Annotated in this window: 50 protein-coding genes (2 of these 50 running past the window's edge); 18 read left to right on the plus strand and 32 right to left on the minus strand. The window is 66.7% G+C overall.

From position 1 onward, the window contains the following. From tolB to ABNK63_RS13425, 14 genes are all read right to left on the minus strand, one after another. Positions 1-1010 carry the 5' portion of a Tol-Pal system beta propeller repeat protein TolB gene (gene tolB / locus ABNK63_RS13360; RefSeq protein WP_007808415.1) on the minus strand. 310 nt of this gene lie to the left of the window's left edge, so the window shows 1010 of its 1320 coding nt (coding positions 1-1010); the start codon lies at positions 1008-1010; the stop codon falls past the left edge of the window. An 8-nt stretch (positions 1011-1018) separates the two neighbouring features. Continuing rightward, entirely contained in the window at positions 1019-1963 is a 945-nt protein-coding gene (gene tolA / locus ABNK63_RS13365; RefSeq protein WP_350015902.1) for a cell envelope integrity protein TolA, read from the minus strand. Further along, positions 1950-2402 carry a protein TolR gene (gene tolR, locus ABNK63_RS13370; RefSeq protein WP_007808412.1) on the minus strand — a complete coding sequence of 151 codons (453 nt, stop codon included), beginning with the start codon at positions 2400-2402 and terminating at the stop codon, positions 1950-1952. The genes tolA and tolR overlap by 14 nt, the downstream gene beginning before the upstream one ends. A 13-nt stretch (positions 2403-2415) precedes the next feature. Then, positions 2416-3102, minus strand: a complete 687-nt coding sequence (gene tolQ, locus ABNK63_RS13375; RefSeq protein WP_007808409.1) for a protein TolQ — start codon at positions 3100-3102, stop codon at positions 2416-2418. Between the two features lie 31 nt (positions 3103-3133). Continuing rightward, entirely contained in the window at positions 3134-3547 is a 414-nt protein-coding gene (ybgC, locus tag ABNK63_RS13380) for a tol-pal system-associated acyl-CoA thioesterase (protein WP_007808407.1), read from the minus strand. Beyond that, positions 3540-4589, minus strand: coding sequence for a Holliday junction branch migration DNA helicase RuvB (gene ruvB, locus ABNK63_RS13385; RefSeq protein WP_350015903.1), 1050 nt, complete (start codon positions 4587-4589; stop codon positions 3540-3542). The genes ybgC and ruvB overlap by 8 nt, the downstream gene beginning before the upstream one ends. A 203-nt stretch (positions 4590-4792) precedes the next feature. Continuing rightward, on the minus strand, positions 4793-6724 hold the full coding sequence (locus tag ABNK63_RS13390) for a potassium transporter Kup (RefSeq protein WP_007808404.1): 1932 nt from the start codon (positions 6722-6724) through the stop codon (positions 4793-4795). A 15-nt stretch (positions 6725-6739) separates the two neighbouring features. Beyond that, positions 6740-7336 (minus strand): Holliday junction branch migration protein RuvA, encoded by a 597-nt coding sequence (gene ruvA, locus ABNK63_RS13395; RefSeq protein WP_007808402.1) that lies wholly within the window; start codon positions 7334-7336, stop codon positions 6740-6742. 37 nt (positions 7337-7373) lie between these two features. Next, a complete protein-coding gene (gene ruvC, locus ABNK63_RS13400; RefSeq protein ID WP_007808400.1) occupies positions 7374-7892 on the minus strand; it encodes a crossover junction endodeoxyribonuclease RuvC in 519 nt (172 codons plus the stop codon). Between the two features lie 151 nt (positions 7893-8043). Further along, the gene (locus ABNK63_RS13405; protein ID WP_007808398.1) at positions 8044-8766 is read right to left on the minus strand and encodes a YebC/PmpR family DNA-binding transcriptional regulator; all 723 of its coding nucleotides are present in this window, start codon (positions 8764-8766) and stop codon (positions 8044-8046) included. Positions 8767-8850: 84 nt separating this feature from the next. Further along, positions 8851-9498, minus strand: coding sequence for an alpha/beta hydrolase (locus tag ABNK63_RS13410; protein ID WP_040673331.1), 648 nt, complete (start codon positions 9496-9498; stop codon positions 8851-8853). An 89-nt stretch (positions 9499-9587) separates the two neighbouring features. Continuing rightward, positions 9588-11342, minus strand: a complete 1755-nt coding sequence (gene aspS / locus ABNK63_RS13415; protein WP_007808396.1) for an aspartate--tRNA ligase — start codon at positions 11340-11342, stop codon at positions 9588-9590. A gap of 120 nt (positions 11343-11462) precedes the next feature. Beyond that, entirely contained in the window at positions 11463-12026 is a 564-nt protein-coding gene (locus ABNK63_RS13420; RefSeq protein WP_007808395.1) for a DUF3011 domain-containing protein, read from the minus strand. A gap of 105 nt (positions 12027-12131) precedes the next feature. Further along, positions 12132-12458 carry a zinc ribbon domain-containing protein gene (locus ABNK63_RS13425; RefSeq protein ID WP_350015904.1) on the minus strand — a complete coding sequence of 109 codons (327 nt, stop codon included), beginning with the start codon at positions 12456-12458 and terminating at the stop codon, positions 12132-12134. A gap of 277 nt (positions 12459-12735) precedes the next feature. On the opposite strand from ABNK63_RS13425, the gene ABNK63_RS13430 reads away from it, so the two are divergent. Together ABNK63_RS13430 and ABNK63_RS13435 are read left to right on the plus strand one after the other, a co-directional pair. Further along, positions 12736-15219, plus strand: coding sequence for a TonB-dependent receptor (locus ABNK63_RS13430; RefSeq protein ID WP_350015905.1), 2484 nt, complete (start codon positions 12736-12738; stop codon positions 15217-15219). A gap of 489 nt (positions 15220-15708) precedes the next feature. Then, positions 15709-16440 carry a CsgG/HfaB family protein gene (locus ABNK63_RS13435; protein ID WP_007808388.1) on the plus strand — a complete coding sequence of 244 codons (732 nt, stop codon included), beginning with the start codon at positions 15709-15711 and terminating at the stop codon, positions 16438-16440. Positions 16441-16549: 109 nt separating this feature from the next. On the opposite strand, the gene clpB is transcribed toward ABNK63_RS13435, so the two are convergent. Continuing rightward, positions 16550-19141 (minus strand): ATP-dependent chaperone ClpB, encoded by a 2592-nt coding sequence (gene clpB / locus ABNK63_RS13440; RefSeq protein ID WP_350015906.1) that lies wholly within the window; start codon positions 19139-19141, stop codon positions 16550-16552. Between the two features lie 148 nt (positions 19142-19289). On the opposite strand from clpB, the gene otsB reads away from it, so the two are divergent. The 3 genes from otsB to otsA are packed head-to-tail and all read left to right on the plus strand — an operon-like array spanning position 19290 to position 23276. After that, positions 19290-20129, plus strand: a complete 840-nt coding sequence (gene otsB / locus ABNK63_RS13445; protein WP_350015907.1) for a trehalose-phosphatase — start codon at positions 19290-19292, stop codon at positions 20127-20129. Next, positions 20089-21894, plus strand: coding sequence for a glycoside hydrolase family 15 protein (locus ABNK63_RS13450; protein ID WP_350015908.1), 1806 nt, complete (start codon positions 20089-20091; stop codon positions 21892-21894). Before otsB ends, ABNK63_RS13450 begins: the two co-directional genes overlap by 41 nt. After that, on the plus strand, positions 21894-23276 hold the full coding sequence (otsA, locus tag ABNK63_RS13455; protein ID WP_350015909.1) for an alpha,alpha-trehalose-phosphate synthase (UDP-forming): 1383 nt from the start codon (positions 21894-21896) through the stop codon (positions 23274-23276). Before ABNK63_RS13450 ends, otsA begins: the two co-directional genes overlap by 1 nt. 3 nt (positions 23277-23279) lie before the next feature. On the opposite strand, the gene pgeF is transcribed toward otsA, so the two are convergent. After that, complete coding sequence (pgeF, locus tag ABNK63_RS13460; RefSeq protein WP_350015910.1) at positions 23280-24029, minus strand: peptidoglycan editing factor PgeF; 750 nt, start codon at positions 24027-24029, stop codon at positions 23280-23282. A 70-nt stretch (positions 24030-24099) separates the two neighbouring features. Then, positions 24100-25074, minus strand: a complete 975-nt coding sequence (gene rluD / locus ABNK63_RS13465; protein ID WP_007808378.1) for a 23S rRNA pseudouridine(1911/1915/1917) synthase RluD — start codon at positions 25072-25074, stop codon at positions 24100-24102. Between the two features lie 104 nt (positions 25075-25178). Here rluD and ABNK63_RS13470 point away from each other — a divergent pair, with 104 nt between their 5' ends. After that, a complete protein-coding gene (locus tag ABNK63_RS13470) occupies positions 25179-26009 on the plus strand; it encodes an outer membrane protein assembly factor BamD (RefSeq protein WP_157582180.1) in 831 nt (276 codons plus the stop codon). A gap of 57 nt (positions 26010-26066) precedes the next feature. Here the strand turns inward: ABNK63_RS13470 and ABNK63_RS13475 are convergent, their stop codons facing one another. The 3 genes from ABNK63_RS13475 to sucC form a co-directional block, all read right to left on the minus strand. Next, positions 26067-27818 carry an NAD+ synthase gene (locus tag ABNK63_RS13475; RefSeq protein WP_350015911.1) on the minus strand — a complete coding sequence of 584 codons (1752 nt, stop codon included), beginning with the start codon at positions 27816-27818 and terminating at the stop codon, positions 26067-26069. Between the two features lie 76 nt (positions 27819-27894). Further along, a complete protein-coding gene (gene sucD / locus ABNK63_RS13480) occupies positions 27895-28767 on the minus strand; it encodes a succinate--CoA ligase subunit alpha (protein ID WP_007808373.1) in 873 nt (290 codons plus the stop codon). Between the two features lie 14 nt (positions 28768-28781). Beyond that, positions 28782-29945, minus strand: a complete 1164-nt coding sequence (sucC, locus tag ABNK63_RS13485) for an ADP-forming succinate--CoA ligase subunit beta (protein ID WP_007808372.1) — start codon at positions 29943-29945, stop codon at positions 28782-28784. Positions 29946-30232: 287 nt separating this feature from the next. Between sucC and ABNK63_RS13490 the strand changes: the two genes are divergently transcribed. Both ABNK63_RS13490 and ABNK63_RS13495 read left to right on the plus strand, forming a co-directional pair. After that, a complete protein-coding gene (locus ABNK63_RS13490; RefSeq protein ID WP_007808370.1) occupies positions 30233-31882 on the plus strand; it encodes a HAMP domain-containing sensor histidine kinase in 1650 nt (549 codons plus the stop codon). Between the two features lie 57 nt (positions 31883-31939). Further along, positions 31940-33337: a sigma-54 dependent transcriptional regulator gene (locus tag ABNK63_RS13495; RefSeq protein ID WP_007808368.1), complete on the plus strand. Its 1398-nt coding sequence runs from the start codon at positions 31940-31942 to the stop codon at positions 33335-33337. A gap of 121 nt (positions 33338-33458) precedes the next feature. On the opposite strand, the gene ABNK63_RS13500 is transcribed toward ABNK63_RS13495, so the two are convergent. The 4 genes from ABNK63_RS13500 to ABNK63_RS13515 form a co-directional block, all read right to left on the minus strand. Then, positions 33459-35000 (minus strand): response regulator, encoded by a 1542-nt coding sequence (locus tag ABNK63_RS13500; protein WP_350015912.1) that lies wholly within the window; start codon positions 34998-35000, stop codon positions 33459-33461. A gap of 103 nt (positions 35001-35103) precedes the next feature. Further along, positions 35104-35550 (minus strand): response regulator, encoded by a 447-nt coding sequence (locus tag ABNK63_RS13505; RefSeq protein ID WP_007808365.1) that lies wholly within the window; start codon positions 35548-35550, stop codon positions 35104-35106. Then, complete coding sequence (locus ABNK63_RS13510) at positions 35547-37340, minus strand: ATP-binding protein (RefSeq protein WP_350015913.1); 1794 nt, start codon at positions 37338-37340, stop codon at positions 35547-35549. The genes ABNK63_RS13505 and ABNK63_RS13510 overlap by 4 nt, the downstream gene beginning before the upstream one ends. A gap of 116 nt (positions 37341-37456) precedes the next feature. Next, entirely contained in the window at positions 37457-39742 is a 2286-nt protein-coding gene (locus tag ABNK63_RS13515) for a GH92 family glycosyl hydrolase (RefSeq protein WP_350015914.1), read from the minus strand. Between the two features lie 137 nt (positions 39743-39879). Here ABNK63_RS13515 and ABNK63_RS13520 point away from each other — a divergent pair, with 137 nt between their 5' ends. The 6 genes from ABNK63_RS13520 to ABNK63_RS13545 all read left to right on the plus strand — a co-directional run bounded on the left by ABNK63_RS13520 (position 39880) and on the right by ABNK63_RS13545 (position 46998). After that, a complete protein-coding gene (locus ABNK63_RS13520) occupies positions 39880-40932 on the plus strand; it encodes a LacI family DNA-binding transcriptional regulator (RefSeq protein ID WP_007808359.1) in 1053 nt (350 codons plus the stop codon). 93 nt (positions 40933-41025) lie between these two features. Next, positions 41026-42282 (plus strand): L-fucose:H+ symporter permease, encoded by a 1257-nt coding sequence (gene fucP, locus ABNK63_RS13525; protein WP_238530932.1) that lies wholly within the window; start codon positions 41026-41028, stop codon positions 42280-42282. After that, complete coding sequence (locus tag ABNK63_RS13530) at positions 42283-43263, plus strand: carbohydrate kinase (RefSeq protein ID WP_350015915.1); 981 nt, start codon at positions 42283-42285, stop codon at positions 43261-43263. Next, positions 43260-44501: an AGE family epimerase/isomerase gene (locus tag ABNK63_RS13535; RefSeq protein WP_350015916.1), complete on the plus strand. Its 1242-nt coding sequence runs from the start codon at positions 43260-43262 to the stop codon at positions 44499-44501. The genes ABNK63_RS13530 and ABNK63_RS13535 overlap by 4 nt, the downstream gene beginning before the upstream one ends. Positions 44502-44529: 28 nt before the next feature. Next, positions 44530-46500, plus strand: coding sequence for a M1 family metallopeptidase (locus ABNK63_RS13540; protein WP_350015917.1), 1971 nt, complete (start codon positions 44530-44532; stop codon positions 46498-46500). A gap of 252 nt (positions 46501-46752) precedes the next feature. Beyond that, a complete protein-coding gene (locus ABNK63_RS13545) occupies positions 46753-46998 on the plus strand; it encodes a hypothetical protein (RefSeq protein WP_350015918.1) in 246 nt (81 codons plus the stop codon). A gap of 161 nt (positions 46999-47159) precedes the next feature. On the opposite strand, the gene ABNK63_RS13550 is transcribed toward ABNK63_RS13545, so the two are convergent. Continuing rightward, positions 47160-48155: an integron integrase gene (locus tag ABNK63_RS13550; RefSeq protein WP_350015919.1), complete on the minus strand. Its 996-nt coding sequence runs from the start codon at positions 48153-48155 to the stop codon at positions 47160-47162. A 789-nt stretch (positions 48156-48944) separates the two neighbouring features. Then, entirely contained in the window at positions 48945-49214 is a 270-nt protein-coding gene (locus ABNK63_RS13555) for a hypothetical protein (protein ID WP_350015920.1), read from the minus strand. Positions 49215-49288: 74 nt separating this feature from the next. Between ABNK63_RS13555 and ABNK63_RS13560 the strand changes: the two genes are divergently transcribed. Further along, positions 49289-49732 carry a hypothetical protein gene (locus ABNK63_RS13560; RefSeq protein WP_350015921.1) on the plus strand — a complete coding sequence of 148 codons (444 nt, stop codon included), beginning with the start codon at positions 49289-49291 and terminating at the stop codon, positions 49730-49732. A 51-nt stretch (positions 49733-49783) separates the two neighbouring features. Here ABNK63_RS13560 and ABNK63_RS13565 read toward each other — a convergent pair whose 3' ends face one another. The 4 genes from ABNK63_RS13565 to ABNK63_RS13580 form a co-directional block, all read right to left on the minus strand. After that, positions 49784-50053 (minus strand): hypothetical protein, encoded by a 270-nt coding sequence (locus ABNK63_RS13565; RefSeq protein ID WP_350015920.1) that lies wholly within the window; start codon positions 50051-50053, stop codon positions 49784-49786. Between the two features lie 671 nt (positions 50054-50724). Beyond that, positions 50725-51795 carry an IS110 family transposase gene (locus tag ABNK63_RS13570; protein ID WP_350015922.1) on the minus strand — a complete coding sequence of 357 codons (1071 nt, stop codon included), beginning with the start codon at positions 51793-51795 and terminating at the stop codon, positions 50725-50727. Positions 51796-51911: 116 nt separating this feature from the next. Then, positions 51912-52880 (minus strand): transposase, encoded by a 969-nt coding sequence (locus ABNK63_RS13575; protein ID WP_350015923.1) that lies wholly within the window; start codon positions 52878-52880, stop codon positions 51912-51914. 68 nt (positions 52881-52948) lie between these two features. Next, complete coding sequence (locus ABNK63_RS13580; protein ID WP_350015924.1) at positions 52949-53425, minus strand: transposase; 477 nt, start codon at positions 53423-53425, stop codon at positions 52949-52951. Positions 53426-53500: 75 nt separating this feature from the next. Here ABNK63_RS13580 and ABNK63_RS13585 point away from each other — a divergent pair, with 75 nt between their 5' ends. The 3 genes from ABNK63_RS13585 to ABNK63_RS13595 all read left to right on the plus strand — a co-directional run bounded on the left by ABNK63_RS13585 (position 53501) and on the right by ABNK63_RS13595 (position 55404). After that, positions 53501-53938, plus strand: a complete 438-nt coding sequence (locus tag ABNK63_RS13585; protein ID WP_350015925.1) for a hypothetical protein — start codon at positions 53501-53503, stop codon at positions 53936-53938. Positions 53939-54041: 103 nt separating this feature from the next. Further along, positions 54042-54431, plus strand: coding sequence for a hypothetical protein (locus ABNK63_RS13590; RefSeq protein WP_350015926.1), 390 nt, complete (start codon positions 54042-54044; stop codon positions 54429-54431). 622 nt (positions 54432-55053) lie between these two features. After that, the gene (locus ABNK63_RS13595) at positions 55054-55404 is read left to right on the plus strand and encodes a VOC family protein (RefSeq protein ID WP_350017225.1); all 351 of its coding nucleotides are present in this window, start codon (positions 55054-55056) and stop codon (positions 55402-55404) included. A 117-nt stretch (positions 55405-55521) separates the two neighbouring features. Here ABNK63_RS13595 and ABNK63_RS13600 read toward each other — a convergent pair whose 3' ends face one another. Further along, on the minus strand, positions 55522-56394 hold the full coding sequence (locus ABNK63_RS13600; protein ID WP_350015927.1) for a YihY/virulence factor BrkB family protein: 873 nt from the start codon (positions 56392-56394) through the stop codon (positions 55522-55524). Between the two features lie 34 nt (positions 56395-56428). Continuing rightward, positions 56429-56726, minus strand: the 3' portion of a protein-coding gene (locus tag ABNK63_RS13605) for a YetF domain-containing protein (protein WP_007807760.1). It continues 188 nt past the right edge of the window; 298 of the gene's 486 nt are visible here — the last part of the coding sequence; its start codon lies beyond the right edge, outside the window — the gene reads right to left on this strand; its stop codon occupies positions 56429-56431.

Consider the following 56726-nt stretch of genomic DNA (forward strand, 5'->3'; position numbering starts at 1 on the left):
CCCTGGAAACTGATCCGCTGCGGCGATCCGCCGCTGGCCGGGACCTGGTAGATCTGCGGCCGGCCGGAACGGTCGGAGGTGAAATAGATGCTCTGGCCGTCCGCCGACCAGACCGGCTCGGTGTCGATCGACAGGCTGTTGGTCAACCGGGTCTCATGGCGGCTGCCCAGATCCAGCACGAACAGCTCGAGGTTGCCCACGTAGGAAAGGGCCACCGCCAGCTTGCTGCCGTCCGGCGACCACGCCGGCGCACCATTGATGCCGCGCGGGTGCGACTCCACCAGCTGGCGCGAGCCGGTGGTGATGTCCTGCACGTAGATGTTCGAATTGCCGCTCTCGAACGACACATAGGCCAGCTTTTTGCCGTCCGGCGACCAGGCCGGCGACAGCAGCGACTCGCGCGAACGCGCCACCACCTGCGGGTTGTAGCCGTCCGAGTCGGCCACCAGCAGCGAATACGTCGTGTTGTTGCCCAGGCCGACGGCCGTGATATAGGCGATGCGGGTCCAGAAGGCGCCACGCACGCCGGTGATCTTCTCGTAGATCACGTCGGCGATCTGGTGCGCCACGCTGCGCAGGTCACCGGCGGGCGCCGGCGGCATCTGCTGGTGCAGCAGGCTCTGCTGCTTGTTGACGTCCCACAGCTCGTATTCGACCTGGACCATGCCGTTGCCGGCGTCCCGGATGCTGCCGACCACGATGTAGTCCTGCTTGAGCAGGCGCCAGGTCGGGAACTTGATGTCGGCTCCCTTCGAAGGGAACTCCACGATGTCGCTCTTGGCCAGCGAACGGAACTTGCCCGAGCGGTTGAAATCGTTGCGCATCACGTCGGCGACATCGGTCGACAGCGGGGCGCCGCCGGCCTGGGCAAACGGCACGACCACGATCGGGGTGGCGGTCTTGACGCCACCGACGATGTCCACATTCAGCGACTGGGCCGCGGCAGGACCGGCGAACAAGGCCACGGCGGCCAGCAGGACGATGGCGAAGCTTGAGCTGAATTTGCGCATGGGCTTGATCATTGCGGCCTGAATGTGAAGGTAAGGTTGCGTTGGAACACGCTTTCAAAACCCTTGTACGGCAGGGTCTTGGTGCGCAGCACCGCATTTTCGACCGAACGCCGACCTGCGTCGTCGTACGGGCAGCTGGAATCGACGGTCGCACTCATCACGTCGCCACCGGGCGATTGCACGATGTGAACCTGACAGGGGAGCGCCGCTATGTTATCCGGCCTTAACCAATTGGGCGTGACCGCATTCTGAATGGCCGCGGCGTATTCGTCGGCCAGGTTGCTGTTCGGGCTGTTGTTGCCGGTCTGGCGCTGGTCGGCGGCCGGCAGGTCGGGCTGACCGTCGTCCTGGGCGTTCTTGAGGTCCTCCAGCTGCTGCTTCGCCTGCTTCGCCTTGTTGTCCAGTTGCCTGGTCTGGGCCGAAGCCGCATCCATCTTGGCGAACAGCGCGTCGAGCTTCTTCTTTTCCTCGGCCTTCTTCTTCGCCGCCTCGGCATCCAGCTCGGACTGGCGCTGGCGCTCCTTTTCTTCCTGCAACTGCCTGGCGTCTTCGGCCTGCTTGGCGGCGTCCTCGACCACGCGTTCCTGGTCCTTGACGTCGACATGCTTGGGCGGCGGCGGCAGCTGGCTTACCGGCGGGGTCACCGGCGGTGGCGGGGTCGGCGGCGGGATGGTCGGCGGCGGCGGGGTGGAATCGGGCACAGGCCTGGCCTTGACCGCCTTCGGTGGCGGGCTGCCGGTGCGCCCGATCAGGGTCGCCTCGATGATCGGCCCCTGCAGCTCCAGCGGCTTGGCGCAGGCAATCGGATTCATCCACGCCGGCAGATGCAGCGCGTTGAAGAAATTCTCGTAACTGGAGCACGGCAGAACCGCGAGGAACAGAAACCCCACGATGCCGATGTGCAGGATGGCGGAGACTACGACCGCCTTCGGGGTCGCCTTACTTTCGTCCATCGGACGTGCTCTTGCCCTGCACCGGCTGGGCCATCAGGCCGACCTTGGAGACGCCGGCCTGTTGCAGGTCGGCCAGCACCTGGACCACGCCGCCGTAGTGCCCCTGGTCGTCGCCGGCCACCAGCACGTTGACGTCCGGATTGGTGCGCACGAACGCGCCGACCTTGGTCTGCAGCGCCGCCGCGTCGAGCAGCTCCTTCTCGGCGCCGGGCAGGGTAAGGAAGAGCTGGCCGTCCTGCTTCACCGTGACGATGACCGGGTCCTTCTTCTGCTGCAGCGACTTGGCGTCGGCCTGCGGCAGGTTCACGTCCACGTTGGACTTCATCATCGGCGTGGTGACCATGAAGATGATCAGCAGCACCAGCATCACGTCGATGTAAGGCACCACGTTGATTTCGGATTTGAGCTTGTAGCGCCGCTGACGGCCGGAGGTTCGCATGAGTGCTCTCCGCTCAGGCGACGTCGTCGGTCTGGATCTGCCGCTGCAGCACGGAGGAGAACTCCTCCTGGAACACGTCGTAGCGCGAGGCGATGCGCTCGACCTTGGTGGCGTAACGGTTGTACGCCCACTGCGCCGGGATCGCGGCGAACAGGCCCATGGCGGTGGCGATCAGCGCCTCGGAGATGTGCGGGGCGACCACCGCGATGGTGACGTCCTTCATCTCGCCCAGGCCCTGGAACGCACCCATGATGCCCCACACCGTGCCGAACAGGCCCACGTACGGGCTGATCGAGCCGACGTTGGCGAGGAATTCCAGGTTGCGTTCGAGCAGGCCGATCTCGCGCGTGCCGGCGACCTGCATGGCGCGCTCGGAACCCTCGATCACGCTGCGCGTGTCATGCGTCTTGCGCTGGCGCTGGCGGGCGAACTCGCGGAAGCCGGACTCGAAGATGTTCTCGATGCCGCCGGTGCCGCCCTGGCGGCTGCTGACCTCGCGGAACAGCTGGGCCAGGTCGCCGCCGGACCAGAAGCGCTCCTCGAACTCCTCGGCGTTCTCCATCGCCGCCTTGGTCTGCGAATACTTGCGCACGATGATGACCCAGGACAGGAACGAGAACACCAGCAATACCAGCAGCACCAGTTTCACCGGCAGGCTCGAATCCGCGATCAGCGTGAAAATGTTCAGTCCACCGTTCATTGCTTGCAGGTACTCCGCCGGTTCGGCTTGGTTATTCTTGAGGAATCAGGTCGGCCGGAATCGGTGCCGGCCGCATGCGCTGGAGATCGACGCAGGCCACCCGCACGCTGGCGCGGATCAGGCAACTGCCGTCCGCCTTCATGATCGTCTGGGTGAACAGGATACTGGCAGCGCGCCGTTCTTTGACGTCGACCGTTACCGTCAGTTCATCATCCAGCAGGGCTGGCTTGAGAAAGTCGATGTGCATGTCACGGACCATGAAGGCCAGTCCGGTGGCCTGCTTGTACGCCAGCTGGTCCACGCCCAGCGCGCGCATCCACTCGCTGCGGGCGCGCTCCATGAAGCGCAGGTAGCCGGCGTGATAGACCACGCCGCCGGCGTCGGTGTCTTCCCAGTAGACCCTGACCTTCCAGCTGAAAGGCAGTTGCGCGGCCGGCTCAGACATCGCCGGCCCCCGCATCGAACAGGTCGGCCGCCTGCGCCTGGCGCGGCGGCGGGGTCAGCCCCAGGTGACGCCAGCCCTTCGCGCTGACCATGCGGCCGCGGGCGGTGCGCACCAGGTAACCCTGCTGGATCAGGTACGGCTCGACCACGTCCTCCAGCGTGCCGCGGTCCTCGCTCAGCGCGGCGGCCAGCGACTCCACGCCAACCGGACCGCCGTCGAAATTCTCGATGATCAGGCCGAGCAGGCGCCGGTCCAGTTCGTCGAAACCCTGCGGGTCGATCTTCAGCATGTCCAGCGCCGCCTGCGCCGCGGCCAGGGTGATCTCGCCACCGGCGCGCACCTCGGCGTAATCGCGCACCCGGCGCAGCAGGCGGTTGGCGATGCGCGGCGTGCCGCGCGAACGGCGGGCGATTTCCTGCGCCCCTTCCGGCGCGCAGCTGATGCCGAGTATCCTCGCCGCCCGGCGCACGATCGCGGTGAGCTCGTCGGCGGTGTAGAACTCCAGCCGCTGCACGATGCCGAAACGGTCGCGCAAGGGCGCGGTGAGCATGCCGGCGCGGGTGGTCGCGCCGATCAGGGTGAACGGCGGCAGGTCCAGCTTGATCGAGCGGGCGGCCGGGCCCTCGCCGATCATGATGTCGATCTGGAAGTCTTCCATCGCCGGGTACAGCACTTCCTCGACCACCGGCGACAGCCGGTGGATCTCGTCGACGAACAGCACGTCGTTCGCCTCCAGGTTGGTCAGCAGCGCGGCGAGGTCGCCGGCGCGTTCCAGCACCGGGCCGGAGGTGGAGCGCACGTTGACGCCAAGCTCGTTGGCGATCACGTGGCTCAGCGTGGTCTTGCCCAGGCCGGGCGGGCCGAAGATCAGCACGTGGTCCAGCGCCCCGCCCCGCTTCCTGGCCGCCTCGATGTAGATCGACAGCTGTTCGCGCACCGCCTGCTGGCCGAGGTATTCGGTCAGCCGTTTCGGCCGGATGGTGGCTTCCAGCGCGTCGTCGTCGAGCTGGGCGGCGGCGGTGATGATGCGGGCTTCGGTCATGCCGCCATTATGGCAGGCGGATGAAACGGAGCGGGAATCACCGGCAAAGGCAGCCCTTCATGCCGGGAACGTGCTTTCCTGCACTTTCCCGGCTCGCAGGATCGGGCGTTGCCCGATCCTGCTTCGAATGCCGATCGCCAAAACGATCGGCATTCGTGCGGCCCATCCGTGGGCCGCGGTGGAGATCCGATCCGCTGCGCGGATCAGATCTCCACCTGCGCCCCCAGCTCGATCAGCCGGTTGCCGGGGATCTGGAAGAACGCGGTGGCGGGCAACGCGTTGCGCGACATGAAGGCGAACAGCTTGTCGCGCCACAGCGCCATCCCGGGACGACGCTCGTCCGCCACGATGCTCTCGCGGGACAGGAAGAAGGTGGTGTCCATCATGTCGAAGGCGAGGCCTTCGCGCGAACACTGCGACAGCGCCTGCGGGATGTTCGGGTCCTCGGCGAAGCCGAAGCGCAGCTCCAGCGCGTAGAAGTCGTCGCTGCCGGACGACAGCGCGGTGAGCTGGATGCGCTCATCGGCCTCGGCCACCGGCGTTTCCAGGATGCCGACGGTGAGCAGCACGTTGCGCTCGTGCAGCACCTTGTTGTGCTTCAGGTTGTGCAGCAGGGCATGCGGCACCGCACTGAGGTTGGCGGTGAGGAACACCGCCGTGCCGGGCACGCGCAATGGCGGATGCGCAGCCATGTTCTCGATGAACGGCGCCAGCGCCAGGCCGCCCTGCTTGATCTCGCGCACCACCAGCTCGCGACCGCGGCGCCAGGTGGTCATCACCGCGAACATCAGCAGGCCCAGCACCAGCGGGAACCAGCCGCCCTGCAGGATCTTCAGCGTATTGGCGCCGAAGTAGCTGAGGTCGATCGCCAGCAGGATCACGCCCAGGCCGATCACCAGCAGACGGCTCCACTGCCACATGCGGCGGGCCACGATCATCACCAGGACCGTGTCGATCGCCATCGTGCCGGTCACGGCGATGCCATAGGCGCCGGCCAGCGCGTTGGACGAGCCGAAACCGACCACGGTGGCGATCACCGCCACCATCAGCGCGCGGTTGATCCACGGCAGGAAGACCTGCCCGATCGCCTCGCGCGAGGTGTGCACCACCTGCATGCGGGGCAGGAAGCCGAGCTGGATCGCCTGCCGACACACGGTGAAAGCGCCGGAGATCACCGCCTGCGAAGCGATCACCGCCGCCATCGTGGCCAGCGCGATCATCGGATACAGCGCCCACTCCGGCACCGAGTGATAGAACGGGTTGGCGATGGTCTCCGGATGCACCAGCAGCAGGCCGCCCTGGCCGTAGTAATTCAGCAGCAGCGCCGGCATCACGAAGAAGAACCACGCGGCGCGGATCGGCACCCGGCCGAAGTGGCCCATGTCGGTATACAGCGCCTCGGCGCCGGTCACGCACAGCACCACCGAACCCAGCGCCAGGATCGAGGTCTTGCCATGAGTCATGAAGAACTGCACCGCATGCCATGGATTCAGTGCACGCAGCACTTCCGGTGCCTGGATGATATTCCATACGCCGATTACCCCCAGTGCCAGGAACCACACCACCATCACCGGCCCGAAGATCGCGCCGACCTTGGCCGTACCATGCCGCTGCAGCCAGAACAGGCCCACCAGCACCGCCACCGTCACCGGCACCACGTAATGCGACAGCGACGGCGCGGCCACCTGCAGGCCCTCGATCGCGGACAACACGGTAATGGATGGCGTGATCACGCCATCGCCGAAGAACAGCGCCGCCCCCAGCAAGGCCATCAGCATCACCGCCCGACGCGTGGCCACGGACTTGCCGCTGGCACGCTGCGCCAGCGTCATCAGCGCCATGATGCCGCCCTCGCCCTTGTTGTCCGCTCGCATGACCAGGCTGACGTACTTCACCGCCACCACCATGATCAGCGACCAGGTCACCAGCGACAGGATGCCCAGCACCGTGCTCGGCCGGGGATGCAGGCCGTGCTCGGGCAGGAAGGTCTCGTGCATGGTGTACAGCGGGCTGGTGCCGATGTCGCCGAACACCACGCCGATCGCGCCGAGGATCAGCGTCGACTTGGCGCCACGCACGTGGGCGGTGTCACCGTGGGCCGATGGCTGGGCCGGGTTGTCTGCTTGTGTATTCATTGAAGTCCTGGCGAGCTAGCTGCCCAGAGCGGCGCGCAGCGCCTTGCGGATGATGGCTTCGGCCGTATCGCCTTCCGCGGCCACTTTCTGCACCAGGCGGCTGACTTCGGCTGGCTTGTAGCCCAGCTGCTGCAGCGCCACGGTCGCCTCGCCGGCCGCATCGAGTGGCGCGCTGGCCCGCTGCGACGGCACGCCGGGAACGCCGGCCACGCCGTCGAGCCGGTCGCGCAGTTCCACCACGATGCGTTCGGCGGTCTTCTTGCCGATGCCGGGAATCTTGGTCAGCGCCACCACGTCGCCGGCCTGCACCAGCCGCGCGAAGTGGTCGGTGGACACGCCGGACAACACGGACAAGGCGATCTTCGCGCCGATGCCGCTGACCTTGAGCAGGTTGCGGAACAGCGCGCGCTCGGTCTCGTGCAGGAAGCCATAAAGAGTGATGCCGTCTTCCTTCACCGCATGATGGATCAGCAACACCACTTCCTTGCCCAGGCCCGGCAAGTCGTAGATGGTCGACATCGGCGCCTCGACGTCGTAGCCGATCCCGCCCACGTCGACCAGCAACGACGGCGGCTGCTTGCCGATCAGGGTGCCGCGCAGCCGCCCGATCACCGGCGCCGCCTCGCGGTCTTCTTCATCCGCGACGCCTTCATCGGCGTCGCCTCCAGGCGGTGCGCGGAATGCCGACCCGGGCCAGGCTGGCGCGGGTATGCGCATGGGTCACGGCGATCGCCAGCGCATCGGCGGCGTCAGCCTGCAGCGGACCTTTCAGGCCAAGCAGGACGCCGATCATGTGCTGCACCTGGGTCTTGTCGCCGCGGCCACTGCCGACCACGGATTGCTTCACTTCGGTTGCCGCGTATTCGTGCACCACGATCCCCTGACTGACCACTGCGCAAATGGCGGCGCCACGCGCCTGGCCCAGCTTCAATGCCGAGTCGGGGTTGCGCGCCATGAACACGCGCTCGATCCCGCATTCGGCCGGCCGATGCGTGGCGATGATGTCACACAGCTCGTCAAAGATGCGTTTGAGCCGCAGCGGGAAGGTCGCCTCGCCCGCCACGGCAAGCGCACCATGGAACACATGGCTCAGCTTGCCCGTGTCATCCACGTCGATGATGCCCACGCCGGTGCGCTGGCTGCCCGGATCGATGCCGATGATGCGCACGGCACGGGAATCGGGAATCGGGAGTCGGGAATCGGAAGCTGCGCACCCAGCGACGGAGGCCTTGCTCATGATTGAGCTCGGCCGCGGATGAAGATCACCCGGGACTGCGCGGTCCTGTCCATTCCCTATGCCCGATTCCCCATTCCCTGCTTCACGTCGGCAGCAGGGCGTTGTGGGACACCTCGCTCACATCGTCCAGCGAGTCCAGCTTCTCGAGCAGGTCCATCAGCTGTTCCAGCGCCTCTTCCGGCACCTCGACGCGGTTGTTGGGACGCATCACCACGCCGGCGTGCAGCGCGCTCAGCCCCGCATCGACCAGCGCCTGCTGCACCGCCTCGAAGTTTTCCGGCGCGCACAGCACGGTGCTTTCGCCGTGCTCGTTGACCACGTCATCGGCGCCGGCTTCCAGTGCTGCCTCCAGCACCTTCTCCTCGGCCGCCTCGTCGCCGCCGGTGGCAAACACCAGCTCGCCGCAACGGGTGAACTGGAACGCCACCGAACCGCTGGTGCCCAGGTTGCCGCCGTGCTTGGTCAGCGCATAGCGCACGTCGGCCACGGTGCGGGTGGGGTTGTCGGTGAAGCTTTCGATGATCAGCGCGGTGCCGGCCGGGCCGTAGCCCTCGTAGCGCAGTTCCTGCATGTCGGCGCCGCCATCGGCACCGGAGCCGCGCTTGATCGCGCGCTCGATGGTGTCCTTGGTCATGTTGGCTGACAAGGCCTTGTCGATCGCCGCGCGCAGGCGCGGGTTGCCGCCAGGGTCTGCCACTCCGGCGCGGGTGGCGACGGTGATTTCGCGGATCAGCTTGGTGAACACCTTGGCGCGCTTGGCGTCTTCGGCGTTCTTGCGACCTTCGATGGACGGACCTCTACCCATGACGATTCCTGCACGACGGCGGTTGGACAAGCCGGGAATTTTACCTGAATTGAACCTGTGTGCCGGATCGCGGGGTGCGGCGTCTCAACGCGGCTGCGGTGGCGAAAAACGCCCGTGGCGCAGGAAACCGGCAGTCAGCTGCGCCACTTCGGGCGAAAACAGCAGGCCGGTGTGGTTGGTTTCGACCACGCAATGGTCGGCAAGCCCCGGCAGAAGGGTCTCCTCGACCGCCACGGTGCCATCGTGTTCGCCCTGGAAATGACCAAGCATGGCGCCCAGTCCCAGCGGCGTGCAGCCGGCGATCATGCCCACCTCGCGCGGGCCATCCCAGCGTTCGAGCCCCTGCTCCAGCAGCTCGCGGTTGTGCCCCAGCAATACCTCGCCACCACGTCCCCAGCGGGCAAAGCTGCGCGCCGCCGCACTGCCACGCAGCGGCGAACCGAGGCAGACGATGCGACCGGACGGCAATGCGGCGGCGTCATGGCAGGCGCGCAGCGCGAGCAGCCCGCCCAGGCTGTGCCCGACCAGGTGCACGGCCTGGGCATCGGCTTCGCCGAGCAAGTCGGTCATGCGTGCATGCAACTGGTCCAGGATGCGCTGCTCGGTGGCCGCCACGCTGAGGTAGTCGAAGCGATGCACGCGAAAGCCCGCCTCCATCAGCCGGCGATGCAGCATGGACAACGCAAAACCGCGCATCCAGAGGCCGTGCAGCAGGATCACATGTTCAGACATGGCGAGCGCCGGGAAGGGTGGCCGGGGAGCCGGGAATCGAAAACGTGGAAGCGGCCGGCATGGACAACCGCCCGAAGCCGCCCACGCTCCTAAGCCCGCACCGCCACGTGCAGTTCCTTCAACTGCGCATCGCCGACCGGCGACGGCGCGTCGGTCATCAGATCCTGCGCGCTGGTGGTCTTGGGGAAGGCGATCACGTCGCGGATCGACTCGGTGCCGGCCATCAGCGCGGCGATGCGGTCGATGCCGAAGGCCAGGCCGCCGTGGGGCGGCGCGCCGAACTTCAGCGCCTTGAGCAGGAAGCCGAACTTCGCCTCGGCCTCGTCCGCGCCGATGCCCAGCAACTCGAATACCGCGCTCTGCATGTCCGGCCGGTGGATACGGATCGAACCGCCGCCGATCTCGTTGCCGTTGAGCACCATGTCGTAGCCCCGGCTCACCGCGGTGGCGGCGTGGCTCTTCAGGTCGGCGATGTCGTCGATCTTCGGCGCGGTGAACGGATGGTGCAGGGCGACGTAGCGCTGTTCTTCCGCGTCGTATTCGAACATCGGAAAGTCGGTGACCCACAGCGGCTTCCAGCCTTCCTCGACCAGGCCACGATCCTTGCCCACCTTCAGGCGCACCGCGCCCATGAAGTCGGTGACGGTCTTCCACGCGCCGGCGCCGAAGAACACGATGTCACCGGTCTGCGCGCCGGTGGCTTTCAGCACGCCGTCCAGCGCCACGTCGTCGAGGAACTTCGCCACCGGCGAGTTGATGCCCTCGCGACCCCTGACCAGATCCTCGACCTTCAGCCAGGCCAGGCCCTTCGCGCCGTAGCGCGAGGCGTATTCGGTCAGGCCGTCGATGTCCTTGCGCGACAGGGTGCTGCCGCCGGGCACGCGCAAGGCCGCCACGCGGCCATCCGGAGCATTGGCCGGCTCGGCGAACACCTTGAACTCGATATGCTTCAGCGCAGCGGCCACGTCGACCAGCTCCAGCGCGATGCGCAGGTCCGGCTTGTCCGAACCGAAGCGACGCATCGCCTCAGCCCAGGTCATGCGCGGGAACGCGGCGTCCAGCTCCACGCCCTGCACTTCGCGGAACACGTGGCGGATCAGCTCCTCCACGAAATCCTGCACGTCCTTTTCCTCGACGAAGGCAAACTCCAGGTCGAGCTGGGTGAATTCCGGCTGGCGGTCGGCGCGCAGGTCCTCGTCGCGGAAGCAGCGGGCGATCTGGTAGTAGCGATCGAAGCCGGCCATCATCAGGATCTGCTTGAACAGCTGCGGCGACTGCGGCAGGGCGTAGAACTGGCCCGGGTGCACGCGGCTGGGCACCAGGTAATCGCGCGCACCTTCGGGGGTGGCCTTGGTCAGGATCGGCGTCTCGATGTCCTGGAAGCCACGCTCGTCCAGGTAGCGGCGCAGCGCCTGCACCAGCCTGATCCGCTTGCGCATCATCGCCTGCATCTCCGGGCGGCGCAGGTCGAGGTAGCGGTAGGTCATCCGCATGTCTTCGTTCGGATTCTCGTGCAGTGCGAACGGCAGATCCTTCGCGGCATTGAGGATCTCCACCGTGTCGGCCAACAGCTCGACCGTGCCGGTCTTCAGCTTGTCGTTGACCGACACGCGCGCACGGATGGTGCCGGTGACACGCAGGCAATACTCGTTGCCGATCTCGCCGGCCACGGCAAAGGCCGCGGCGTTGTCGCGGTCGACCACCACCTGCGCCAGGCCCTCGTGGTCGCGCAGGTCGACGAAGGCGACGTGGGCCTGCAGACGAATCTTGTTGACCCAGCCGCACAGGGTGACGGACTGGCCGATCAGCGACTCATCGATGAGGCCGCAGTAATGCGTGCGCATGCGTTGGAACTCCGGCGTCGCCGCGGGGCGACTTCAGGCAGGGGAAAAGACCGCCAAGTTTACCACCGCCGCGCGCCGCGGCGGACCGGCGGCGGACGACCGCCACCGGCCCGGCCCGCATCACCAGCGGCGATCGACCAGGAACTGGCCGCGGCAACCGTGCGCCACCCACACCCCGGCGCGGTTCCAGCCCCAGCTGTAGCCCTCGGTGCAGCGGGCATCGGAGAGCTGGCGTGCCAGTCGCACGCTGCCGTTGCGGCCCACGTCGACTTGGCACATCTGGTACTTCTTCTTGTTGCTGTCGCACTGCAGGCTGATCCGGCGATTCCAGTCCGGGCCTGGCTGCCAGCCGCCGTGCGGGTTGCCATGTCCCCCACGATCACCACGGTAGTCACCGTAGCCACCGCGCCCGGCCGGACCGAACAGGCCGCGGCAACCCCGGTCGACCCACAAGGTGCCGTGATCCATGCCCCAGCTCTGGCCCTCGATGCAGGCGCCCTTGGACTCCTGCTTGTAGAGTTCGACCCGGCGCCACGGCACGGCGCAGCGGGCATAGTGCCCGTCCTTGCTCACGCAGCGCACCGGCGCATCCGACTGCGCGCGCACCGGCGACGCGATCCCGAGCAGGCTGCCCAGCAGTCCTGCAATGACTATTCCACTGGTCCATCCGCTGATTGCGCGCATCGGTCTTGCTCCTCGCTGGCAGTGGCGGCAGCGGGATCGCCGCCGTCTCCGGAGGTCAGCATATCTTGCGAAGCCGCGCAGGAAACTGCGCCGCCGCTCCGTGGTTCAGCTTCCGCTGTTGCCCGATCCGCCTGCCGCCGGCGCGGGGCTGGCAGCGGGGGCGGGGGCTGCGGCCGCAGCGACCGGCGCACCGGCGGCGGGCTTGGCCTCGCCCGGTGATGCATCGACCAGGTTGCGCTTCTTGTCGCCGTCCTTCTTGAAGTCGGTCTCGTACCAGCCGCTGCCAGCCAGCCGGAAGGACGGCGCGCTGACCCGCCGGTGCAGGTTCGGGGTGTCGCACGCGGGGCAGACCACCGGGTCGGTGTCGGACAACTTCTGCAGGCGGTCGAAACGGTGACCGCACTGGCTGCATTCGAATTCGTAGATGGGCATGGAGGCTCCGGAAAATCCCGCCGGCACGCGAGCCGGCAACTGGCCATTATCGGCGCTGACCGGCGGATTTCAACGTGCCGGACCGCTCATGGCGATGCGCGCGGGCGGGTAGTAGCCTCGTGACCGGAACCGGGCGTGACCGACCCGCCAGACGCCCGCGCGCCGGGATCGACGCATTGGCTATGGACGTATAGACGTCTATACGTCTATTGACGGTCACTACCTGCACCACTAGTCTGTGATTGCTGCACGGCAACATCCCCATCCGGAGAACCTCATGAGCAAGCGTACCCGTACGACCGCGTCGGCATGGCTTCCTGCCGCGGTGTTGCTGGCATTGGCCGGCAATGCCGCGGCGCAGGAAACACAGGCACCGGCACCCGCCAAGGCCCGCGACCTCAGTGCCGTGATCGTCACCGGCACCCGCGCCGACAACCGCACGGAAAGCAGCTCGCTGACCCCGATCGACGTGGTGTCGGCCAAGGTCCTGCAGCAGACCGGCACCAGCGAATTGTCCACAGCGCTGGCGCGCATCATTCCCTCGCTGAATTTCCCGCGCCCGGCCGCCGCCGACTCGGCCGACACGCAGCGTCCCGCCCAGCTGCGCGGCCTGTCGCCCGACGAAGTGCTGGTGCTGGTGAACGGCAAGCGCTGGCATCCGGGCGCCATCCTGCTCAACAACGGCGTGATCGGCCGCGGCTCGCAGCCGGTGGATCTGAACACCATCCCGATGTCCGCCATCGACCACATCGAGGTCTTGCGCGACGGCGCGTCCGCCCAGTACGGCTCGGACGCGATCGCCGGCGTCATCAACGTCATCCTGAAACAGGGCGCCAAGGGCGGCGACGTGCAGGTCACTGGCGGCCAGTACTCCGCGGGCGACGGCAGGCAGTGGCAGGGCTCGGCCAACTTCGGCATCCCGCTGGGCGGCGACAAGGGCTGGCTGCGGCTTGCACTGCAGAGTGGCAACCAGGATCACACCAACCGCGCCGGGCCGGACAATCGCCCCGGCTTCCCGCAGCTGGGCGTGAACTTCCGCCAGGGCGACCCGGACGTGCATGACAACAACCTGCTGCTGAATGCGCAGTACGACATCACCCCGGACGTGCAGCTTTACAGCTTCGGGCACTACGGTCGCCGCCAGAGCACGTCACCCGCGTTCTTCCGCTATGGCACCAATTCGCCCAAACCGAACAATGCACTGATCGGCCAGGTGTATCCGGACGGCTTCCTGCCGCTCGAACATGCCGACTCCACCGACACCTCGCTGGTGGCGGGCCTGCGTGGCAAGATCGGCGGCTGGCGCTGGGATCTGAGCGGCAACTACGGTCGCAACCGGGTTTCCTACGAAACACGCAACAGCACCAACTACGCCTACCTCAACGACTTAGGCAGCGCGCCCAGCGTCTTCAGCGACGGCATCCTCAGCGCCGAGCAGCAGAGCCTGGATCTCGACGTCGCCAAGGACATCCAGGCGGGCTGGCTGCCCAATTCGCTCACGGTGGCGTTCGGTGCCCAGTACCTGCGGCAGACCTACGCCATCGATGCCGGCTCGCTGCCGTCCTGGTACGTGGGCACCTCCGGCGTCTCCGGCGGCGCACAGGGCTTTGCCGGCTGGCAACCGGCGAACGCGGTGGACGCCTCCCGCCACGACGTGGCCGCCTACCTCGACCTCGAAACCAACCTCACCGACCGGCTTGGGGTGGCGGCTGCGGTGCGGCATGAGCATTACAACGACTTCGGCAACACCACGTCCGGCTCGCTGTCGGGTCGCTTCGACTTCACCGACAGCTTCGCCATCCGCGGCAGCGCCTCCACCGGCTTCCGCGCGCCCTCGCTGGGGCAGGAGTATTTCTCGCAGATCTCCTCGCTGTTCTACGGCGCCGGCAGTCTGCCGGGCCTGCCGGCAGGCATCTACAACCGGGGACTGGTACCGGTCGGCAGCCAGATCGCCCAGTTGCTGGGTGCCGAAGCGCTGAAGCCCGAGAAGTCCAGGAACTACACGCTGGGCACGGTGTGGAGCCCCACCGATGCGCTGACCCTCAGCCTGGACGTGTACCAGATCAACATCCGCGACCGCGTGGCGCTGTCCGGCGCGATCTCGACCACCACCCCCGCGGTGGTCAGCTACCTGGCCGCCAACGGCATCAGCGATCTCGGCTACAGCAGCGTCAACTACTTCACCAACGCGGCGGACACGCGCACCCGTGGCGTCGATTTCGTGGGCAGCTACCTGGCCGACCTCGGCAACGCGGGCACCCTGGCCACCACGCTCAGCGCGAACTACAACCAGAACACGGTCACCGACGTGAAGCCGAACCCGGCGGTGCTGGACAACCTGGGCGTCAGCTTCGTCCGCCTGAACCGCCAGGACATCCAGGGATACCTGGGCAATTCCAGCCCGCGCAGCAAGCTCATCCTCAACGAGCAATACAACGTGGGCAACTGGGGCGTGACCGGCACGCTGACACGCTATGGCCGTTACACCAGCTATGTCAGCAGCCTGGCCAGCTACAACCCGAACGCCACGCCGCCGGTGATCGACCAGACCTTCACACCCAAGTGGGTGCTCGACCTGGCGGTGAACTACAACCTCCATGACTGGACCTTCACCGTGGGCGCGGACAACGCGCTCGACGCCCATCCGGACAGGAACATCGCCAACAACACCAACAACGGCACCCTGCCCTACTCGACCTTCTCGCCGTTCGGCTACAACGGCGCCTACGTCTACGGCAAGGTGCGTTACAGCTGGCAGTGAGCGAACGCGGCACCGCCACGGCAACACGCAGCCCCGGTTCGCCCGGGGCTGCGTCCCGGCCCCATCGCTCTCGACCGACTTCGTTGACCGCCCGAGGCCTCCATCCCGGCGTCGCCACCCCGACAGCTCCCGCACGGCCGGGCTGCCCTGTCGTCCCCGCCGCCAGGCATTGACGGGTTTGCCCTACACCACCTGCCGTCCGCGCTGACAGCCGGCCCGGGGCCGCCCCCGGATAATCGCCGCACAGGGTGCCGCCCTGCACCGGGGAGTGCACCCGTGCAGGGACCGCTTGACAAGGCCAATCCCGCACGACCAGCATCCGGCGTGATCGCGCAACGGCAAACGCCTGCGCCGCCCGCGACACTCGGCAGCCGGAATCCAGGGGGATTGCGGGGGGACTGCACCCTGGCACGACACCACACCCGTACTTTCGCCGCGGCATCGCGCGTCGATCGGACGGGTATCACGCCAATGACTGGAGGGGACTTGATGAAACTCGCAAACCACACGGGCCTGCTGGGCGCAGCGCTGGCCCTGGCATTGACCGCAGGCGGTGCCGCCATGGCCCGCGAAGCGCCGACGATGACCGTCGCCGTGATCGACTTCACCAACCAGACCAGCTCGGCCAGCTGGTGGAACGGCGACGTCGGCAACCAGCTGGCCGATGTGCTCAGCAACGAACTGAGCGCCACCGGCGACTTCAAGGTGATCGAGCGACAGAAGATCGACGCCGTGCTCGCCGAGCAGGATCTCGCCGCCTCCTCACGCATGCGTCCGGGCAGCACGCCGCACACCGGCAACATCACCGGCGCACAGTACCTGGTCACCGGCAGCGTTGCCGCTTACACCGAAGACACGTCCAAGACGGGCGGCGGCCTCAACATCGCGGGCTTCCGCGTGGGCGGCGGCAAATCCCAGGCTTACGTGGCGATCGATCTGCGCGTGATCGACGCGGAAACGTCCGAAGTGGTGTACTCGCGCACGGTCGAGGGCAACAGCTCCGGCGGCGGGGTCAGCCTCAGCGGCTTCACCCATGGCGTGGGCGGTGACTTCGGCCACTCGAAGAAGACGCCGGCCAGCAAGGCCGTGCGCGCTGCGCTGATCGAGGCCACCGATTATCTGGATTGCGTGATGGTCAAGCGCGACGGCTGCGAGGCCCGCTACCAGCAGAAGGAACAGCGCCGCCGCGACAACGACAAGAAGGTACTCGACCTCGAGTGAGTCCGGGCGAAGGCCGCTCGGCACCAAAGGCAGCCTCGCAAAAACAGCAGGGCCATCCATCCAGGATGGCCCTGTTTCGTTCAGGCGGAGCCGGGCTGCCGCCGCCGCATCAGGACTTGCGAAACACCAGCTGCCCGCCCTCGGCGGACACCCCGACCGTATCGCCCGGCTGGAACTGTCCTTCCAGGATCTGCCTGGCCAGCGGATTCTCCAGCTGCTGCTGGATCGCCCGCTTCAGCGGCCGTGCGCCGTAGACCGGATCGAAGCCCACGTTGCCGAGCAGCGCCAGCGCATCGTCCGCCACGCCGAGCTTCAGCTGACGCTCGGCCAGTCGCCGCTCCAGATACTGCAGCTGGATCTTCGCGATGGCGCGGATCTGCGCCTTGTCCAGCGGACGGAACACCACGATCTCGTCGAGCCGGTTGATGAACTCGGGACGGAAGTGCGCCTGCACCACGCCCATCACCGAGGCCTTCATCTGGGTGTACTGCTCCTCCGCGTCGCCGCCGCTTTCCGCCGCGTCCTGGATCATCTGCGAGCCCAGGTTCGAGGTCATCACGATGACGGTGTTGCGGAAGTCCACGGTGCGGCCCTGGCCGTCGGTGAGGCGGCCGTCGTCGAGTACCTGCAGCAGGATGTTGAACACGTCCGGATGGGCCTTCTCCACCTCGTCCAGCAGGATCACGCTGTACGGCCGGCGGCGCACCGCCTCGGTGAGGTAGCCGCCTTCCTCGTAACCGACGTAGCCCGGAGGCGCACCGACCAGGCGCGAGACGGAGTGCTTCTCCATGAACTCGCTCATGTCGATGCGCACCATCGCGTCGGTGGTGTCGAACATGAATTCGGCCAGCGCCTTGCACAGTTCGGTCTTGCCCACGCCGGTGGGGCCCAGGAACAGGAACGAACCGTTCGGCCGGTTCGGATCGGACAGGCCGGCACGCGAGCGACGGATCGCGTCGGCCACCGCGTGCACCGCCTCGTCCTGGCCGACCACGCGCTTGTGCAGCTCGTCTTCCATCTTCAGCAGCTTGTCGCGCTCGCCTTCGAGCATCTTGCTGACCGGGATGCCGGTCCAGCGCGCCACCACCTCGGCGATTTCCTCGGCGGTGACCTTGGTCTGCACCAGCTTGAAATCCTGCGTCTCGGCGGCCTGCGCCGCGGCGAGCTGCTTTTCCAGTTCCGGCAGCTTGCCGTACTGGATCTCGCTCATCTTTGCGTAATCCTGCCGGCGCTGGGCGGATTCGAGCTCCTGGTGGGCCTGCTCGATCTGCTCCTTGACCCTGGTCGTGCCCTGCAGCGACGCCTTCTCGGACTTCCAGATCTCGTTGAGGTCGGAGAACTCGCGCTCGAGCTTGTCGATGTCGGTTTCCAGATCGGCCAGGCGCTGCTTCGACTCGCTGTCCTTCTCCTTCTTCAGCATCTCGCGCTGGATCTTCAGCTGGATCAGCCGCCGTTCGAGACGGTCGAGCTCCTCCGGCTTGGAGTCGATCTCCATGCGGATGCGGCTGGCCGCCTCGTCCATCAGGTCGATCGCCTTGTCCGGCAGCTGGCGGTCGGCGATGTAGCGATTGGACAAGGTGGCGGCGGCGACGATCGCCGGGTCGGTGATCTCCACGCCGTGATGCACCGCGTAACGCTCCTTCAGGCCGCGCAGGATCGCGATGGTGTCCTCGACACTGGGCTCGCCCACGAACACTTTCTGGAAGCGCCGCTCCAGGGCGGCATCCTTCTCGATGTACTTGCGGTATTCATCGAGCGTGGTGGCGCCGATGCAGTGCAACTCGCCGCGCGCAAGCGCCGGCTTGAGCATGTTGCCGGCATCCATCGCGCCCTCGCCCTTGCCGGCGCCGACCATGGTGTGCAACTCGTCGATGAACAGGATGATCTGGCCCTCGTTCTTGGCGAGGTCGTTGAGCACCGCCTTCAGCCGCTCCTCGAACTCGCCGCGGAACTTCGCGCCGGCGATCAGCGCGCCCATGTCCAGCGCCAGCACGCGGCGGTCGCGCAGGCCCTCGGGCACCTCGCCCTTGATGATGCGCTGGGCCAGGCCCTCGACGATCGCGGTCTTGCCCACGCCGGGTTCGCCGATCAATACCGGATTGTTCTTGGTGCGCCGCTGCAGCACCTGGATGGTGCGGCGGATTTCCTCGTCGCGACCGATCACCGGATCGAGCTTGTTGCGCTCGGCGCGCTCGGTGAGGTCGATGCAGTATTTCTCCAGCGCCTGACGCTGCTCCTCGGCGTTCTCGCTCTGCACCTTCTCGCCGCCCCGCAGCTTGTCGATCGCCGCTTCGAGGTTGGCCTTGGTCGCGCCGGCCGCCTTCAGCGCCGCGCCCAGTTCGCCCTTGTCCTCCAGCGCCGCCAGCACGAACAGTTCGCTGGCGATGAACTGGTCGCCGCGCTGCTGGGCCAGCTTGTCGGTGAGGTTGAGCAGGCGATTGAGGTCGTTGCCGAGGTTGATGTTGCCTTCCTGTCCGCTGACCCGCGGCAGGCGCTCGAGCATCTCGTTCACCCGCTGCGTGAACATCGGCACGTTGACCTGGGCCTGGGTCAGCAGCGGCGCCGTGGAGCCGCCCTGCTGGCCCAGCAGCGCCGCCATCACGTGCACCGGCTCAAGCATGTTGTTGTCGCGGCCCACGGCCAGCGATTGCGCGTCGGCCAGCGCCTGCTGGAACCGCGAGGTGAGTTTGTCCATCCGCATGTCGAAGATCCCCGAGGCTGGTTTGGCGGTGCATCCGCCACTGACGCAAAAATGCGGACGGCGCAGCCCGATTCAAGCTGGGCCGTCCACGGCGATGACCTGACCGGCATGCCCAGCTTTTCACATTCGGCTTGTTACGGTGGATGCGATGTCGACTCCACGCCCCTCCACCACACCGACGCGCCCGGTCCTGCCGGCTCCCCCGCTTCCCGCCGCCGGCGCCGGCTGGGCGCTGCTGTTCGACGTCGACGGGACCTTGCTCGATTTTGCCGACGACCCCGGTTCGGTGCGGGTCAGCCCCGCCCTGCTGGCCCTGCTCCACGACGTGCATGCGGCAACCGAGGGCGCGATGGCCCTGGTCAGCGGACGCGAACTGGACGACCTCGACCGGCTCTTCGAGCGCCCGCGCTGGGCGGCGATCGGCCTGCACGGGCTGGAGCTGCGCCAGGCCAGCGGCAGCTTTCGCCGCGTCATCGTGCCGCAGTCCGGGCAGGATCACATGCACCGCGAGGTGCGCGCCTTGGCGGCGCGATTCGAGGGCGTGCAGGTGGAAGACAAGCAGCTGGCGGTCGCCTTGCACTGTCGCCGCGCGCCGGAGCAGCTGGCCCGCCTGCACGGCGCCGCCTCCGAACTGATGGCGCGCCTGCCCGGCTACGAGTTGCAGCCCGGCCACCAGGTGCTGGAATTCAAGCCGGCGGGCATGGACAAGGGACGGGCGGTGACGGAGCTGCTGCAGCGCGCGCCGTTTGCCGGCCGCACCCCGGTCTACCTCGGTGACGACCTCACCGACGAGCACGCTTTCGACGCGGTCAATCGTCGTGGCGGCTTCAGCATCCGCATTGGCGAGCGCGAACCCAGCGCCGCCCATTTCACCCTGCCCGGCCCGGCCGCCACCGAGGCCTGGCTGACCCGCGTCCTGCACGCACTGACGCACGGAGCCCCTACCCATGCCCGACTTCCCCACGGAGGCCCTGCACGCCAGCCTTGAGCTTGGCGTGATCGGCAACGGCAGCGTTGCCGCGCTTATCGACCCGCATGCGCGCATCGTGTGGTGCTGCCTGCCACGCTTCGATGCCGACGCCAGTTTCTGCAGCCTGCTTTCGCCCACCAGCGGGGGTGGCGACTGGGCGATCGAGCTGGAGGACTTCGATCACGTCGAACAGTTCTACCTGGCCAACACCGCGGTACTGGTGACCCGCCTGTTCGACCGCCACGGCGGTGCCATCGAGATCACTGACTTCGCGCCGCGACATCGACTGAACGGCCGCTTCTATCACCCGGAGATGCTGGTGCGCCGGGTCGCGCCCATCGCGGGTTCGCCACGCATCCGCGTGCGCTTGCGCCCGCTGTGCGAGTACGGCGCACGTGCGCCGGCCACCACCGCAGGCAGCAACCACATCCGCTACCTGCTCAGCGACGTGGTGCAGCGCCTGACCACCGATATCGCACCGCTTCTGGTCGAACGCCAGCTGCCGTTCGGGCTCGACCGGCCGGCCCACTTCGTGTTCGGCCCCGACGAGACCCTCGACACGAACGTGGCCGACTTCGTCCACCTGGCACTGGAACGGACGCTGGACTACTGGCGCGAGTGGGCCCGCTACCTGTCGATTCCCTACGAATGGCAGGAAGCGGTGATCCGCGCCGCGATCACCCTGAAGCTCTGCCAGTACGAAGCCACCGGTGCGATCGTGGCGGCGCTGACCACGTCGATACCCGAATCGGCCGGCAGCGCGCGCAACTGGGATTACCGCTACTGCTGGCTGCGCGACGCCGCCTTCACCGTGCGCGCACTGAACCGCCTCGGCGCGACCCGCACGATGGAGGAGTACATCCGCTACACCTTCAACCTGGTCGCCCAGCTCGATGAAGGCGAACTCGGCCCGGTGTTCGGCATCACCTTCGAGAGCGAGCTGCCCGAGCGCCAGGTGGAGACGCTCGCCGGCTACCGCGGCATGGGCCCGGTACGGGTGGGCAACGATGCGTGGCGGCAGCGCCAGAACGATGTCTACGGCTCGGTGGTGCTCGCCTCGACCCAGCTGTTCTTCGACCGTCGGCTGGAACATCGCGGCGACGAAGTGACCTTTCGCCGGCTCGAGCGGATGGGCGAGATGGCGCTGCGGGTGGCCGAACAGCCTGACGCCGGGCTGTGGGAATATCGCGGCCGGGCAGCCGTCCACACCTACTCGGCGGCGATGTGCTGGGCGGCCTGCGACCGGCTGGCGCATATCGCCACCGAGCTGGGGCTGGCCGAGCGCGCGCGCTACTGGCACGATGAGGCCGTGCAATTGCACGGACGCATCGAGGCTCGCGCCTGGAACGAAAAGCTCGGCCACTTCGTCGACGCCTACGATGGCGAGCACCTGGACGCCAGCCTGCTGCTGCTGGCCGACATCGGCTTCATCGAGGCTGCCGATCCGCGCTTCGTGGCCACGGTCGACGCGATCGGCGTGGCACTGGGCCGTGGCGACTACCTGTTCCGCTACATCGCCCCGGATGATTTCGGCGCGCCGGAAACCAGCTTCAACATCTGCACGTTCTGGTACATCGAGGCGCTGGCCGCCACCGGACGCAGGGAACGGGCACGGGCGCTGTTCGAGCACATGCTGAAACAGCGGAACGTACTGGGCCTGCTGTCGGAGGACCTCGCCCCGGCCACCGGCGAACACTGGGGCAACTACCCGCAGACGTATTCCCTGGTCGGCCTGATCCAGGCGGCGATGCGCCTGTCGCGGCGCTGGGAGGAGGCCCTGTGATGACGGCGCGCAAGGCTGGCGGCCGGCTGGTGGTCGTTTCCAACCGGGTGGCGCTGCCGCGCCAGGGCGCGCCCGGCGGGCTGGCATCGGCGCTGCAGGCGGCGCTCGACGAGCATGGTGGCCTGTGGTTCGGCTGGAGCGGCAAGGTGGCCGGCGAGACGGCCGCGGAACTGCATCAGCAGCAGGAGGGCAAGATCGACTACGCCACCATCGATCTTTCCCGCACCGACCATGACGATTTCTACACCGGCTTCGCCAACGGCGCGCTGTGGCCGCTGCTGCACTACCGGCCCGACGTGGTCGACTACCGGCGCAGCCACCTGGCCGGCTACCTGCGCGTCAACGAGGTGTTCGCGGAAAAACTGCAGCAGCTGCTCAAGCCGGACGATGTCATCTGGGTGCACGACTACCACCTGATCCCGCTCGCCTCGATGCTGCGGGCCCGGGGCGTGCACAACCGCATCGGATTCTTCCTGCACACGCCACTGCCCGCCGCCGGCCTGCTGATCGCCCTGCCGAATCACCGCGAGCTGCTGGAAACCCTGGCCAGCTACGACCTGGTCGGCGTGCACACCCGCCGCGACCTGCGCGCGCTGGAAGACTATTTCCTGCATGAAGCCGGCGCGGTGATGCGCCTGGCCGGGCGCATGCGCATGCCGAACGGCCGCCAGTTCCGCGCCGGTGCGTTCCCGATCAGCATCGACACCCGGGGCATCGCCGACGTGGCGGCCAAGGCGGCCTCGATCCGCGAGATCACCCAGCTGCAACACAGCCTCGAAGGACGCGCGCTGATCATCGGCGTGGATCGGCTGGACTACTCCAAGGGCCTGCCGCAACGATTCGAGGGTTATGCGCGGCTGCTGGAGCGCCATCCCGAACTGCACCAGCAGGTGACCTTCCTGCAGATCGCGCCACCCTCGCGCGGCGCCGTGCTGGAGTATCGCGCGATCCGCCACGAACTCGAGCGCAGCGCCGGCCACATCAACGGGAAGTACGCCACGCCCGACTGGGCGCCGATCCGCTACATCAACAAGTCGTTTCCGCACCGATTGCTGGCCGGCTATTACCGCAGCGCCCGGGTCGGCCTGGTGACGCCGCTGCGCGACGGCATGAACCTGGTGGCCAAGGAATACGTGGCCTGCCAGGACCCGGCCGATCCCGGCGTGCTGGTGCTGTCCCGCTTCGCCGGCGCCGCGCTGGAACTGGAAGACGCCCTGCTGGTGAACCCCGCCGACACCGAGGAAGTCGCCGACGCGCTGGCACTGGCCCTGAAGATGCCGCTGGCCGAGCGTCGCCGCCGCTGGGAGGCGATGATGGACGTGCTGCGCACCAACGACATCACGCTGTGGCGCAGGAATTTTCTGGGCACGCTGCGCGCCTAGCGATCAGCTGCGGTCGAGCCAGACCAGGCTGGCGAAGCGCCCGCTGCGCGCGCCGTCGCGACGGTACGAGTAGAACCGCGCATCGGCGAAGGTGTCGAACCCGCCGCCGTGGATGCGTGCCACGCCGGCCGCGGCCAGCCGCTGGCGCGCCAGGCCGGCCAGGTCGCACAGCCAGTGGCCGGGCCGCGTCGCCACGAAGCATCCGGCCGCGGCCGCATCGTGCGCCACGAAGGCGGCGCGCACTTCGGCCCCCACCTCGTACGAGGCGGCGCCGATGCACGGCCCCAGCCATGCCAGCAGTCGCGACGACGGCATGATCATCTGGCCCAGCGTGGCCTCCAGCACGCCGCCGGCCAGGCCACGCCAGCCCGCGTGGGCGGCGCCGATCTCGCTGCCATCCTCGGCACAGAACAGCACCGGCAGACAGTCGGCGGTGAGGATCGAAAGCACGGTGCCGGGGATGTGCGAAACCGCCGCGTCCGCCTGGGGTTCGGCCTTGCCGGGCAGCGGCCCCAGCTCGGCGACCTCGCAGCCGTGCACCTGCTGCAGCCAGCGCGGCTCGGCCGGCAGGCGCAGCGACTGCAGCAAGGCGCTGCGGTTGGCAGTCACCGCGTCGGCGGCGTCGCCGCTGCGCAAGCCCAGATTGAAGCGATCGAACGGCGGCGCCGAGAGGCCGGGACCAAGCCGGGTGGTGATCGCGGCCCGCACCTGGGGTGGCGCGGGCCAATCAGGGAAGATCCAGCTTTCAGTCATCGGGCCGGGTATCGGGAAACGGGGGAGCCATGAAGCATCGCATACTCGCCGCCCCCGTTCCCGCGGCTGCTCAATAGTGCTCCGACCCGTGCACGGCCAGATCCTCCCGCAAGGCCTCGATCAGCTGGCGCTGGTCAGCGGGACGTTCGGCGCTGAAGGACATGTCCTCGCCCGTGGCCGGGTGGATGAAGGACAGCTTTTCGGCGTGCAGTGCCTGCCGGCGAAAACCGCGCAAGGTGGCGATCAGTTCCGCGCTGGCTCCCCTGGGCAGCTTCAGGCCGCCGCCGTAAAGCGGATCGCCGATCAGCGGGTGGCCGATATGCGCCATGTGCACCCGGATCTGGTGGGTGCGGCCGGTCTCCAGCTGGCATTGCAGCAGGCTGTGGGCGCGGAAGCGCTCGCGCAGCCGGTAATGGGTGACCGCCCGCTTGCCGTCTTCCTCGTCGCGCACCGCCTGGCGCAGCCGGTCACCCATGCTGCGGCCGATCGGTTCGTCCACCGTGCCGCCGGCCACCATCGTGCCCAGCACCACCGCCTCGTACTGGCGCTCCACCTCGTGCCGCGACAGCAGATCGACCAGCGCGGTGTAGGTGGGCAGGGTCCTGGCCACCACCATCAGGCCGGAAGTGTCCTTGTCCAGCCGATGCACGATGCCCGCACGGGGCAGCTCGGCCAGCTTCGGATCATGGTGCAGCAGGCCGTTGAGCAGGGTTCCCACCGGATTGCCCGCGCCCGGATGGACGACCAGCCCGGCCGGCTTGTCCAGCACCAGCAGGTGCTCGTCCTCGTGCACGATCTCCAGCGCCATCGCCTCGGGGGCGCTCGACACCTCGTTCTCCAGTTCCACCTCCAGCCGCACCAGTTCGCCGCCCCGCAGCAGCTGTCGCGCCGCCACCTGCGCACCGTCGAGACTGACCGCGCCGGACTTGATCCAGCCGCTGAGCCGCGAGCGCGAGTAGTCGGGGAACATCTCGGCCAAAGCCTGGTCGAACCTGCGTCCTGCCGCAGTCAGCGGGACCTGTGCCTCGTGCCGGATCGTGGTCATGCGGGCATCCGCGGGGGACGGCCGGTTTCGGCTATCATGCCTGTTCGCTCAAACATCTGAATTCCTTCCTTATGCGCCCAACAATCGACTCGCCGAAGCTGCCGATGTCCAAAATGACCGTGATGAAATTGCTCGTGCTGCTGGTGGCCGCGATGTCGATGAGCGCATGCTCGATGTTCAAGTCGAAGCAGAACATCGACACGATGCCGCTGGAGGCGCTGTACGACAACGCGCACAACTCGCTGGAAAACGCAGATTACGCTGCGGCCACCAAGGCTTACCAGCGCCTGATCGCCCGCTTCCCGTCCGGCGAGTACAACGAACAGGCCCAGCTGGACCTGGCCTACTCGCAGTACAAGGACAACCAGCCCGATGATGCCCTGTCGACGGTGAACCGCTTCATCAAGACCTATCCGGCCAACAAACACGTCGATTATGCCTATTACCTGCGCGGTCTGATCAATTTCGATCGCACCGGCACCGTGCTGGAGCGCTGGTTCCCCCGCTCGGACAAGGATTCGCGCCGCGACCAGGGCTACAACCTGCAGTCGTTCGACGACTTTTCCGAGCTGTCGCGTCGTTTCCCGGACAGCGCCTATACCGCCGATGCCCGCCAGCGGATGATCTACCTGCGCAACATCCTGGCCCAGTACGAGATCAACGTGGCCGAGTTCTACCTGCGCAACAAGGCGTACGTCGCCTCCGCCGACCGTGCCCAGTACGTGGTCGAGCATTACCAGCAGGCGCCGCAGACCGGCGACGCCCTGGCCATCCTCACCCGCAGCTACCTGGCGCTGGACCAGAAGGCGCTGGCCGAGCAGAGCCGCCAGGTGCTGGCCATGAACTACCCGAATCACCCCTACCTCACCGACGCCAAGTGGCCGCATGCACCGTCCACCCTGCGCAAGATGGTGCCGTTCTCGGGCCATCACTGAGTCGAGGCGAATGCAGCAGGAAAGCCGGCGAGCGATCGCCGGCTTTTTCATGCCCGCTCAATGCCAGCCGGAAGTGATCGGATAACGTCGTTCGCGCCCAAACGCGCGGGTGGTCACGCGGGGCCCCGGAGCGGATTGCCGGCGCTTGAACTCGTTCAGCAGCACCAGCCGCACCACCCGGCGCACCGTCTCGGCCGCAAAGCCCTGCGCCACGATCTCCGCCTGCGACTGCTCGCGCTCGATGAAACGCTCGAGGATCGCGTCCAGTTCGTCATAGGCCGGCAGCGAGTCCTGGTCGGTCTGGTTGTCGCGCAACTCGGCGGAGGGCGGGCGTTCGATGACCTCGGGGGGAATGGTCCAGGAGCGGGAAACAGGGAACGGGGAACGGGGAACATCGGCGGTGATGCGATCCGGGACAACCCGGCTGGAATCCGCACCCGAAGCGCGTCCGCCAGATAGTCCCGGATAGCTCACGTTCCCCGTTCCCCGCCCCCTGTTCCCCGCCTCATTGCGCCACCGGGCCAGCCGATACACCACGGTCTTGTAGACATCCTTCAGCGGTGCATAGGCACCGCACATGTCGCCGTACAAGGTGGCGTAGCCCACCGCCATCTCGCTCTTGTTGCCGGTGGCCAGCAGCAGCCGGCCATGCTTGTTGCTCAGCGCCATCAGCATCACGCCGCGGGTGCGCGACTGCAGGTTTTCCTCGGTGGTGTCCGCGGGCTTGCCGGCGAACGCGGGAGTCAGCGCGTCAACGAACGAGCGGTAGGTCGGTTCGATGTCGATCACGTGATAGTCGACGCCGAGTTTCTCCGCCTGCACGCGCGCGCCGTCCAGCGACAGCTGCGAGGTGTAGCGCGTGGGCATCATCACCGCGGTGACACGGTCGGCGCCCAGCGCGTCCACCGCCAGTGCCAGGGTCAGCGCCGAGTCGATGCCGCCGGACAACCCCAGCAGCACGCCGGCAAAGCGGTTCTTGTCGATGTAGTCGCGGGTGCCGCGCACCAGGGCGGCGTACAGCGTGGCCTCCGGTGATTCGTCGACCACGGCCGGCCAGTCCTGCGCCGCAAGCGTGCGCATGGCCGGATCGAATTCCGCCCACAGCAGCGCATCGACGAAAGCCGGGGCGCGCGCGGCAATCGAGCCGTCGCCATTGACCAGCATCGAACTGCCGTCGTAGACCACCTCGTCCTGCCCGCCCACCAGGTTCAGGTAGGCGATCGCGCAACCGGTTTCCCGCGCCCGCGCCTGCAGCACCGCCTCGCGCTCCACCTGCTTGCGCGCGTCCCACGGCGAGGCGTTGATCACCACGATCAGCTCGGCGCCCGCGGCGGCGGCCTGCGCCGCCGGCTCGGCTTGCCACACGTCCTCGCAGATCAGCAGGCCGACGCAGATGCCCTCGATCACCATGGTGGTCGAGGCATGACCCGGGCGGAAGTAGCGCTTGTCGTCAAACACGCCGTAATTCGGCAGCGCCTGCTTGTGCGCGGTGCACTCGACCCGGCCGTCACGCAGCACGCTGGCCGCGTTGAACACCTCGCCCTCGCTGTGCGGATGACCGACCAGGGCGGCGACGCCGTGGGTCGCTGTCGCCAGCGCCGCCAGCTCGCTGTCGCAGGCGGCGAGGAAACTCGGCCGCAGCAGCAGATCCTCGGGCGGATAGCCGCTCAGGGTCAGCTCGGGAAACGCCACCAGTGCGGCGCCGCCAGCGCGTGCGCTGGCGATGAGCTCGCCGACCCTGGCGGCGTTCGCCGCCACCGCACCGACCGAAAAATCGTGTTGGGCCAGTGCCAGACGCAGCCTTGCCATGTAGCGTGTGCTCCTGAAATGACGAAGGCCGCGACATGGGTCGCGGCCTTCGCATTTTAGAGCAGTCGGTACTGACTTACTTCATCAGCTTCGCGAGCGTCTTGCCCAGGTCGGCCGGCGACTTCACCGTGGTGACGCCGGCCTTCTCCAGCGCGGCGAACTTCGCCGCGGCGGTGCCCTTGCCGCCGGAGATGATCGCGCCGGCATGGCCCATGCGCTTGCCGGCCGGGGCCGAGGCGCCGGCGATGAACGAGACCACCGGCTTCTTGACGTATTCGCCGATGAACTCGGCGGCGTCTTCCTCGGCACTGCCGCCGATCTCGCCGACCATGATGATGCCTTCGGTCTGCGGATCGTCCTGGAACAGCTTCAGGCAGTCGATGAAGTTGAGGCCGTTGATCGGGTCGCCGCCGATGCCGATCACCGTGCTCTGGCCGAGGCCTTCGTTGGTGGTCTGGAACACCGCCTCATAGGTCAGCGTGCCGGAGCGCGAGACCACGCCGACCCGGCCCTTGCTGTGGATGTGACCGGGCATGATGCCGATCTTGCATTCGCCGGGGGTGATGATGCCGGGGCAGTTCGGCCCGATCAGCACGATCTCCGGATGCTGCTGCAGCACGTTCTTCACGCGCAGCATGTCCAGCACCGGGATGCCTTCGGTGATCGCCACGATGGTCTTGATGCCCGCGTCGATCGCCTCGAGGATCGAGTCGGCCGCGAACGGCGGCGGCACGAAGATGACGGAGGCGTCGGCGCCGGTTTCCAGCACCGCTTCATCGACCGAGTTGAACACCGGCAGGCCGATGTGCTCGGAACCGCCCTTGCCCGGGGTCACGCCACCGACAACCTTGGTGCCGTAGTCGATGCACTGCTGTGCATGGAAGGTGCCTTGCTGGCCGGTGAAGCCCTGCACCAGCACCTTGGTGTCTTTGTTTACGAGAACGCTCATGTTTCGATTGCTCCTCAGGCCTTGGCCGCAGCCACGGCTTTCTGCGCCGCGTCGTTGAGATCATCCGCCGGCGTGATCGCCAGGCCGGAGTTGGCCAGCAATTCGCGGCCCTGATCGACATTGGTGCCCTGCAGGCGCACCACCACGGGAATCTTCAGGCCCACTTCCTTGACCGCGGCGATGATGCCCTCGGCGATCATGTCGCAGCGGACGATGCCGCCGAAGATGTTGACCAGGATGCAGTTGACCTTGTCCGAGGAGGTGATCAGCTTGAACGCCTCGGTCACCCGCTCCTTGGTGGCGCCGCCGCCCACGTCGAGGAAGTTGGCCGGCTCGCCGCCCGCCAGCTTGATCACGTCCATGGTGGCCATCGCCAGACCGGCGCCGTTGACCATGCAGCCGATGTTGCCGTCCATCGTCACGTAGTTGAGGTTGCTCTGCTGCGCGGCGGCTTCGGCGGCGTCTTCCTGGGTCAGGTCGCGCATCGCGGCCAGGTTCGGGTGACGGTATTCGGCGTTGTCGTCGGAGTTGACCTTGCCATCCAGCGCGGCCAGGTTGCCGTCTTCCAGCACGGCCAGCGGGTTCAGCTCGACCAGGGCCAGGTCCTGCTCGTTGAACAGCTTGTACAGGCCCAGCATGATCTTGGTCAGCTGGTTGACCTGCTTGTTGTTGAGGTCCATCGCGAAACCGAGCTGGCGGCACTGGTACGGCTGCAGCCCTTCGACGAAGTCGACCACGATGGTGTGGATGTCTTCGGGGGTCTCTTTCGCCACCTGCTCGATGTCCACGCCGCCGTGCTTGGAGGCGATGAACGAGACGGCCTTGGAATCGCGATCGACCAGGATCGACAGGTACAGCTCGCGGGCGATGTCGGTCGCGTCGGTCACCAGCACCAGGTTCACCGGCAGCGCGCGGCCGGCCGACTGGTAGGTTTCCATGTGGGTGCCCAGCATGCCCTTGGCGGCGGCGCGCACGTCGTCGAAGCTGCGGCAGAACTTGACGCCGCCGGACTTGCCGCGGCCGCCGGCGTGGATCTGCGCCTTGACCATCCACTGGGAACCGCCGAGCGCCTTGGCGGCATCGACGGCGGCGTCGGGGGAGTTGGCGACCTTGCCCGGCGGCACGGCAATGCCGTACTGCGCGAACAGTTCTTTGGCCTGGTATTCGTGGAAATTCATTCGATACCTCGAGCGAACGGAAAAACGATGGCGGCCGCACGCGTGTCGTGATGCGTGGGTCAGGAAGGTCGGACGGCGGAGGAGTGCGCTGCCGGAGGCAGTGCGCCTGCCGGATGGAACCGGGCATACCGCGCCATGCGGCCGCCCATTTTCGCGGAAGCCGGCCCCGATGGAAAGGGCCGCCTGCCCGAAACGGCCGCGCGGCGCGCTCCCATGCGCTTTCGCGGTGGCTCACAGCGCCGATCAGCCCGTCTATACTCGCCCGGAATCGCCAGGGAGTAGCCCAAGTGCCCAACAGCGCCCCGTTCGTCGCCACCCCTGCCGCCACTGCGACGATTCGCCACGAGCTGTCGTTCCTCAACGCGTTCCGGGTGGTGCAGGCACTGGTCTACGCGGGCCTGGCCTTCAGTCCGCCGGGGCTGGGCTGGCCGCAACTGAACGCCCCCGACCTCGCCCATGGCATGGTCACCCTGTATCTGGTGTTCGCCCTGGTCATGCTGCTGTTGAACCGGCGCAGCATGCCCCACGCCCTGGTGGTGGTGGGTGCAACGCTGGTGGTGGACATCGCCGTGGCGGTGATGGCGATCGCCGCCATGCACGACGCCCGCATCGGCATCGCGATGATGCTGGCGGTGAACCTCAGTGCCGGCGCCCTGATCCTGCCGCTGCGACTGTCCAGCTTCTTCGCCGCGCTGGCCACGCTGGGCATTCTGGGCCACACCTTTTTCGGCGATTCGGCGAGCAATCCCGGCGACCGGGACCTGCTGGAGGCAGGGCTGTTCGGCCTGGCCTATTTCGCCACCACCAGCCTGTGCAACGTGCTGGGCCGCCAGCTGCGCGCCACCGAGGCGCTGGCCGAGCAGCGCAGCACCGACCTGGCCAACCTGGCCCAGGTCAACGAGCTGATCATCCGTCGCATGAAGACCGGCGTGCTGCTGGTCGACGATGCCAACCGCATCCACCAGATCAACGAGTCCGCCTGGATGCTGATGGGCAACCCCGGCGCCGACCAGCGCGACCTGGGCCAGCTGGCGCCGGAGCTGTCGCGCCGCCTGTACCACTGGATGACCTCGGGCAAGCTGGACGAGACCGCCACCCAGCTCGCCGACGGCGTGCCCGAGGTGGTGCCGCGCTTCACCCGGCTGGCGCCGAACGACGACTCCCACGTGCTGATCTTCCTCGACGACACCTCGCTGCTGTCGCGGCGCGCCGAGGAGCTCACGCTGACTTCGCTGGGCCGGCTGTCCGCCTCGATCGCGCACGAGATCCGCAACCCGCTGGCGGCGATCCGCTACTCGGCGCAGCTGCTGGCCGAATCGGACAGCATGGATGCCACCGACCAGCGCATGGTGGAGATCATCAACAACCACTGCATCCGGCTCAACGAGATCATCGAGAACATCCTGCAGCTGTCGCGCCGCGAGCGCTCGCGGCCGGAAACGCTGGACCTGGGCCACTGGGCCCAGGCCTTCGTCGAGGAGTACGTGCAGGGCAACGACCTGGGCGCCGATTCGCTGCGGGCGATCGCCAGCAGCGGCACGCCGGTGGCTGCGGTGGCCGACCCGCAGCAGTTGCAGCAGGTGGTGTGGAACCTGGTGCAGAACGCGCTGCGCTACGGCCGCCTGCCCGGCGAGCCGGCGCGGGTGATGGTGGTGACCCGCCAGGGCGAACACGGCGTGCCGATCCTGGAAGTGATCGACCGCGGCCCCGGCATCGCGCCCAAGGTGGCCGCGCAGATCTTCGAGCCGTTCTACACCACCCACGAATACGGCACCGGGCTGGGCCTGTATCTCGCGCGACAGATGAGCGATGCGAACCAGGCGGCGCTGGAGTACGTGCGGGTGGCCGGTGGCGGCAGCTGCTTCCGGCTGGTGCTGACGCCGCCGGCCCGCAGCCCGGCGGAAACCAGCGAGGTGGCGCAGACCGCCACGCGTTGACCTTTTGCCCCGCCCTAGTACCCTTCAACAGCCTGCTTCGGGAAACATGGATCTCCTATGACCGCACAGACCGTACTGGTCATCGACGATGAACGCGACATTCGCGAGCTGCTGACGATCACGCTGGGCCGCATGGACCTGCAGGTCGACGCAGTGGGTACGGTCGGCGATGCACGCCGCGCCCTGGCCGAGCGCACGTACGATCTCTGCTTCACCGACATGCGCCTTCCCGACGGCAACGGACAGGAAGTGATCGAGCTGATCGCCAGCGAACATCCGGACATGCCGGTGGCGATGATCACTGCCTATGGCAACGTCGACGCCGCAGTCAACGCACTGAAGGCCGGTGCCTTCGACTTCGTCTCCAAGCCGGTCGACATCCAGATGCTGCGCGGACTGGTCCGCACCGCCCTGCGCCTGGCCGAGGAAAAGCGCAACGGCGGCGCGACTGCCGCGCCCGGCGATGGCGGCAACCGGTTGATCGGCGATTCGGCGGCGATGCAGCAGGTGCGCGCCACCATCGGCAAGCTCGCGCGCAACCAGGCGCCGGTCTACATCGCCGGCGAATCCGGCGTGGGCAAGGAACTGGTTGCCCGGCTGATCCACGAGCAGGGTCCCCGTGCCAGCGGCCCGTTCGTGCCGGTCAACTGCGGCGCGATTCCGTCCGAACTGATGGAAAGCGAGTTCTTCGGCCATCGCAAGGGCAGCTTCACCGGCGCCAGCGCCGACAAGGAAGGCCTGTTCCAGGCCGCCCAGGGCGGCACGCTGTTCCTCGACGAGGTGGCCGAGCTGCCGCTGCACATGCAGGTGAAACTGCTGCGCGCCATCCAGGAAAAGGCGGTACGCCCGATCGGCGGCCGCGACGAGATCCCGGTCGATGTGCGCATCCTCTCGGCCACCCACAAGAACCTGGGCCAGCTGGTCGAGCAGGGCCAGTTCCGCCAGGACCTGTTCTACCGCATCAACGTGATCGAACTGCGCGTACCGCCGCTGCGCGAGCGCCGTGGCGACGTGCCGCAGCTGTCGGCCTTCATCCTCAAGGCGCTGGCCGGCAAGAGCGGCGAGCCGGTGGGTCAGCTGGCGCCGGCCGCACGCGATGCACTGGCCGCCTACGACTTCCCCGGCAACGTGCGCGAGCTGGAGAACGTGCTCGAACGCGCGATGGCGATGTGCGACGGCCACACCATCGAGGCGGTCGACCTGATGCTGCCCCAGCGCAGCGCCCGCGTCGGCACCGAGCCACTGGCCGGCACCACCACGGCGACGGCGGCCACCCCGGTCCCCGCTGCCGCGGGCGCGGATGGCGGCCTGGACGACTACATCAGCAACCTCGAGCGGACCGCGATCGTCAAGGCGCTGGAAGAATCCCGGTACAACAAGACCGCGGCCGCCCGCAAACTCGGCATCACCTTCCGCGCGCTGCGCTACAAGCTCAAGAAGCTGGGTATCGACTGAAGGCTGGAGACCGCGCGAGCGCGCCCGGTGCGCGATGAACCCGCGCGTTGCGCGGGTTCGCTCCGCAAACGTTTCCGCAAGCGCCACTCACGAGCACGGGAACCGCGACCGGCGGACGCGCTCAAGCGGTGCCGGAGCTTGCCGCATTGAGCGCCTTGCGCAGGCTGCGCAGCAACACCTGGGTGGTGACCGGCTTCTCGACCAGGTGCAGGTGTTGCAGCGGCGGCAGTTCCTGCATGTCCGGCACCGCGCCCGGACGGGTCAGCAGGATCACCGGGCCGGCATAGCCCTGATCGATCAGCGCCGACAGCGTGCGCACGCCGGTGAACAGGTTCATGTCCGCATCCAGCACCACCAGGTCGGGCAGGCCGCCAGCCTCGATCCACTGCAATGCCGCCGTACCGCTCTGGCTGGCGTGCGCCTGGTAGCCATAGGCGTCCAGCGTGTCGGCCAGAAGGGACAACTGGCCAGCCTCCTCCACCACCACCAGGACCCGCTCGGCCGCGCCTTCCAGCTCGTCGTCGTCCCCGGCGCCCAATGCGTCGGACACGACTTCCTCCAGCGGGATATACAGGTCGAAGCGGGTGCCGCGGCCCGGCTCGCTCTCCACCCGCATCACGCCGCCGTGGCTGCCCACGATGCGCTTGCATGACAGCAGCCCGAGGCCGGTGCCGGTTTCCTTGGTGGTGAAGAACGGCTCGAACATGTGCTCCAGCACGGCCGGCTCCATGCCCGGTCCGTCATCCTTCACGCTGATGCACAGGTAGCGTCCATTGCGCGGCTGCTCCTCGGGCAGGAAGAAGTCATCGTCCAGCGTGGTCTGCGACGTCTCGATGTGCAGCTTGCCGCCATCGGGCATCGCCTGGATCGCATTCAGGCAAAGATTGAGCAGGCATTGCTGCAGCTCGGTGTGATTGCCCTCGAACGACAGTTCCGGGTCGTCGATGACCAGTTCCATCGCCACGCTGCGGGGCACGCTGCCCTGCATCAGCAGATCGAACGCGCTGAACAGGGTGCCCAGCTTCACCTGCTCCGCGCGACGGGCGCCGCGGGCGAACGACAGCATCGAGTGCACCATGTCCAGCCCGCGCCGGCCGCAATCGCGCACCAGCTTGCCCAGTCGTGCCAGGCGCGGATCGTCCTGGTAGTCCTGCAGGCTGTCGCCGGCCAGCAACAGGGGTTGCAACAGGTTGCGCAGGTCGTGGCTGAGGCCGCCGGCCAGCATCGCCAGGCTCTCGAAGCGCTGCGCCCGGATCAGCTCCGACTCGGCGCGACGATTGGCCCGATGCGCCTCCGCCTCGTCCAGCGCGCGCCGCACCGCGCTCGCCAGCCGCGCCGGATTCTGCTTCAGGATGTAATCCGTCGCGCCGTTGCGCAGCGCACCGATCGCCGCCTCCTCGCCCAGCGTCGCCGAAACGAAGATGAAGGGGGTGTCCTCGTCGCGCTGACGCAGCAGCTCCAGCGCACGCATGCCGGAAAACCCGGGCATGCTCAGATCGGACAGCACGATGTCCGGGCGGAATTCTTCGAGCGCCGCAAGATAGCGCTCCTCGTCGTCGACCAGGCGCACCTCGTAGGCGATCGCGTCGGCGTCGAGCTCGGCCAGCACCAGCTCGGCATCGAGCTCGCTGTCCTCGACCTGCAGGATGCGCACGGTCGGCATGTTTCGCTGCTGCCGGTTTGGCATGGTGTTCCTCGTTCCTTTCCTTGCCCTGACATCGCGACGGCCGTTCGGCCGTCACGGGGGTATCGCTCCACGGTTTCGTTCAGCCGTTTTCCGGCGCCTGGTTCAACAGGGCCCAGAACTGGCCCAGCGTGCGCACCGCATCGAAAAACTGGTCGACGTCGACCGGCTTGATCACGTAGGCGTTGGCGCCAAGATCCCAACTGCGCGCCAGGTCGCTTTCCTCGCGCGACGAGGACAGGATCACCACCGGGATGCGTCGCACCCGCTCGTCGGCGCGCATCGCGGTCAGCACGTCCAGCCCGTTCATCCGGGGCATCTTGATGTCCAGCAGCACCACCGCCGGGTTGCCCGGTTCGCGCCCGGCCCACGCGCCGCGCTGGAACAGATAGTCCATGCATTCCACGCCGTCCTCGACGTGCACCACCGGGTTGGCCAGATGCGCCTCGCCCAGTGCATCCATCGCCATCTCGGCGTCCGCCATGCTGTCTTCGACCAGAAGAATCGTGCGCAGGTCTTTCCTGTTCATGCTTCACTCCCGGTGCTTGCGCCTGCCGCGTCGGTAGCCGGCAGGGAAAAATGAAAATGGGCGCCCTGGCCTGGCTCGGCCTCGGCCCAGACCCGGCCACCGTGGCGGGCCACGATGCGCCGCACGTTGGCCAGCCCGATGCCGTTGCCCGGAAACTCCGAAGCGCGATGCAGGCGCTGGAACACGCCAAACAGCTTGTCCGCGTACTGCATGTCGAAGCCCGCGCCGTTGTCGCTCACGGTGAATTCGTAATTGCCGTGGCGCCCCTGCCGCACGCTCACCTCGATCTTCGCCACCTCGCACTGCCCGGTGTATTTCACCGCATTGCCAAGCAGGTTCTGCCACACCGTGCGCAACATGTTCTCGTCACCGATCACCATCGGCAACGGCGCGATCGTCCACACGATGCGCCGCCCCTCGGTGCCCGACTCGGCCAGCGCGCGGGCCTCGTCGACCAGCGACTGCATGTCCACCCCCTGCAGCCGCAAGGCGCCGCGGCCGAGTCGCGAGAACACCAGCAGGTCGTCGATCAGCAGCGCCATGCGCTGCGCCGAGTCGCCGATGACGGCCAGATAATGCGCCGATTTCTCGTCGATGCGCTCGCCCAGTTGCTGCTCCAGCTTGCGCGCAAAACCGGCGATGTGGCGCAGCGGCGCGCGCAGGTCGTGGGAAACCGAATAGCTGAACGCCTCCAGCTCGCGGTTGACATCGGAAATCTGGGTGACCTTGCCCTCGAGCTGGCGGTTGAGCTCGTTCACCTGGTGCTCGGCCAGCGCACGGGTGGTGACGTCGCTGACCGTCAGCAGCAGCGCCGGCACGTCGCTGTCCTGCTGCTGCAGGCGCCGCGCATTGATCACCACGTTCCGCTCCATGCCGTCGGCGGTGCGCTGGATCATGTCGTAGTCCCACAGTTCGCGGTCACGCAGCAGCACGTCGTTCAGGCGCTGCAGCAGCACGCTGTCGCGCCACGCGCCGCCGCCGATCTCGGTCAACGGCACGGCGCTTTCCGCCGGGTCCAGTCCGTACAGTTCGCCGAAGGCATTGTTGACCAGCAGCGACTTGAGATTGCCGTCGAACAGCGCGATCGGCTCGCGCACGGCCTGGAAGATCATCCGCGAGCGCTGCACGGCCCGCCCTTCGCGACTCTCCGCCAGCCGGCGCTGGCCGATCTGCCGCTCCGACATCCACACGATCACGGCAAGCAGGAACAGCTGCGCCAGCGCGGTCACCGCAAGCACCACGCGACCGTCCGCGGCCTTCTCCCGCGCAGCCGCCTGGCGACTGGCGAGCAGGCCGTCTTCCGTGTGCACGATTTCGTCGATTTCCGCGCTGACCCCGAACAGATCGCCGGCACTGCGCAGCGACTGCCGCGCGCCTTCGACATCGCCGCGGGCAATTCTTGCCCGGGCTTCCTTCATCAGGACGATGCGACCGGTCAGCGCATTGTCGAGCGCGCCGATCAGCGCCTGCTGGTCCGGGTTGTCCCGCGTCATCGCCCGCAACTGGCGGATCAACGCGGGAATCTGCTGGTCGGCGGCCAGCGCACGCCGTTGCGTCGGCTGGTCGGCATCACCGGCCAGCAGGCGATAACTGGCGCTCTCGCCATCGCGCGCCAGATACGCCAGCTGATAGGTCACCGCCTTGATCTCGCTGGAATGGGCGACCCACGCGGCCGCCCGCTGCGTGTCCTCGATGCTGGTCCGGGTCACCGCATAGGGCAGCGCCACGATGACCAGTACGGCCAGCAGCAGGCCGGCCGTGCGCCAGCGCGGAAGTGCACTTTCTTTCATCCGGCCAGCAACCTCGATCGACCGCCACCGCTGGGCATTCCGGTCATTCTTGCATGTTTGCGCGACGACCAGAGCGCCGCCGATGCGCCCTGCCGCGCTTCACATTGGCACGACAATCAGTGTGTTGCAGACGACTGTCCGGCGGGCCGGGCCTGCATGGTGAAGTGCAGTTCGCCGCCGGCCACGATCTGGCCGTGGCGCAGCATCGGCCGGTCCAGCGGCCGGCCGTTCAACGTCACCGAGCCCACGTAGGGATGCGCGTCATCCAGCGTCGCGGCGGTGACCGTGAAGGTGCGGCCGCCACCCAGGTGGATCGTCGCGCGCGCCAGGAACGGCCGGCCGAGTGCGTACTCGTCGCTGCCCGGCGTGACCGGATAGAAACCCAGCGCGGTGAACACGTACCAGGCCGACATCTGGCCAAGATCGTCGTTGCCGGAGAGGCCATCCGGTCGCGCCGCGTACTGGCTGTCCATGATCTGCTTCAGCCGCTGCTGGGTCTTCCACGGCGCGCCCGCGTAGTCGTACAGGTAGGCGATGTGATGGCTGGGTTCGTTGCCGTGGGCATACCAGCCGATCAGGCCGGTGATGTCCTCGACATGCTTGAAGTGCGCCGGATCGACCTTGGCGTCGAACAGCGCATCGAGCTTGTCCACGAACTTCGCCTTGCCGCCCATCGCGGCGACCAGGCCGGGCACGTCCTGCGGCACGTACCACGAATACTGCCAGGCGTTGCCTTCGGTGAAGTCGCTGCCGTAACCCGCCGCGGTGGGGTCGAATGGCGCGCGGAACGTGCCGTCGGCAAGCCGGGCACGCATGAAGCCGGTCTGCGGGTCCCACGCGTTCTTCCAGTTGCCGGCGCGTCGTTCGAAGGTGGCCGCGACATCAGTCTTGCCCATCGCCTTCGCCATCTGCGCCAGCGACCAGTCGTCGTAGGCGTATTCGAGCGTCTTCGAGGCGCCTTCGGGTTCCCTGTCGATCGGCACGTAGCCGAGCTTCATGTAATCGGCCAGATCCCCGTATGGCGCGTAGGTGGCGCTGGCCACCATCGCCTGCAGCGCCTTGTCCGCATCGAAGCCGCGCACGCCCTTGATGTACGCGTCGGCGATCACCGGCACCGCGTGGTAGCCGATCATGCACCAGGTCTCCAGGCCCTGGTACGCCCACACCGGCAGGATGCCGAACGGGCTGGCCTCGCGCGCGGCGATCAGCGAGCGGATGAAGTCGGTGCTGCGCTGGGGATTGAGCAGCACCATCAGCGGCTGCTGCGCCCGATACACGTCCCACAGCGACCAGGTCGAGTAGAACTCGTAGCCGTCCGCCTTGTGCACGGCGTGGTCGGGGCCGCGGTAGTCGCCGTTGACGTCCATGCTCAACGTGGGCGACAGCATGGCGTGGTACAGCGCGGTGTAGAACTGCGTGCGGGCGGTCTTCGGCGCGTCGATGTCGACCACCGCCAGCGCCTTGTCCCACGCGGCCGTGGCCTCCGCGCGGCGGGCATCGAAATCCCAGCCCGCGCCGTCGTGGTCGAGGTTGCCGATCGCGTTCGCCTCGCTCACCGTGGAGATCGCCACCTTCACTTCCAGCGGCCGCTTCAGCTTGCCGAAGTCGAACACGCCGACCAGGGCGCGGCCGTTCTGCGCGTCGTGATCCGCGGCCTGGTTGCCCGGGCCGGCGAAGCCCTTGTAGGTCGCGTCGGTCTCGCGGTTCAACAACTCGCGCGAGGTCATCGGCTGCGAGAAACGCATCGCGAAACACAACTCGCGTCCCGGCGCCCAGCCGCGGGTGGTGCGGCAGCCGGTGACCGTGCCGTCGTCACGCACGCGCAGACTGGCCCAGAGGACCTTGCCGGCGTAGTCGTAGATGCTCGGGCGCAGGTCCAGCAGCAAGTGCGCCGGCTTGCCGGCCGGGAAGGTGTAGCGATGCCAGCCGATCCGGCGCCCCGCGGTGAGTTCGGCGCGCACGCCGTAATCGCTCAGGGTCACCGCGTAGTAGCCGGCCTGCACCACTTCGCTGTCGTGCGAGAAGCGCGAGCGGTAGCCGCTGCCGGGCGTGGCCGGATCGCCGGGGTCCAGCCGCACGTCGCCGGCGATCGGCATCACCAGCGCGTCGCCCAGGTCCGAATGGCCGGAACCGGAGAAGTGGGTGTGCGAGAAACCCAGGATGCTGCTGTCGCCGTACTGGTAGCCGGCGGCCCATTTGTACGCATGCTTGAAGTCCGGCATCGCGGTGTCCGGCGACAGCTGGATCATCCCGAACGGTACCGTGGCGCCGGGAAAGGTGTGGCCGTCGCCGCCGGTGCCGATGCGTGGATCGACCGCGCCGGCGTGACCCGGCGTGGCCATGGCAAGAGCCGGAGCGAAGGCGGTCGCGACGACCAGCGGAATCAGCCAGGGACGGGGCATGGGGCGGCTCTCCGGAAAATTTGGATCGTTCCAAATGCGGCACGCTAGCATCGCAACGGCCTCCGCGCATGCTGCGGCGCAGGATGGCGGAGCGGGAGAATCGGCTACATTTGGATCGTTCCAAACCAGGGCCTCCAATGGACCGCGCCACCCCGATCCGCCGCAAGATCACCCTGGTCGACATCGCCGCCGGCTGCGGCGTGTCGCGCGCCACCGTATCGCTGGTCTTGCGCAACAGCCCGCTGGTGAACAAGCGCACCCGCGCCCGCGTCGAAGAGGAGCTGCGCAAGCAGGGCTATGTCTACAACCGCGCGGCCGCCAACCTGCGTCGACAGACCTCATCGAGCATCGCCCTGGTGTTGAACGACCTGGCCAACCCGTTCTTCGCCGAATTCGCCGCCGGCGTGGACGAGGCGCTGGCCGCCGCCGGCTTCGTCACCCTGCTCGGCTGCACCAGCGAATCGCCGCAGCGCGAGCAGGCCGTGCTGGAATCGCTGATCGAACACGGCCCGGCCGGGATCATCCTGTCGCCCGCCGAAGGCAGCAGCGCCGCCCAGGTGCTGGCCGCGGTGGGTGCGCGCACGCCGGTGCTGCTGTTCAACCGCGAACTCGGCGGCGACCTGCCTGAATACGCCCACTGGGACTCGCTGGCGCTGGACAACCGCCACGGTGCGCAACTGGCCACCGAACACCTGATTGCCCAGGGCCATCGCCGGATCGCCTTCTTCGGCGGCCACAAGGATTCCAGTTCCTGCCGGCAACGCCATGCCGGCTACGTCGATGCGCTGCAGGCGGCCAAGCTGTCGATGGCGCCGTCATGGCGAGTCGAGTGCGCTCCCACGCGCGTCGATGCGGCCGCCGCCACCGCCAGCCTGTTCGCTGCCGAACCGGCGCCCACCGCCGTGGTTTGCTACAACGACGCGGTGGCGATGGGCCTGATGCTCGGCCTGAACCGTCGCGGCCTGCGGCCCGGCCACGACGTGGCGCTGACCGGCTTCGACGACATCGCCGAAGCCGCGCTGTGCATGCCTGCGCTGACCACGCTCACCGCCATGCCGCGGGCGCGGGGCCGGCAAGCGGCCGACATGCTGTTGCAACGCCTGCGCGAACCGGGCGCCGAAACACGTCGCACCATCGCCTCCGTGCAACTGGTCACCCGCGCCAGCAGTTGCCCGCCACCTTCCATCTGACCCCAGCCCTCAGGAAACGCCATGGCCCTTGCCGCCCCGACCCAAGCCGCCGCCAGTCCCGGCGGGAAACGCGAGCCCTACACCCCCTACCCGATGGCGCTGGGCGTGCTCACCACCATCTTCTTCATGTGGGGCTTCCTCACCTGCCTCAACGACATCCTGATCCCGCATCTGAAGTCGGTGTTCCAGCTCGGCTACTTCCAGGCGATGCTGGTGCAGTTCACCTTCTTCGGCGCGTACTTCCTGATGGCGCTGCCGGCCGGATGGATGGTCGCCGCGCTGGGCTACAAGAAGGGCATCGTGGCGGGACTGGCGATTGCCGGCGTGGGCGCGCTGGGCTTCTGGCCCGCCGCCACGCTGCAACTGTATCCCGCCTTCCTCGCCGCGTTGTTCGTGCTGGCCACCGGCATCACCGTGCTGCAGGTGGCGGCCAATCCCTACGTGGCGCTGCTGGGGCCGGAGCGCACCAGTTCCAGCCGGCTGACCCTGGCCCAGGCGCTGAACTCGTTCGGCACCTTCCTGGCGCCGCTGTTCGGCGGCATGCTGATTCTCTCCAGCGTGGTGAAGAGTCCGGCCGAACTGGCCGCGTTGCCGCCGGCCGAACACCTGGCCTACCAGGCACAGCAGGCGCAGGCCGTGCAGGGTCCGTACATCGGCCTGGCCGTGGTGCTGTTCCTGCTCGCCGTCTTCGTCTGGCTGTTCCGCCTGCCCGCGCTGAGCGAGGCCACCGACAGGGGCGACCACGACCGTCACAGCTTCGCCGAGGTGTTGCGCCACCCGCACGTGCTGTTCGGCGTGCTGGGCATCTTCTTCTACGTGGGCGCCGAGGTTTCGATCGGCAGCTTCATGGTGAACTACCTGTCGATGCCCGAGATCGGCCACGTCAGCGAGCAGCAGGCCGCGAAGTACGTGTCGTACTACTGGCTTGGCGCGATGATCGGCCGCTTCATCGGCTCGGCGCTGATGGCGAAGTTCTCGCCGCGCAAGCTGCTGGCCGGCTTCGCCGCGATCAATGCGTTGCTGGTGCTGACCACCATGCTCACCTCGGGCGACGTGGCGATGCTCAGCATCATCGCCATCGGCCTGTTCAATTCGATCATGTTCCCGACCATCTTCGCGCTCGGCATCGAAGGACTGGGGTCGATGACCAGCAAGGCCTCCAGCCTGCTGATCATGGCCATCGTCGGCGGCGCGATCATCCCCCCGCTGCAGGGCCTGCTCGCCGACCACATCGGCTTGCAGCACGCGTTCTTCCTGCCGCTGCTGTGCTACCTGTACATCGTGTTTTACGGCCTGCGCGGCTCGCGCATCCGCAGCCTGCCCGTCGACGCCTCGCAAAAGGGCGCCTGAATGGCCGTCCATCCCATCCTGTGCTTCGGCGAGGCGCTGATCGACCTGCACGCCGACGGCTTCGACGACCACGGTTTCGCCGCCCGCTTCGTGCCGTTCGCGGGCGGTGCGCCGGCCAACGTCGCGGTCGCCGCGGCGCGTCTCGGCGGCGCCGCCCGTTTCGCCGGCATGCTGGGGCGCGACCGCTTCGGCGACTTCCTGCTGGACAGCCTGCAGCAGGCCGGTGTCGGCACCGACGACATCGTGCGCACCGATGCGGCGAACAGCGCGCTGGCCTTCGTCACCCTCGACGCCCGCGGCGAACGCAGCTTCAGCTTCTACCGCGACAACTCGGCCGACCTGCTGTTCCGGCCGGCGCATTTCCGCGCCGACACGTTCCGCGACATCGCCGTGTTCCACGTCTGCTCCAACAGCATGACCGACCCCGCGCTGGCCGGAACCACCCGCGAAGGCATGCAGCGCGCACACGGCGTCGGCGCCCTGGTCAGCTTCGACCTCAACCTGCGTCCGGCGCTGTGGCCGCGCGACAGCGATCCCCGCCCGCCGCTGTGGCCCGCGTTGCACCTGGCCGACGTGGTGAAGCTGTCGGCCGAGGAATTCGCCTGGCTGGCGGTCGACGGCGAACAGGCCGCGCTGGACCGCCTGTGGCTGGGCCGCACCCGGCTGGTGGTGGTGACCGACGGCGGGCAGCCGCTGCGCTGGTTCCACCCGGACGCCGAGGGCGAGCTGCCGTGCTACCCGGTCGAGGTGGTCGACAGCACCGCCGCCGGCGATGCCTTCGTCGGCGGCCTGCTGTGCTGCCTGGCCGAACTCGAAGCGGGCGCCGAACGACTCGATCACCTGGTGACCGAACTGCCGCGCCTGCACGCGATGTTGCGCTTCGCCGCCGCCTGCGGCGCGCTGACCGTCACCCGCCAGGGTTCGTTCGCCGCGATGCCGCGGGGCGACGAGGTGCTGGCCTTCATGGAACAGCAGGCATGAACGGCAGTCCCGATCTCCCTTCCGCCGATTTCCGTTCCGCCGGGTTCCTGCGCGGGCACATCGCGCAGACGATGGCCTTCTACCACCCGCGCGCGATCGACCCGCAGGGCGGCTTCTTCCACTACTTCCGCGACGACGGCACGATCTACGACCGCAGCCACCGGCACCTGGTCAGCAGCACCCGCTTCGTCTTCAACTACGCGATGGCGGCGATCGAGTTCGGCGACGACGCGACGCTTCGAGGCGAGTACCTCGACGCCGCCCGCCACGGCCTGCGCTACCTGCGCGAGGTGCATCGCGATCCGGCCAGCGGCGGCTACGCCTGGACCATCCGCGACGGCCAGCCGGAAGACCGCACCAACCATGCCTACGGCGTCGCCTTCGTGCTGCTCGCCTGCGCCAGCGCGGTGAAAGCCGGCATCGCCGAAGCCGCCGCCTGGATGGACGAAACCTGGAACCTGCTCGAACAGCGCTACTGGGATGCCGACGCCGGGCTGTACCGCGACGAGGCCGACGCCGACTGGCACTTCAGCGACTACCGCGGCCAGAACGCGAACATGCACCTGTGCGAGGCGATGCTGGCCGCCTACCAGGCCAGCCGCGAGCCACGCTACCTCGATCGCGCATACACCCTCGCCGATCACATGACCCGTCGCCAGGCCGCGCTGGCCGGCGGCCTGGTGTGGGAACACCACGACCGCGACTGGGCGATCGACTGGGACTACCACCGCGACGACCCGAAGCACCTGTTTCGCCCGTGGGGCTTCCAGCCCGGCCACCAGACCGAATGGGCCAAGCTGCTGCTGATCATGGAGCCTCTGTTGCGCGAACGCGGCTCCGCGCCGGACTGGATGCTGCCCACCGCGCAGCACCTGTTCGATACCGCACTGGCCCGCGCCTGGGACAACGCATACGGCGGCATCTGCTACGGCTTCGCGCCGGACGGCAGCGTCTGCGACGACGACAAGTATTTCTGGGTGCAGGCCGAATCGCTGGCCGCCGCCGCCCTGCTGCACGAGCGCAGCGGACTGGCTGTCCATGACGACTGGTACGTGAAGCTGTGGGCCTACGCGTGGCAGCATTTCGTCGATCACCGCCATGGCGCCTGGTACCGCATCCTCACCCGCGACAACCGCAAGTACGACGACGAAAAGAGTCCCGCCGGCAAGACCGACTACCACACGATGGGCGCCTGCCACGAGTTGCTGGCGCTGATCCGTCGCGGTGGCCAGCCGTAAGGCGTCTTCCCTTCCCCAAAGGCTTCGCATGAACAACCTCACGCTCACTCTGGCCGCCACCTTCGCCGCGCTTTCGCTGGCGCCCGCCTTCGCCGCCGACACCGCGCCTGCGCGCTTCGATCCCGCGCAGACGTTCGCGCCGTACAGCTACCCGCAACCGGCCAACGCCTACCGCTCCGCCAGCGGCAAGCCCGGCCCGATGTACTGGCAGAACCGCGCCGACTACCGGATCAAGGCCACGCTCGATCCCGCCACCCGGCTGCTGAGCGGCAGCGAGGTAATCAGCTACACCAACCACAGCCCCGACGCGCTCGACGTGCTGTGGCTGCAGCTGGACCAGAACCGCTATCGCAAGGACGCCCGTGGCGCTTTCACCAGCACGTTCCCCACCGAATTCACCGACGGCTACAGGATCAGCTCGGTCGAGGTCGAAGACGCGCATGGCCGCACGCAACCGGTGAAGTGGATCGTCTCCGACACGCGCATGCAGGTGCAGCTGCCGACCGCGCTGAAGGCGCAGGACGGCCAGCTGAAACTGCACATCGCCTGGAGCTTCACCGTGCCCGGCGAGTTCGGCGGGCGGATGGACGTCAACCCCAGCAAGAACGGCGAGATCTTCGAGATCGCCCAGTGGTATCCGCGCATGGCCGTCTACGACGACCTGCGCGGGTGGGACACGGCGCCCTACCTCAACAGCGAGTTCTATCTGGAGTACGGCGATTTCGACTACGCGATCACCGTGCCGTGGGACATGATCGTGGCCGGCTCCGGCGAACTGCTGAACCCGCAGGACGTGCTGACCAGGACCGAGCAGCAGCGACTGGAACAGGCGCGCCGCAGCGACAAGACCGTGATGATCCGCAGCGCGGACGAAGTCACCCAGCCGTCCAGCCGTCCAAAGCAGAGCGGCACGCTGACCTGGCACTTCGCCATGCACGACACCCGCGACGTGGCGTTCGGCGCATCGAAGGCCTTCGTGTGGGACGCGGCGCGAATCAACCTGCCCGCAGGCAAGAGCGCGCTGGCGATGTCGGTCTATCCGGCCGAAAGCGGCGGCGACGCCGCCTGGGGCCGCGCCACCGAATACCTCAAGGCCTCCACCGAATACTTCTCGAAGCAGTGGTATCCGTACCCCTGGCCGGTGGCGATCAACGAAGCCGGCACCGCCGGCGGGATGGAGTATCCCGGCATCACCTTCGACCACAAGCTGGCCAAGGGCCGCAGCCTGCACATGGTGATCGCCCACGAGATCGGGCACATCTGGTTCCCGATGATCGTGGGCAGCAACGAGCGCCGCGATGCGTGGATGGACGAAGGCTTCAACACCTTCATCGACGTCTACGAGGCCGACGCGTTCAACCATGGCGAATACGCGCCCAAGCGCGACGGCGAATACGCGCCGGGCAAGGGCAATCCGGCCGACGAGATCGCCAAGGTGCTGCAGGACCAGGACGCCCCGCCGCTGCTGCTGGGCGCCGACATGGTGCCGGAGAAATACCGCCACCCGATCAGCTACTTCAAGGGCGCGTTCGGCCTGGTGCTGCTGCGCGAGCAGATCATCGGCCCGGAACGCTTCGACCCCGGCTTCCGCCGCTACATCGCCACCTGGGCCTACAAGCACCCGAGCCCGTCCGACTTCTTCCGCTTCATGGAAAGCGAGACCGGCGAGGATCTGGGCTGGTTCTGGCGCGGCTGGTTCGACCACAACTGGCAGCTCGACCTGGCCGTGCAGAAAGCCGCCTACACCGACGGCGACTACCGCAAGGGCGTCGACGTCACCGTGGCCAACCTGGACCAGTTGGTCATGCCCGCCACCCTGCAACTGGTCTACGACGACGACAGCAAGCAGGACGTGCGCGTGCCGGTGGAAACCTGGCAGCAACACCGCAGCTACGTGGTCCACGTGGATGGCACGCGCAAGCTGAAGTCCGTCACGATCGATCCGGCGCGGGCTTTGCCTGACGGCAATCGCGGCAACAACAGTTTCGCAATGCCGTAGGCGGAGCCATGGTGTCGGGGACAGTTTTGGTCGTGGCAGCTGGCCACGAATTGTCCCTGACAACTTTTCCGCGGTTGCCCCTGGCGTGACGAGGTTTATTCTGGTCGGTTGCTGCGGTGCCGATGCGTGGGTGCTGATGTTCAGCTCGGCGATACTTCCAATATTCCCTTCGGTGCCACCTGTAGGAGCGCACTCTGTGCGCGATGCTCTTCGCTCCCGTTGCCCAGGGAGGTCTGGAACCTCAACGAGGACATGGCCAACCTCGGCGGGAACGTCCTGAACCTCAAGGGGGAGGTCCGGAGTCCCGACGGGGAGGTCTGGAACCTCGACGAGGAGGCTCGGAACGTCAACGAGGACGTGTGCAACCTCGGCGAGGAGGCTCGGAACCTCGACGGGGACGTGCGGAACCTCGGCGTCGACGTTGTGCGGGTCCCGGTGGACCGGCAAAACCCCGGTGCAGTGGTCGATGGCCACGCCACTGGATCCAACGGGGAGTGAGCTTGCTGCCAACATCGACCAAATGAGCACGACCCTGTTCTTGCGCTGGCAAACCGCGGCCCAACGGACAACTCACGCTGGCCGACGACGGCGTGCAGCACGAGGTGGAACTCAACTGGCCCTGGGCAGGCTGATCGCGCACCGAAGCGCTCCCCAGGCGATCAACGATCCAGCGGGCTCAGCACGCCATGGCCGCCGCGGTTCAGCACATGCGTGTAGATCTGGGTAGTGGCCACGTCCTTGTGGCCGAGCAGTTCCTGGATGGTGCGAATGTCGTGTCCGGCTTCAAGCAGGTGCGTGGCGAACGAATGGCGCAAGGTGTGGCAGGTGGCGGGCTTGACGATGCCGGCCCTGATCCGCGCGTTGCGCACCGCTCGCTGCAGACCGGCCTCATCCAGGTGGTGACGCCGCTGCTCGCCGTCACGCGGGTCGCGCGATAGTTGATCTGACGGAAACACGTACTGCCATCCCGGCTCGCGTGGTGCGGACGGATACTTGCGCGCCAGCGCATGCGGCAGCCACACCGCACCCAGGCCCGCCGCCAGGTCCTGCTGGTGGATCAGGCGCACCCGCTCCAGTTGTGTCTGCAGTGCCTCGCGCAGGCGCCGCGGCAACGGTACATGCCTATCCTTGCCGCCCTTGCCGTCGCGCACGCAAATCTGATTGAGCTCGAAATCCACATCCTTCACGCGCAGGCGCACGCACTCCATCAGCCGCATGCCCGACCCGTACAACAACGAGGCCATCAGGCCGAAGCGGCCATCCATCATCGCCAGCAGCCGATTCACCTCCTCACGCGAGAGCACCACCGGCACCCGCTGCGGCCGCTTCGCCCGCACCACCGATTCCATCCACGGCAGATCGACCGACAGCACTTCCTTGTACAGAAACAACAGCGCCGACAACGCCTGGTTCTGCGTGCCCGCCGCCACCTTGCCCTCGACGGCCAGTGTGCTCAGGAAGCCCTCGACCTCGGCCACCCCCATGTCGCGTGGGTGTCGTTTGCCGGTGGCCAGGATGAACCGCCGAATCCATCCGACATACGCCCGCTCTGTCCGCAAGCTGTAATGCTTCAAGCGCAACCGCGCATGCACCTGATCCAGCAACCGCGGTGTTTTTGCCCCCGTTACACCCTCACTTTCGCCCCGGTAACTCATACACCCTCAAAAGTCACTGATAACAACGGCAGGATGCCCGCCCGTCACGCACCAGGCAGCCGCGCAAGACCATGATCGGACGTAGGAATCCGCCGCTTGTGCGGTCGGGAGTGGCGCCGCATACTCGGCGCAACACCCCACTTTTGGGGTCTACTTAGCGTTAGATGGCACAGGCATGTCTGAAATTTCCATACTCGCTACATTGAGTGACGCAGAGATCATCCGGTCATGGATCAATGCTGATCCTGACATCGCTTGGCTAGTGAAGATTGGACAGGATGGGTGTCGCTACAGATGGCAAGCGGTTCCAGAGTTACCAGTCTTGCACGAGCAACGATATGCACTTTGGCACACCAAGTCGGGACCATTGAACATTCCATCTGGTTCACCAAATGTCCCGGATGCTCATGTAGCCAACCCGTTTCAAGGGTGGAGCCAAACACTAGAAGATTCGAGCGTCCAAGCCCCTTGGTTTGGTGGAAACTTACCAGGACCTTATAGCCTCAATCTTAGACCGTCGGGGCATGAAGACGACTGGCCCATCGGTATGTCTCATTTTTTTTGGGCGGCCGACCATTTTAACTTGATAGGTAAAGGAGCTCATCCTGAAGCAAAGAGATGGTGGGCAAAGTTGAGGCGGTTCATAAGCAAGAACTCAATACAAATGCCGTGGCCTGGACTCTCACCGACTAACCGCCCGAAAGCTTATGCTTTTCCTGATGCCCTAGTTCAGATCCGCAATGCAATCTAACAATTCGTTCGAGGCGGACGGCTCCGCCGCCGCTCAACTCAAGCGTTAGTCGGCAGTGCAGCGGTCATGATTTCAGGGGAAGTTCTTCGCGACATGAAGCAGATCGCACGCACCAGCATCAGAGCCGCTTCGGCCAGCGCCGTCGCAACGGTTTCGCGTGCGGCTTGCGGGGATGTTTCTGTCGCTACGGCGAGCATCGCCGCTAGTGCCAGGTTCAACGCATCCGTTGCGCTCGCGGCATGGGCTTCGTCGCTCCGTTCAACATCGGGCGTTGCCGTGGTGGCACCGCCGTCTAACACGGCGGTCAAGCGGACGGCGTACCGCCGCCGCTTACCTTTGCGTTAGGTAGCATATGAGACGTCGCGCCGCGGCAATATTTTTGATGGCAACGGTCTTGCCTTGTGACGGTGCGCGCGCAGGTCAGTCAGACCCTATGTGCGCACCTATTCAAGCGTTCGTCAGCTCGGTCAAGCCCAACGAAACTAGACAGATCGCGTTCCATACGTCTTGGGGTTCAAACTTCAAAAATTCACCCGCACCAGCCATTTCTGCCAAGCAGTGCCTTCATCATGACTATCCTCAGGCCAAGGTGCTGTGCGCGTATCTTATGGCTCACGGGGCAGTTGAGTTCTCTGGCAACAACGCCCAGCGGGCGCTTGTTTGCTTATCGCCTGGCACACGGTTCAATGAGCGCGTGCAACTTGCTCAAGGCGAGTTTTCGTTCTATTACGGCACGGAGCAGCGCGGCAGCAATGTCACCATTACCTACGCTCAAGACCCAAAGCTTGGCGGTATGGTTCTAGCAATTGAGGCGGACGGCTACTAGCCATGCTGCCTAACCACTCGTTCGAGGCGGACGGCTCCGCCGCCGCTCAACTCAAGCGTTAGTCGGCAGTGCAGCGGTCATGATTTCAGGGGAAGTTCTTCGCGACATGAAGCAGATCGCACGCACCAGCATCAGAGCCGCTTCGGCCAGCGCCGTCGCAACGGTTTCGCGTGCGGCTTGCGGGGATGTTTCTGTCGCTACGGCGAGCATCGCCGCTAGTGCCAGGTTCAACGCATCCGTTGCGCTCGCGGCATGGGCTTCGTCGCTCCGTTCAACATCGGGCGTTGCCGTGGTGGCACCGCCGTCTAACACGGCGGTCAAGCGGACGGCGTACCGCCGCCGCTTACCTTTGCGTTAGGTCTCAAGGCAAAAATGACGTTCTTGGTCATACATCACTGGGTTCCTGAGCTTGGCTGGGCAAGCCGCAGCAGTTGGCCTCTTGCAGCCTTCTGCGATCGCATCCAACAATGCACCTTGCTTCGCGGCACCGAACTAAAGCGGGTCGCTCGTCGTGTCATGAAAGGTGAGGCTGTGACGTTAGAATTGGTCAGTACCGAGTCGGCTGGTGCTCTGTTGCATACCCTTGAGTCACTCGGTGCACAGGTATCTTTTCAATAGGCGGGCCTTCGCGGGCCTAACAGGTCCTTAGGAGACTTCCAGTCAAGCCCGGGTGCATGATGCTTTTGCCCTGAGCTTTCGGGCGACTGCTGGCGATCGTGTTGTGCTTCGTGTTGCGTGCTGCTTGTCAGTTCGATGCGGCGTCGAACGTTGCCAGACTGCATTTCCTTAGACGGTCTTGTTGAGTCGATGTTGCCGGCTCGGACCAGGGTATAAACCGCGCCCGGAGACCTCATTCGTTCAGCGGTGTCGTCGGTGCTCGGGGATCGGCCGAAGCACGTTTGGATGGCCAGAATGTTAGTCAGGTTCTCTCCGGGTGGGTCTGACCCGTTGTTACCGCGTTGCGCTGACGGTGAATCGAAAGAAGAGGTTCCTCAGGCGAGCTTGGCGGGGCGATGCATCGGGTGGCGCTGGCTGGCGCAGGGGTCGTAGTCCGCGTCGTGGGCCAGCATCACCCACAGCTGGCGCGCATGCTTGTTGGCGATGGCGACCAGCACCTTGCCGAAGGACAGCCGCGCCGCCAGGGATCGAATCCAGAGTTGTTCGGGCGTGGCCTTTCCCGTGGCGACCGCCTTGGCCCGTTGCAGGCTGCTGCGCGCGCCCTGGATCAACAGCGTGCGCAGGTAGCCATCGCCGCGGCAACTGATCGCGCCCAGCCGCGTGTGGCCGCCGCTGGAGTGCTGGGTCGGCACCATGCCGAGCCACGCCGCCAGTTGCCGACCGTTGCGGAATTCCTGCGCCTTGCCGAGGCTGGCGATCATCGCGTCCGCCGTGAGTGCGCCGACGCCGACGATCGCGCGCAGCCGCACGCACCGCTCGTCATCGCGCGCATGGGATTCGATGCGTGCATCGCACGCGTCGAAGGCCGTGCGGACCTGCGTCCAGTGGGCGTCGACGCTGCGGATCAACGCCTTGAACTGCGCCGGCAGCGCCGTGTGTGCATCCAGATCGGCCAGCACCCGGCGCAGGGCCTTGTCGCTCTTGCCCATCACGATGCCGAACTCGGCCAGCAGGCCGCGCAGGCGGTTGCCGATCGCCAGACTCTCCGCCTTGTAACCTTCGCGCACCCGGTGCCAGGACAGCCGCGCCTGCTGGTCGACGGTCTTGATCGGCACGAAGCGCATGTTGCCCTGGCGCGCCGCCGTGGCGATCGCCTCGGCGTCATTGCGGTCGTTCTTGCTGCGCTGACTCTTGCGATACGGCTTGACCAGCTGGGCGGCCATCAACCGCGGCTGCAGCCCGTACTCCTGACAACGCCGCGCCCAATGGTGCGCCCCACTGCAGGCTTCCATCGCCACCACCGTGCCCGACGGCCGCTGCGCCAGCCACACGGCAAACGCCTCACGCTTGAACTCCCGCCGTTCCAGCACATGCCCGGCGCCATCCACCGCGCACACCGAAAACACGCTCTTCGCCAAGTCCACACCCAGGGTTATAGTGCTCATGGAGACTTCCTCTTCTGTTGACGGTTGTGTTGCAACACCATCATGGCCCTCGAGGCCGCAAGGGGAGGAAGTCTCTTTTTACTCGTTCGAGGCGGACGGCTCCGCCGCCGCTCAACTCAAGCGTTCCACTGACCATCCACCTTGGATTGACCGCGCAGGGTGAATCGATGGAGCCGCTTGTTGTGGCGTACGTTGCCGAAGACCGGTTCGACGGTGGCGAAGCGCCGCCCGTATTGTTCGCGTCCCCACGCACTGTCGATGCGCTCGCGCATGCGCGCGCTGTGGGTGCGTTCGGCTTTGCGGGTGAGTACGGCCACTTGCCGCGAGCGTGTGGTCTGGGGTTTGCGTAAACACTTCGTGCGCAGCGGGCAGTCTTTGCAGGCTGCTTCCGGTGCGCGGAACTTGATCGCGGCATAGCCGCCGATGGTGCAGTCCTTGCCGTTGCGATGCAGCCGCTGCCCGGCAGGACAGATCGCGTGTGACTGGTCCGGCGCGATGATGAAATCCTCGCTGCCGAACAGGCGTGGCTTCGCTTCCTTGCGTGACTTGTCATGCAGCGGCTCGGGCTTGACCCGGTGCTTGGCCTGCTCGGCGAAACGTTCGTCGCGTCGACGCATGGCGTTGTCGGCGATCAGGGCGTCGATGCCCTTCTCGGCCAGCGCTGCGAGGTTGGCCTCGGAGTGATAGCCGGCATCGGCGGTGATCAGCGTCGAGGCGGTGCGCTGCGTGGCGCACGCTTCGAGGACGGGCAGCAACAATTCCTGTTCCGCGCCGGTGCCGTGGGCCGAAGCCTCCACGATCACCTGATGGTCGGCATCGACCACGGCCACGGCGCAGTAGCCCTGGATCACGCCCTTGTCGGTCGCCAGCTTGGCGGACTCGTTGTCGGTGCGGTTGGACTTGCGAACCTTGCCGCGGGTGCCGGGCCGATCTTCCGGATGATCGGCCAGCCACTGACGAATCTTCGCCGCCTCGCCGGTGAGACGCTCGATGCGAGCAGCCGCTTTGGCATCCAGCACGTCTTCGGCGGCGCCGGCATCGTTGGCCTGGTGGCGTTCCAGCATGGTGGTCGCCGCACGTTCCATCTTCTGAGCTTGCGCAAGAAACTCCGCTCGTGTGCCGGAGCGATGCTTGGAGGCGTTGGAGGGCAGCTTCACGCCATCGATGGCGAACACGACCCACAAGGATGTGGGAAGTGGCTGCTGGCGTCGGGAACGCCAGCAGGCTCGCGGCCGATCAGGCCTTCGCCATCAAGCAGGGTCAGCACCTGGGCAAACACCGCCGCGATCGCGTCGCGCGAGCGGCTGACGAAGTCCGCAATCGTGGTGAAGTGCGGCTTGGCGTCGCCGGTCAAGGCGATGAACAGCACGTTGTCGCGGCAGGCCCGCTCGATCGAGCGCGAGCTCACCATACCCTGGGAATACGCCAGAAGCACCGCCTTGAGCAACATCATCGGCGCATGCGCCGGCGCACCGCTCTCGTCATTGCGGTAGTGCGCATCGAACGCCGACAAGTCCAGTTGATCGACCACGTGGTGCAGCGTATGGGCGAACGACCCTGGCACCAGCTGCGCCTGCAGGTCGACCGGCAACAGCCGCGGACTCATGTCGATGTGCTTGTAACGCGCCATGCAGATGCCTCTTGTTCGCCTGAAGCTATTGAAGCAACATCAGCGCAGGTTTTTCTACAACCTCGTTAGATGCCCATGACACGACTCAGCTGGCCCGACATCTTCACCAGCGCTCAAGAGCTTAACTTTGCTGAGCTGCTCTCTTATTGGCCGCGCACAGTGTCCGGCCGTCTTCAGCCTATCGGCGCATCCGCCTTTGGCGAACTTTATTTCCAGCGTCCCAGCGGTGGCGTGGAGCGTCTGGATGTTCTTGAGGGTGGCGTACACGCCGTTGCCGCAAGCCAGAACGAATTCCAAGCCAACATGAATTCGTCGCAGTGGCAAGAGTCCAATCTCCTCACTGAGGGCGTTGCGCTCTTACATGAGCGCGGCCTCAAGCGCGCTCCTGGACAGTTCTTTGCTTTTGCTCCTCATCCTTCGTTTGCTGGCAAAATTGATTGGTCTCGCGTCGTGCCGCTCGATGCAAAAATCTGGCATTCGATCTGCGCGCAAGCGCTCGAGCCTGCGGCATGACGCGCAAGCATCTAACCACTCGTCCAAGCGGACGGCGTACCGCCGCCGCTTAACTCCAGCGTTCAGGCGGCTTGGGTCGCTTCATTACCCCTTGGAGGCTCTCATGACCGAACCTGTTTCCTCGCTCACCGTGATCTACGCGAGCGATCTCGACCGAGTAGCGACCTTCTACGAGCGCACCCTCGAGGTTTCCCGCCTGGAGCAGGAAGACGGCTTCATTGTGGTCGGCAACTCGTCGTTCGAGATTGCCGTCGTGAGAATGTCGGGCAGGCCTGGCAGCAGCGAGACGCCATCGTCGCTCCACGTGCGGGCGGAAACGCCGCTGAAGGGCTCGTACCTGGTCAGCAGCCTGGCGCGGGCGATAGTGGCCGCAGAGGCTTCGGGCGGCTCGCTGAAGCCCGTCGAATCGGCGTGGAGCTGGCGTGGTCAGCTGCACCTCGATGGTCACGATCCCGAAGGCAACGTCATGCAAATCCGCATGAGCGCCGCCTGACCATTCCTTGGGAGACGTCCGCTCAATCCCGGGCGCAGGATGCTTTTTCCCTGAACTTTCGGGCGGCGGCTGGTGATCGTGTTGTCCTTCGTACGGCGTGCTGCTGGTCAGTTTGATGCGGCGTCAAACGTTGCCAGGATGCATTTCCCTGGACGGTATTGTTGAACCGATGTTGCCGTCTCGGACCAGGATACAGACCGCTCCCGGGACCTCAGTCGTTCAGCGGTGTCGTCGGTGCTCGGGGGTCGGCCGAAACGCGTCTGGACGTCCAGAATGCCAGTCGGGTTCGCTCCGGGCGGGTCCGACCCGTGGTTGCCGCGTGGCGCGGACGTGGAACGAAACGGTGTGGCGAAGGCACGCAGCTCAGGCCATGCCGGCCTGCCGATGCATGGGATTGTCCTGCGCGTCTATCTCGCACGCCGAAAACACGCTCTTCGCCCGCTCCACGCCGATGGTTATAGTGCTCGTGGAGACTGCCTCTTCCGTTGACGCTGGCGTTGCAACACCATCATGGCCGTCGGGGCCGAAAGGGCAGCAAGTCGCTTTCTTCTCGTTCGAGCGGATGCCGTACCGGCGTCGCTTGACTCAATTGTTCACGCACACTGGACACTTTGGAGGCACAGTGAAGGTTCGTCGGATTGTCACCAACATCGCCAGCACGGAATTGAACAAGGCCAACGTGTTCTACGGGAAGTTCCTTGGCCTCGACACGCTGATGGATCACGGCTGGATCAGGACTTTCGGCTCCGATGAAAAGATGACACTGCAGGTCAGCGTGGCTTCGGAGGGCGGATCGGGCACCTCGGTCCCCGACCTGTCCATCGAGGTTGATGATCTGTCTGCCGCACTGGAAAGAGCGAAGGAACTTGGCATCTCCGTGGAGTACGGTCCGGCAGACGAGCCCTGGGGCGTGCGCCGTTTCTACGTTCGCGACCCGTTTGGCAGGCTCGTCAATGTCCTTCAGCATCAATAGCCCTTCATCGGACATCCAGGGCCAGCGGAACCCCTGGACGGCCTTTCCAGTGCATCTTCCCGGTTGCGCTTGCCCGAAGCCCACCGGTTGATATGCGCATCCGTCGGAATCGGCGGATCAGCCGCTGCGCATTTCCTTGTCGCTCGAACGTTCCGCCTGCTGTTCTGGTGGCGCCTTTTCGCCGCGGGCGGCGGACAGACCGTGGGTGAGTTCGGCGCCCATCAGCACGATGGTCGAGGCGTAGTAGACCCAGGTGAGCAGCACCACCAGCGCGCCCGCCGGTCCGTAGGCGCCGCCCACGCTGGCGTGGCGGATGTACAGGTCGATCGCGTACTTGCCGGCGATGAACAGCACGGTGGTCAGCAAGGCGCCGCGCCAGGCATCCGCCCACGCGATGCGCGCATCGGGCAGGACGCGATACATCGCGCCGAACGCCGCGATGAACACCAGCAGCGAAATCACCTGCTCGGCGATGCTCCAGATCCACGAATCCACCGGCACGAAGAAGCGGATCAGCGTGCTGACCACGAACGACACGATCAGCAGGAAGGTGACGCCGACCAGCAGCGCGATCGCCCGGGCGCGCGCCCACAGCCAGGCGGTGATGGCCTTGCCGGGCCTGGCCTGGACATCCCAGATGACGTTGAGCGCGCCCTGCAGCTGGGCGAAAACCACCGAGGCACTGAACAGCGTGATCAGCAGGCTAACCACCCCGGCGACGTTGCCGAGCGTCGGCCTGGACTTCGCGTTCTGCAGCACCAGGGTGATCGCGCCGGCGGCCTTTTCGCCCAGTATCCCGGCCAGCCCGTCGGTCAGCTGTTGCTGCCACTCCGGCCGCAACGCGGCCAGCAGCCACAGCAGCAACACGATCAGCGGCGCGAACGACAACGCAGAGTAGAACGCGATGGCCGCCGCGCGGGTCAGCAGCGCATCGTCGCCGATCCCTCCGATCGTCTTGCGCAGGATGCTGGCCAGTCGCGACAGCTGCATGGACTTCCCCGGTGGTTGATCGTTGGCGGCACGTCTACGAGGACCGCTTCTTCTTCAGCACGCTGAAGGAGCCGTCGCTTTCCAGGTACATCGCCCTGACCTCGTCGAGCCGCTCGACGTCGGACAGCCGCAACTGGGCGTCGATCTCCTGCTCGGTGAGGTTTTCCCGGCGCATGTTGCCGCGCTGCAGGCGACCGTGGCGGATCATGAGCACCGGCGGCGCATCGGTCAGCCGCGAGATCAGCGCGTAACGGCAGCCCAGGTAATCCAGCAGATAGTTCCAGCAGACCAGGGTGGCGATCAGGGTCGCGCCGTCGGCCACCGTCTGGCCG

Source organism: Rhodanobacter sp. IGA1.0 (assembly GCF_040208325.1).
Taxonomy (GTDB): Bacteria; Pseudomonadota; Gammaproteobacteria; order Xanthomonadales; family Rhodanobacteraceae; genus Rhodanobacter; species Rhodanobacter spathiphylli.

Coding starts and splice junctions, on each gene's coding strand:
- sucC (WP_007808372.1), bottom strand. CDS start 29,945: ATGAATTTCCACGAATACCAGGCCAAAGAACTGTTCGCGCAGTACGGC.
- ABNK63_RS13515 (WP_350015914.1), bottom strand. CDS start 39,742: ATGCCCCGTCCCTGGCTGATTCCGCTGGTCGTCGCGACCGCCTTCGCT.
- ABNK63_RS13535 (WP_350015916.1), top strand. CDS start 43,260: ATGAACGGCAGTCCCGATCTCCCTTCCGCCGATTTCCGTTCCGCCGGG.
- ABNK63_RS13570 (WP_350015922.1), bottom strand. CDS start 51,795: ATGAGCACTATAACCCTGGGTGTGGACTTGGCGAAGAGCGTGTTTTCG.
- aspS (WP_007808396.1), bottom strand. CDS start 11,342: ATGCGCACGCATTACTGCGGCCTCATCGATGAGTCGCTGATCGGCCAG.
- fucP (WP_238530932.1), top strand. CDS start 41,026: ATGGCGCTGGGCGTGCTCACCACCATCTTCTTCATGTGGGGCTTCCTC.
- ABNK63_RS13510 (WP_350015913.1), bottom strand. CDS start 37,340: ATGAAAGAAAGTGCACTTCCGCGCTGGCGCACGGCCGGCCTGCTGCTG.
- sucD (WP_007808373.1), bottom strand. CDS start 28,767: ATGAGCGTTCTCGTAAACAAAGACACCAAGGTGCTGGTGCAGGGCTTC.
- ruvB (WP_350015903.1), bottom strand. CDS start 4,589: ATGACCGAAGCCCGCATCATCACCGCCGCCGCCCAGCTCGACGACGAC.
- ABNK63_RS13405 (WP_007808398.1), bottom strand. CDS start 8,766: ATGGGTAGAGGTCCGTCCATCGAAGGTCGCAAGAACGCCGAAGACGCC.
- ABNK63_RS13435 (WP_007808388.1), top strand. CDS start 15,709: ATGAAACTCGCAAACCACACGGGCCTGCTGGGCGCAGCGCTGGCCCTG.
- ABNK63_RS13425 (WP_350015904.1), bottom strand. CDS start 12,458: ATGCCCATCTACGAATTCGAATGCAGCCAGTGCGGTCACCGTTTCGAC.
- ABNK63_RS13575 (WP_350015923.1), bottom strand. CDS start 52,880: ATGGAACGTGCGGCGACCACCATGCTGGAACGCCACCAGGCCAACGAT.
- ABNK63_RS13475 (WP_350015911.1), bottom strand. CDS start 27,818: ATGGCAAGGCTGCGTCTGGCACTGGCCCAACACGATTTTTCGGTCGGT.
- tolQ (WP_007808409.1), bottom strand. CDS start 3,102: ATGAACGGTGGACTGAACATTTTCACGCTGATCGCGGATTCGAGCCTG.
- pgeF (WP_350015910.1), bottom strand. CDS start 24,029: ATGACTGAAAGCTGGATCTTCCCTGATTGGCCCGCGCCACCCCAGGTG.
- ABNK63_RS13390 (WP_007808404.1), bottom strand. CDS start 6,724: ATGAATACACAAGCAGACAACCCGGCCCAGCCATCGGCCCACGGTGAC.
- otsA (WP_350015909.1), top strand. CDS start 21,894: ATGACGGCGCGCAAGGCTGGCGGCCGGCTGGTGGTCGTTTCCAACCGG.
- ABNK63_RS13500 (WP_350015912.1), bottom strand. CDS start 35,000: ATGCCGACCGTGCGCATCCTGCAGGTCGAGGACAGCGAGCTCGATGCC.
- ABNK63_RS13590 (WP_350015926.1), top strand. CDS start 54,042: ATGACCGAACCTGTTTCCTCGCTCACCGTGATCTACGCGAGCGATCTC.
- ABNK63_RS13470 (WP_157582180.1), top strand. CDS start 25,179: ATGTCCAAAATGACCGTGATGAAATTGCTCGTGCTGCTGGTGGCCGCG.
- ABNK63_RS13420 (WP_007808395.1), bottom strand. CDS start 12,026: ATGCGCGCAATCAGCGGATGGACCAGTGGAATAGTCATTGCAGGACTG.
- clpB (WP_350015906.1), bottom strand. CDS start 19,141: ATGCGGATGGACAAACTCACCTCGCGGTTCCAGCAGGCGCTGGCCGAC.
- tolR (WP_007808412.1), bottom strand. CDS start 2,402: ATGCGAACCTCCGGCCGTCAGCGGCGCTACAAGCTCAAATCCGAAATC.
- ABNK63_RS13410 (WP_040673331.1), bottom strand. CDS start 9,498: ATGTCTGAACATGTGATCCTGCTGCACGGCCTCTGGATGCGCGGTTTT.
- otsB (WP_350015907.1), top strand. CDS start 19,290: ATGTCGACTCCACGCCCCTCCACCACACCGACGCGCCCGGTCCTGCCG.
- ABNK63_RS13450 (WP_350015908.1), top strand. CDS start 20,089: ATGCCCGACTTCCCCACGGAGGCCCTGCACGCCAGCCTTGAGCTTGGC.
- ABNK63_RS13520 (WP_007808359.1), top strand. CDS start 39,880: ATGGACCGCGCCACCCCGATCCGCCGCAAGATCACCCTGGTCGACATC.
- tolA (WP_350015902.1), bottom strand. CDS start 1,963: ATGGACGAAAGTAAGGCGACCCCGAAGGCGGTCGTAGTCTCCGCCATC.
- ABNK63_RS13545 (WP_350015918.1), top strand. CDS start 46,753: ATGGCCAACCTCGGCGGGAACGTCCTGAACCTCAAGGGGGAGGTCCGG.
- ABNK63_RS13540 (WP_350015917.1), top strand. CDS start 44,530: ATGAACAACCTCACGCTCACTCTGGCCGCCACCTTCGCCGCGCTTTCG.
- rluD (WP_007808378.1), bottom strand. CDS start 25,074: ATGACCACGATCCGGCACGAGGCACAGGTCCCGCTGACTGCGGCAGGA.
- ybgC (WP_007808407.1), bottom strand. CDS start 3,547: ATGTCTGAGCCGGCCGCGCAACTGCCTTTCAGCTGGAAGGTCAGGGTC.
- ABNK63_RS13530 (WP_350015915.1), top strand. CDS start 42,283: ATGGCCGTCCATCCCATCCTGTGCTTCGGCGAGGCGCTGATCGACCTG.
- ABNK63_RS13505 (WP_007808365.1), bottom strand. CDS start 35,550: ATGAACAGGAAAGACCTGCGCACGATTCTTCTGGTCGAAGACAGCATG.
- ABNK63_RS13560 (WP_350015921.1), top strand. CDS start 49,289: ATGGCAACGGTCTTGCCTTGTGACGGTGCGCGCGCAGGTCAGTCAGAC.
- ABNK63_RS13430 (WP_350015905.1), top strand. CDS start 12,736: ATGAGCAAGCGTACCCGTACGACCGCGTCGGCATGGCTTCCTGCCGCG.
- ABNK63_RS13550 (WP_350015919.1), bottom strand. CDS start 48,155: ATGAGTTACCGGGGCGAAAGTGAGGGTGTAACGGGGGCAAAAACACCG.
- ABNK63_RS13585 (WP_350015925.1), top strand. CDS start 53,501: ATGACACGACTCAGCTGGCCCGACATCTTCACCAGCGCTCAAGAGCTT.
- ABNK63_RS13495 (WP_007808368.1), top strand. CDS start 31,940: ATGACCGCACAGACCGTACTGGTCATCGACGATGAACGCGACATTCGC.
- ABNK63_RS13600 (WP_350015927.1), bottom strand. CDS start 56,394: ATGCAGCTGTCGCGACTGGCCAGCATCCTGCGCAAGACGATCGGAGGG.
- ABNK63_RS13580 (WP_350015924.1), bottom strand. CDS start 53,425: ATGGCGCGTTACAAGCACATCGACATGAGTCCGCGGCTGTTGCCGGTC.